The 57,082-nt window shown below is 50.5% G+C and carries 53 protein-coding genes, 6 tRNA genes, 1 other RNA gene and 2 pseudogenes (1 of these 62 cut by a window edge); 50 read left to right on the top strand and 12 right to left on the bottom strand.

Annotation, left to right across the window (positions count from 1 at the left end):
* The 5 genes from G5S52_RS21550 to gcvH all read left to right on the top strand — a co-directional run.
* Positions 1-33, top strand: the final stretch of a protein-coding gene (locus G5S52_RS21550) for a phosphoglycerate kinase (protein ID WP_165018383.1). 1,131 nt of this gene lie to the left of the window's left edge; 33 of the gene's 1,164 nt are visible here — the last part of the coding sequence; its start codon lies beyond the left edge, outside the window; the stop codon is at positions 31-33.
* 220 nt (positions 34-253) lie between these two features.
* On the top strand, positions 254-1,330 hold the full coding sequence (gene fbaA / locus G5S52_RS21545; RefSeq protein ID WP_165018381.1) for a class II fructose-bisphosphate aldolase: 1,077 nt from the start codon (positions 254-256) through the stop codon (positions 1,328-1,330).
* Between the two features lie 356 nt (positions 1,331-1,686).
* Entirely contained in the window at positions 1,687-2,583 is an 897-nt protein-coding gene (mscS, locus tag G5S52_RS21540) for a small-conductance mechanosensitive channel MscS (protein WP_165018379.1), read from the top strand.
* A 247-nt stretch (positions 2,584-2,830) separates the two neighbouring features.
* A complete protein-coding gene (mscS, locus tag G5S52_RS21535) occupies positions 2,831-3,664 on the top strand; it encodes a small-conductance mechanosensitive channel MscS (RefSeq protein WP_046304289.1) in 834 nt (277 codons plus the stop codon).
* Positions 3,665-3,921: 257 nt separating this feature from the next.
* The gene (gene gcvH / locus G5S52_RS21530; protein ID WP_002537505.1) at positions 3,922-4,314 is read left to right on the top strand and encodes a glycine cleavage system protein GcvH; all 393 of its coding nucleotides are present in this window, start codon (positions 3,922-3,924) and stop codon (positions 4,312-4,314) included.
* 85 nt (positions 4,315-4,399) lie between these two features.
* Here the strand turns inward: gcvH and G5S52_RS21525 are convergent, their stop codons facing one another.
* The 4 genes from G5S52_RS21525 to ygfZ all read right to left on the bottom strand — a co-directional run bounded on the left by G5S52_RS21525 (position 4,400) and on the right by ygfZ (position 7,258).
* The gene (locus G5S52_RS21525; RefSeq protein WP_002537506.1) at positions 4,400-4,603 is read right to left on the bottom strand and encodes a DUF1107 family protein; all 204 of its coding nucleotides are present in this window, start codon (positions 4,601-4,603) and stop codon (positions 4,400-4,402) included.
* A 251-nt stretch (positions 4,604-4,854) separates the two neighbouring features.
* Complete coding sequence (locus tag G5S52_RS21520; protein ID WP_165018377.1) at positions 4,855-5,790, bottom strand: LysR family transcriptional regulator; 936 nt, start codon at positions 5,788-5,790, stop codon at positions 4,855-4,857.
* Positions 5,787-6,278: an aminoacyl-tRNA deacylase gene (locus G5S52_RS21515; protein ID WP_165018375.1), complete on the bottom strand. Its 492-nt coding sequence runs from the start codon at positions 6,276-6,278 to the stop codon at positions 5,787-5,789. Before G5S52_RS21515 ends, G5S52_RS21520 begins: the two co-directional genes overlap by 4 nt.
* Positions 6,278-7,258, bottom strand: a complete 981-nt coding sequence (gene ygfZ / locus G5S52_RS21510) for a tRNA-modifying protein YgfZ (protein ID WP_165018373.1) — start codon at positions 7,256-7,258, stop codon at positions 6,278-6,280. The genes G5S52_RS21515 and ygfZ overlap by 1 nt, the downstream gene beginning before the upstream one ends.
* Positions 7,259-7,431: 173 nt before the next feature.
* On the opposite strand from ygfZ, the gene G5S52_RS21505 reads away from it, so the two are divergent.
* From G5S52_RS21505 to G5S52_RS21495, 3 genes are all read left to right on the top strand, one after another.
* Positions 7,432-7,692 (top strand): FAD assembly factor SdhE, encoded by a 261-nt coding sequence (locus tag G5S52_RS21505; RefSeq protein ID WP_002537511.1) that lies wholly within the window; start codon positions 7,432-7,434, stop codon positions 7,690-7,692.
* On the top strand, positions 7,661-8,071 hold the full coding sequence (locus tag G5S52_RS24085; protein WP_306418274.1) for a protein YgfX: 411 nt from the start codon (positions 7,661-7,663) through the stop codon (positions 8,069-8,071). Before G5S52_RS21505 ends, G5S52_RS24085 begins: the two co-directional genes overlap by 32 nt.
* Positions 8,072-8,195: 124 nt before the next feature.
* On the top strand, positions 8,196-10,004 hold the full coding sequence (locus G5S52_RS21495) for a methyl-accepting chemotaxis protein (protein WP_165018369.1): 1,809 nt from the start codon (positions 8,196-8,198) through the stop codon (positions 10,002-10,004).
* 64 nt (positions 10,005-10,068) lie between these two features.
* Here the strand turns inward: G5S52_RS21495 and nadB are convergent, their stop codons facing one another.
* Complete coding sequence (gene nadB, locus G5S52_RS21490) at positions 10,069-11,682, bottom strand: L-aspartate oxidase (RefSeq protein ID WP_165018367.1); 1,614 nt, start codon at positions 11,680-11,682, stop codon at positions 10,069-10,071.
* A 425-nt stretch (positions 11,683-12,107) separates the two neighbouring features.
* On the opposite strand from nadB, the gene rpoE reads away from it, so the two are divergent.
* The 11 genes and pseudogenes from rpoE (at position 12,108) to acpS (ending at position 21,062) form a co-directional block, all read left to right on the top strand.
* Positions 12,108-12,686: an RNA polymerase sigma factor RpoE gene (gene rpoE, locus G5S52_RS21485; RefSeq protein ID WP_002537517.1), complete on the top strand. Its 579-nt coding sequence runs from the start codon at positions 12,108-12,110 to the stop codon at positions 12,684-12,686.
* A 31-nt stretch (positions 12,687-12,717) separates the two neighbouring features.
* Positions 12,718-13,334, top strand: a pseudogene (locus G5S52_RS21480) (RseA family anti-sigma factor).
* Between the two features lie 4 nt (positions 13,335-13,338).
* Complete coding sequence (rseB, locus tag G5S52_RS21475; RefSeq protein ID WP_002537519.1) at positions 13,339-14,313, top strand: sigma-E factor regulatory protein RseB; 975 nt, start codon at positions 13,339-13,341, stop codon at positions 14,311-14,313.
* Positions 14,310-14,804 carry a SoxR reducing system RseC family protein gene (locus G5S52_RS21470; RefSeq protein ID WP_165018365.1) on the top strand — a complete coding sequence of 165 codons (495 nt, stop codon included), beginning with the start codon at positions 14,310-14,312 and terminating at the stop codon, positions 14,802-14,804. The genes rseB and G5S52_RS21470 overlap by 4 nt, the downstream gene beginning before the upstream one ends.
* 76 nt (positions 14,805-14,880) lie before the next feature.
* Positions 14,881-16,677 carry a translation elongation factor 4 gene (lepA, locus tag G5S52_RS21465; protein ID WP_165018362.1) on the top strand — a complete coding sequence of 599 codons (1,797 nt, stop codon included), beginning with the start codon at positions 14,881-14,883 and terminating at the stop codon, positions 16,675-16,677.
* Positions 16,678-16,708: 31 nt separating this feature from the next.
* A complete protein-coding gene (gene lepB, locus G5S52_RS21460) occupies positions 16,709-17,608 on the top strand; it encodes a signal peptidase I (protein ID WP_046304280.1) in 900 nt (299 codons plus the stop codon).
* 11 nt (positions 17,609-17,619) lie between these two features.
* Positions 17,620-18,294, top strand: a complete 675-nt coding sequence (gene rnc / locus G5S52_RS21455) for a ribonuclease III (protein ID WP_165018360.1) — start codon at positions 17,620-17,622, stop codon at positions 18,292-18,294.
* Positions 18,291-19,205 (top strand): GTPase Era, encoded by a 915-nt coding sequence (era, locus tag G5S52_RS21450; RefSeq protein WP_165018358.1) that lies wholly within the window; start codon positions 18,291-18,293, stop codon positions 19,203-19,205. Before rnc ends, era begins: the two co-directional genes overlap by 4 nt.
* A gap of 32 nt (positions 19,206-19,237) precedes the next feature.
* Positions 19,238-19,951, top strand: coding sequence for a DNA repair protein RecO (recO, locus tag G5S52_RS21445; RefSeq protein WP_002537525.1), 714 nt, complete (start codon positions 19,238-19,240; stop codon positions 19,949-19,951).
* The gene (gene pdxJ / locus G5S52_RS21440; RefSeq protein WP_046304279.1) at positions 19,948-20,679 is read left to right on the top strand and encodes a pyridoxine 5'-phosphate synthase; all 732 of its coding nucleotides are present in this window, start codon (positions 19,948-19,950) and stop codon (positions 20,677-20,679) included. The genes recO and pdxJ overlap by 4 nt, the downstream gene beginning before the upstream one ends.
* The gene (gene acpS / locus G5S52_RS21435; protein ID WP_165018356.1) at positions 20,679-21,062 is read left to right on the top strand and encodes a holo-ACP synthase; all 384 of its coding nucleotides are present in this window, start codon (positions 20,679-20,681) and stop codon (positions 21,060-21,062) included. Before pdxJ ends, acpS begins: the two co-directional genes overlap by 1 nt.
* Before the next feature lie 67 nt (positions 21,063-21,129).
* Here acpS and barA read toward each other — a convergent pair whose 3' ends face one another.
* Positions 21,130-23,874 (bottom strand): two-component sensor histidine kinase BarA, encoded by a 2,745-nt coding sequence (gene barA, locus G5S52_RS21430; protein WP_165018354.1) that lies wholly within the window; start codon positions 23,872-23,874, stop codon positions 21,130-21,132.
* Between the two features lie 189 nt (positions 23,875-24,063).
* On the opposite strand from barA, the gene rlmD reads away from it, so the two are divergent.
* From rlmD to eno, 5 genes are all read left to right on the top strand, one after another.
* Positions 24,064-25,380, top strand: coding sequence for a 23S rRNA (uracil(1939)-C(5))-methyltransferase RlmD (gene rlmD / locus G5S52_RS21425; RefSeq protein ID WP_165018353.1), 1,317 nt, complete (start codon positions 24,064-24,066; stop codon positions 25,378-25,380).
* 61 nt (positions 25,381-25,441) lie between these two features.
* Positions 25,442-27,652: a GTP diphosphokinase gene (relA, locus tag G5S52_RS21420; RefSeq protein WP_165018351.1), complete on the top strand. Its 2,211-nt coding sequence runs from the start codon at positions 25,442-25,444 to the stop codon at positions 27,650-27,652.
* 61 nt (positions 27,653-27,713) lie between these two features.
* Positions 27,714-28,532: a nucleoside triphosphate pyrophosphohydrolase gene (mazG, locus tag G5S52_RS21415; protein ID WP_165018349.1), complete on the top strand. Its 819-nt coding sequence runs from the start codon at positions 27,714-27,716 to the stop codon at positions 28,530-28,532.
* Positions 28,533-28,672: 140 nt separating this feature from the next.
* Positions 28,673-30,307, top strand: a complete 1,635-nt coding sequence (gene pyrG, locus G5S52_RS21410; RefSeq protein WP_165018347.1) for a CTP synthase — start codon at positions 28,673-28,675, stop codon at positions 30,305-30,307.
* Positions 30,308-30,386: 79 nt separating this feature from the next.
* Entirely contained in the window at positions 30,387-31,688 is a 1,302-nt protein-coding gene (eno, locus tag G5S52_RS21405; RefSeq protein ID WP_165018345.1) for a phosphopyruvate hydratase, read from the top strand.
* A 209-nt stretch (positions 31,689-31,897) separates the two neighbouring features.
* On the opposite strand, the gene G5S52_RS21400 is transcribed toward eno, so the two are convergent.
* Genes G5S52_RS21400 through G5S52_RS21390 form a run of 3 tightly spaced genes read right to left on the bottom strand, consistent with a single transcriptional unit; the run spans position 31,898 to position 34,908 of the window.
* Complete coding sequence (locus tag G5S52_RS21400; RefSeq protein WP_165018343.1) at positions 31,898-33,109, bottom strand: FAD-dependent 2-octaprenylphenol hydroxylase; 1,212 nt, start codon at positions 33,107-33,109, stop codon at positions 31,898-31,900.
* Positions 33,109-34,311, bottom strand: a complete 1,203-nt coding sequence (ubiH, locus tag G5S52_RS21395; RefSeq protein ID WP_165018341.1) for a 2-octaprenyl-6-methoxyphenyl hydroxylase — start codon at positions 34,309-34,311, stop codon at positions 33,109-33,111. Before ubiH ends, G5S52_RS21400 begins: the two co-directional genes overlap by 1 nt.
* A 27-nt stretch (positions 34,312-34,338) precedes the next feature.
* The gene (locus G5S52_RS21390) at positions 34,339-34,908 is read right to left on the bottom strand and encodes a YecA/YgfB family protein (RefSeq protein WP_002537567.1); all 570 of its coding nucleotides are present in this window, start codon (positions 34,906-34,908) and stop codon (positions 34,339-34,341) included.
* Positions 34,909-35,180: 272 nt separating this feature from the next.
* On the opposite strand from G5S52_RS21390, the gene zapA reads away from it, so the two are divergent.
* The 5 genes from zapA to serA all read left to right on the top strand — a co-directional run bounded on the left by zapA (position 35,181) and on the right by serA (position 38,594).
* Complete coding sequence (zapA, locus tag G5S52_RS21385; RefSeq protein WP_002537568.1) at positions 35,181-35,492, top strand: cell division protein ZapA; 312 nt, start codon at positions 35,181-35,183, stop codon at positions 35,490-35,492.
* Between the two features lie 15 nt (positions 35,493-35,507).
* Positions 35,508-35,690, top strand: a non-coding RNA gene (ssrS, locus tag G5S52_RS21380) — 6S RNA.
* 29 nt (positions 35,691-35,719) lie between these two features.
* On the top strand, positions 35,720-36,322 hold the full coding sequence (locus tag G5S52_RS21375) for a 5-formyltetrahydrofolate cyclo-ligase (RefSeq protein WP_165018339.1): 603 nt from the start codon (positions 35,720-35,722) through the stop codon (positions 36,320-36,322).
* A 116-nt stretch (positions 36,323-36,438) separates the two neighbouring features.
* Complete coding sequence (gene rpiA / locus G5S52_RS21370) at positions 36,439-37,092, top strand: ribose-5-phosphate isomerase RpiA (RefSeq protein ID WP_002537571.1); 654 nt, start codon at positions 36,439-36,441, stop codon at positions 37,090-37,092.
* 272 nt (positions 37,093-37,364) lie between these two features.
* Positions 37,365-38,594, top strand: coding sequence for a phosphoglycerate dehydrogenase (gene serA, locus G5S52_RS21365; protein ID WP_002537572.1), 1,230 nt, complete (start codon positions 37,365-37,367; stop codon positions 38,592-38,594).
* Positions 38,595-38,692: 98 nt separating this feature from the next.
* Here serA and G5S52_RS21360 read toward each other — a convergent pair whose 3' ends face one another.
* Both G5S52_RS21360 and G5S52_RS21355 read right to left on the bottom strand, forming a co-directional pair.
* On the bottom strand, positions 38,693-39,391 hold the full coding sequence (locus G5S52_RS21360; RefSeq protein ID WP_165018337.1) for an oxidative stress defense protein: 699 nt from the start codon (positions 39,389-39,391) through the stop codon (positions 38,693-38,695).
* Between the two features lie 63 nt (positions 39,392-39,454).
* The gene (locus G5S52_RS21355; protein WP_165018335.1) at positions 39,455-40,372 is read right to left on the bottom strand and encodes a LysR family transcriptional regulator ArgP; all 918 of its coding nucleotides are present in this window, start codon (positions 40,370-40,372) and stop codon (positions 39,455-39,457) included.
* A gap of 106 nt (positions 40,373-40,478) precedes the next feature.
* Between G5S52_RS21355 and G5S52_RS21350 the strand changes: the two genes are divergently transcribed.
* The 10 genes from G5S52_RS21350 (at position 40,479) to rpoS (ending at position 47,762) form a co-directional block, all read left to right on the top strand.
* Positions 40,479-41,114, top strand: coding sequence for a LysE/ArgO family amino acid transporter (locus G5S52_RS21350; protein WP_165018333.1), 636 nt, complete (start codon positions 40,479-40,481; stop codon positions 41,112-41,114).
* On the top strand, positions 41,115-41,606 hold the full coding sequence (locus G5S52_RS21345; protein WP_165018331.1) for a YbaK/EbsC family protein: 492 nt from the start codon (positions 41,115-41,117) through the stop codon (positions 41,604-41,606). It begins immediately after the preceding gene.
* Positions 41,607-41,806: 200 nt separating this feature from the next.
* Positions 41,807-42,079, top strand: coding sequence for a cell division protein FtsB (ftsB, locus tag G5S52_RS21340; protein ID WP_165018329.1), 273 nt, complete (start codon positions 41,807-41,809; stop codon positions 42,077-42,079).
* A gap of 26 nt (positions 42,080-42,105) precedes the next feature.
* A complete protein-coding gene (gene ispD / locus G5S52_RS21335) occupies positions 42,106-42,840 on the top strand; it encodes a 2-C-methyl-D-erythritol 4-phosphate cytidylyltransferase (RefSeq protein WP_165018327.1) in 735 nt (244 codons plus the stop codon).
* Positions 42,841-42,856: 16 nt separating this feature from the next.
* Entirely contained in the window at positions 42,857-43,342 is a 486-nt protein-coding gene (gene ispF, locus G5S52_RS21330; RefSeq protein ID WP_002537579.1) for a 2-C-methyl-D-erythritol 2,4-cyclodiphosphate synthase, read from the top strand.
* Positions 43,335-44,393 carry a tRNA pseudouridine(13) synthase TruD gene (gene truD, locus G5S52_RS21325; protein ID WP_165018325.1) on the top strand — a complete coding sequence of 353 codons (1,059 nt, stop codon included), beginning with the start codon at positions 43,335-43,337 and terminating at the stop codon, positions 44,391-44,393. Before ispF ends, truD begins: the two co-directional genes overlap by 8 nt.
* Entirely contained in the window at positions 44,374-45,120 is a 747-nt protein-coding gene (surE, locus tag G5S52_RS21320; protein WP_165018323.1) for a 5'/3'-nucleotidase SurE, read from the top strand. Before truD ends, surE begins: the two co-directional genes overlap by 20 nt.
* Positions 45,121-45,135: 15 nt before the next feature.
* Complete coding sequence (locus G5S52_RS21315; protein ID WP_165018321.1) at positions 45,136-45,756, top strand: protein-L-isoaspartate(D-aspartate) O-methyltransferase; 621 nt, start codon at positions 45,136-45,138, stop codon at positions 45,754-45,756.
* A 10-nt stretch (positions 45,757-45,766) separates the two neighbouring features.
* Positions 45,767-46,729 (top strand): murein hydrolase activator NlpD, encoded by a 963-nt coding sequence (gene nlpD / locus G5S52_RS21310; RefSeq protein WP_165018319.1) that lies wholly within the window; start codon positions 45,767-45,769, stop codon positions 46,727-46,729.
* Positions 46,730-46,784: 55 nt separating this feature from the next.
* On the top strand, positions 46,785-47,762 hold the full coding sequence (gene rpoS, locus G5S52_RS21305) for an RNA polymerase sigma factor RpoS (RefSeq protein WP_002537585.1): 978 nt from the start codon (positions 46,785-46,787) through the stop codon (positions 47,760-47,762).
* An 87-nt stretch (positions 47,763-47,849) separates the two neighbouring features.
* Here the strand turns inward: rpoS and mutS are convergent, their stop codons facing one another.
* Positions 47,850-50,390 (bottom strand): DNA mismatch repair protein MutS, encoded by a 2,541-nt coding sequence (gene mutS, locus G5S52_RS21300; RefSeq protein WP_205744020.1) that lies wholly within the window; start codon positions 50,388-50,390, stop codon positions 47,850-47,852.
* Between the two features lie 149 nt (positions 50,391-50,539).
* On the opposite strand from mutS, the gene pncC reads away from it, so the two are divergent.
* From pncC to G5S52_RS21245, 11 genes and pseudogenes are all read left to right on the top strand, one after another.
* A complete protein-coding gene (pncC, locus tag G5S52_RS21295) occupies positions 50,540-51,037 on the top strand; it encodes a nicotinamide-nucleotide amidase (RefSeq protein WP_165018315.1) in 498 nt (165 codons plus the stop codon).
* Between the two features lie 113 nt (positions 51,038-51,150).
* Positions 51,151-52,194, top strand: coding sequence for a recombinase RecA (gene recA, locus G5S52_RS21290; protein WP_002537588.1), 1,044 nt, complete (start codon positions 51,151-51,153; stop codon positions 52,192-52,194).
* 17 nt (positions 52,195-52,211) lie between these two features.
* A complete protein-coding gene (locus tag G5S52_RS21285) occupies positions 52,212-52,643 on the top strand; it encodes a regulatory protein RecX (protein WP_420835368.1) in 432 nt (143 codons plus the stop codon).
* A 155-nt stretch (positions 52,644-52,798) separates the two neighbouring features.
* Positions 52,799-55,380: pseudogene (alaS, locus tag G5S52_RS21280) on the top strand (alanine--tRNA ligase).
* A gap of 482 nt (positions 55,381-55,862) precedes the next feature.
* Positions 55,863-56,060, top strand: a complete 198-nt coding sequence (csrA, locus tag G5S52_RS21275; protein ID WP_002537591.1) for a carbon storage regulator CsrA — start codon at positions 55,863-55,865, stop codon at positions 56,058-56,060.
* 277 nt (positions 56,061-56,337) lie between these two features.
* Positions 56,338-56,430 (top strand) — tRNA-Ser (locus G5S52_RS21270).
* A 12-nt stretch (positions 56,431-56,442) separates the two neighbouring features.
* Positions 56,443-56,519 (top strand) — tRNA-Arg (locus G5S52_RS21265).
* A gap of 48 nt (positions 56,520-56,567) precedes the next feature.
* Positions 56,568-56,644: transfer RNA gene (locus G5S52_RS21260), tRNA-Arg, on the top strand.
* Positions 56,645-56,654: 10 nt separating this feature from the next.
* A tRNA-Ser gene (locus tag G5S52_RS21255) sits at positions 56,655-56,747 on the top strand.
* 16 nt (positions 56,748-56,763) lie between these two features.
* Positions 56,764-56,840, top strand: a tRNA-Arg gene (locus G5S52_RS21250).
* 99 nt (positions 56,841-56,939) lie between these two features.
* Positions 56,940-57,016, top strand: a tRNA-Arg gene (locus G5S52_RS21245).
* Positions 57,017-57,082: the final 66 nt, after the last annotated feature.

Below are 57,082 nucleotides of genomic sequence, written 5' to 3'. Positions count from 1 at the left end.
GTAGAAATGCTGGAAACTCGCGCTAAAGCGTAATGAGGAACGGGGGTTACTGCCCCCGTTTTTTATGCATCTTTGATAACTTTGTAATCATTGGAATGCATATCTAAACGCAAAAAATAATGTGTTTAGAATCACGTTTGGGTACAATGCGCAGCACTGTTCGCAAACGTTTGCCGAATTGAAACAAGTCGGTAGGAAAGACCGGCTTGGATAGGATTTCACTCAAGACAACAGAGTAAATAGGACTATTGTTATGTCTAAAGTTTTTGATTTCGTAAAACCTGGCGTTATCTCTGGTGACGACGTTCAGAAAGTGTTTGAAATTGCTAAAGAGCACAAGTTCGCTCTTCCAGCGGTAAACGTAGTAAACACTGACTCTATCAACTCAGTACTGGAAGCAGCTGCGAAAGTTAAAGCACCAGTTGTTGTTCAGTTCTCTAACGGCGGCGCTGCGTTCTTCGCAGGTAAAGGCCTGAAGCTGGAAGGTCAGGAATCACAAATCAAAGGCGCAGTAGCGGGTGCTAAATACGTTCACGCTATCGCTGAATCTTACGGTGTGCCAGTTATTCTGCACACTGACCATGCAGCTAAGAAATTGCTGCCATGGATTGACGGTCTGCTGGCTGCAGGTGAAGAGCACTTCGCTGCTACTGGTAAGCCACTGTTCTCTTCTCACATGATTGACCTGTCAGAAGAATCTCTGGAAGAAAACATCGAAATCTGTGCTGAGTATCTGGCTCGCATGGAAAAGATGAACATGACTCTGGAAATCGAACTGGGTTGTACTGGTGGTGAAGAAGACGGCGTAGACAACTCTGATATGGACGCGTCTGAGCTTTACACTTCTCCAGAAGACGTTGCTTACGCATACGAGAAACTGAATGCTATCAGCCACCGTTTCACTATCGCTGCGTCTTTCGGTAACGTACACGGCGTTTACAAGCCAGGTAACGTTGTTCTGACTCCAACCATCCTGCGCGATTCTCAAGCATACTGTGCAGAGAAATTCGGTATCGCACCTAACGCGCTGAACTTCGTATTCCACGGTGGTTCTGGTTCTTCTCAAGCAGAAATCGAAGAGTCTATCTCTTACGGTGTTATCAAAATGAACATCGACACTGATACTCAGTGGGCGACTTGGGATGGTATCCGTCAGTACGAAGCGAAAAACCACGATTACCTGCAAGGTCAAATCGGTAACCCAACTGGCGAAGACGCACCTAACAAGAAATACTACGATCCACGCGTATGGCTGCGTGCTGGTCAAGAAGGTATGGTTGCGCGTCTTGAGCAAGCGTTCAAAGATCTTAACGCGATCGACGTACTGTAATTTAAGTTTTATTTAAAAAATTTAATTACAAATCGTGATGAAACCCGCTAAATTTAGCGGGTTTTTTATGGCTGTTATTCAACCTGATTGATAGCAGCCAAATTCCCTAGCCACCTCAAGAGATAGAAAGCCGAAGATTAGCTTTCAACGTCTTGAGGTGGTTTGGTTTTTTTATACCAATCACAGTAGGTAGATGGTCAGAAATAGCGCAGGAAAAATGTTCGAGAACAAGGCGGAAAATTTCGATAAGTCGTTATTCTACAATCAAATTTTTCAACGCAGTTATCGAGCATTTCAACAAGCTAGGATGAGCAGATATTGACTACGATTGGTATTAGCCTTTGTGAGAGATGTAAATGACTGAGCAAAACGCTGTTGAGTCTGTTGAACAAACAGCAACTGAAGCGATGAACTGGTTGGCCTCCAACCAAGAGTTGATGATCCAATACGCAGTGAACGTTGTGACTGCGCTACTTATTTTGTTCATCGGTAACTGGGTAGTGAAGAAAGTGGCAGGCTCTGTCGCTGCAGTATTGAAGAAACGCGATCTGGACCAAACAGTTGTCGATTTTATCGAGAACATGGTTCGCTATGTGATGTTCGCGATTGTGCTGATTGCGGCATTGGGTCGTGTGGGTGTTGAAACCGCGTCTATCGTTGCGGTTATTGGTGCGGCGGGTCTGGCTATCGGCCTGGCACTGCAAGGTTCACTGTCGAACTTCGCAGCTGGTGTGCTGATTGTGACTTTCCGTCCGTTCAAATCCGGTGATTATGTAGAAGTAGGCGGTGTGGCTGGTTCTGTTGCGTCTATCCAGATCTTCTCTACAGTACTGACGACCCCAGACAACAAAATGGTAGTGGTTCCTAATGGTACTGTCATTTCTAGCCCAATCACCAATTACTCACGTCATGCGACCCGTCGTATCGATTTCATCATTGGTGTGTCTTACAAGGCTGATCTGCAGAAGACCAAAGAAGTACTGACCCGTATCGTGAAAGCGGACGAGCGTGTACTGAAAGATCCAGAGCCAACTATCGGTGTTCATGCGCTGATGGACTCTTCAGTAAACTTTGTTGTGCGCCCGTGGGTGAAAACAGAAGATTACTGGTCAACCTACTTTGACCTGATGCAAGCCATCAAAGAAGGTCTGGATAAAGAGGGTATTGAAATTCCATTTCCGCAAATGGACGTTCACTACCACGCAGCAATGGCAAAAGCAGCTGCTCCAGAAGAAGAAAAGCAAGTTGCATAAGCGTCTTGCTGCTCAAACTTAATGCTGAAACCCTGTCATACGACAGGGTTTTTTTATGGCTATGCTCTCGTGAGAACAGGAAGGAACAGTGTTTTCGTTTTAAATTTGAGACACTTTTTAATGCTGCTTAAACTGTAAACTCTGCTCTGATTTTTATCCGAGTCGTTTCGCCAGGATTTTGAGATACAGTGCTGTCGAATCTCAGGAAGTAAACAAACACAGACATAACTATACCAAGGAAACCGCAATGGAAAATGCTACTAACGAAGCCATGAACTGGTTCAACGGCAATCAGGATCTGCTGCTTCAATATGGTGTGAACATCATCTCTGCTCTCCTCATTCTCATCATTGGTAACTGGATCGTGAAAGCGATTGCCAATGGTGTTGCTAAAGTCATGCGTAAGAAAGAACTCGACGATGCTGTTGTCGACTTCGTGCATACTTTTGTTCGTTACCTGCTGTTCGTTATCGTGCTCATCGCGGCGTTGGGTCGCCTGGGTGTACAAACGGCTTCTGTGGTTGCGGTTATTGGTGCGGCCGGTCTGGCTGTTGGCCTCGCACTGCAAGGCTCACTTTCTAACTTCGCAGCAGGCGTACTGATTGTTGCATTCCGCCCATTCAAATCAGGCGACTATGTAGAAGTAGCTGGTGTTGCGGGTTCAGTTGATTCTATTCAGATCTTCTCTACCGTACTGAAAACACCAGACAACAAGATGGTTGTGGTACCAAACGGTGCGATCATCTCAAGCCCAATCACTAACTATTCCAAGCATGACACCCGTCGTATCGATTACGTTGTAGGCGTGTCTTACAGTGCTGACCTGCAAAAAACCAAACAAGTGCTGGCTGATGTACTGGCAAAAGAAACCCGTTTGCTGACTACCCCAGAGCCAACCATTGGCGTGGTTGAACTGGCAGACTCTTCTGTGAACCTGGTGGTTCGTCCATGGGTTCGCACTGCAGATTACTGGGCAGTTTACTTCGACCTATTGCAAGCGATGAAAGAGGCGCTGGACGCAGAAGGTATCGAAATTCCATTCCCGCAAATGGATGTCCACCTGAACAAAGTCGACGGTTAATTCTCACCTGAGACGTGATAAAAACGCCAATGATCGAGACTGATCATTGGCGTTTTTCTTTGGTAGTGAATGTCAGAAGAATGGGGCTGATTTTCACGAGATAAGAGCAAGGCTTGATCGAGTTAAAACAATTGGTTTTTGTGTGGTGATTTTTCTTGCGAACTGTTCAAGGCTTTCCTAATTTGCGTATCTAACACCGTGTGCTATCCCTTATTTGTCGAACGCTGCAGCACGTTTTTCTAGAAGGAATCTGATTTATGAGCAATATCCCATCTGAGCTGAAATTCACAACTTCCCACGAGTGGGTGAGACCAGAAGGTGACGATGTGTATACCGTAGGCATTTCCGACCATGCACAGGCTTTGCTAGGTGACATGGTATTTGTGGATTTGCCGGATGTGGGTGATACGGTAGACGCAGGTGATGATTGCGCCGTGGCGGAATCGGTAAAAGCAGCGTCAGATATCTACACGCCGTTGACCGGTGAGATTGTGGCTATCAATGAAGACTTGGAAGGGTCTCCAGAGTTGGTGAACAGCGACCCATACGGTGATGGATGGTTATTCCAAATTCGCATCACGGATTCCGCGGAAATTAATGAGCTGTTGGATGCCGAGGCTTATCAGGACTCTATTGAAGAGGAAGAATAATCTCCTCTTTGTGAAGATAAAAAAACACCGCGTTAGTCGCGGTGTTTTTTTCAAGCGAAGTGCCAGATCAAACGATCTATAGCCATCAGTACATTTCTTTCAGCTTGCGGATCTCAGTGTTGATCTCCTTCACTGTCCGAAAGTGTTCAATATTTCCATCTGACTGCGCCTGCACCATTCCTTGATGAAAGTCGAAATCACCCCGTCCATCAATGTGAATCCGTCCACTGAATAACCGGTAAACGTGTTTCGCAATAAGGGTTGGGACATAACGATGAAACATCCGCATTCGCAATTCCTTTTTATTTTTATCCCTGAAGCTTTGGAGCCTTGGGTTATATTTCCTGCCAACTTCCTAAACCGATAAGACCTGCTGACAACGAAAAACTGTCACCTGCTTACTCGGTTTTGGCGGGCGGCATTATAGCGGGAGGGGTATGACTACTGTGTGACAGATATGACACTTACCCAAAATTTTAGGTATGTAATCGTGTGACTTTGGGGTTGGTCACAGTATGGAAAGTAAGGCATTAAGCCTATCTATCTGGCACGTAAATCCTGTACTTGATTACGTACTGTTTTATCAATGGTTTGGCGTATCCAAAGGTTTTTAGCACTGGTGGCATTTTTCTTGTGCCAGATTTGGCGGATAACAAAATTGCTGACATCGATGGGTGTGGCACTGATAGCAAGCTTGTCATTGAACATGTCGAGTTTTGCCATTAACTCCGCCACCGTGCAGATAAGGTTGCGTCCAGAGAGAAGATGACGAACGGTAAGGAAACGTTGTGAGCCCATCACAACCTGGCGATCGCAACTCAGGGATTTGAGCGTGTTATCAACAGGACTGCTTAACTGGCCGTCTACCGTCACCAAGGCGTGAGGCGTTTTGGTGTAGTCGGTCAATGAGAGAGGAGCGTTCAGCCCCGTGGATTCTGGGTCAAACAAGCAGACATGTTTTTCGGTATAGAGCTCTTCCATCAATAACACTGGGTCTTCGGTTTCCACTGCACCCAATACCACATCAACCTGGTCGTTTTTCAATGCTTCGCGGTAATTGACCCGATCGACTGGGCGACAACTGAGTTGGCACTGTGGCGCTTGCTCTCGAAAAACATCAAAAAGCGCTGGGGCAAAAACCAACTCGGCATAGTCGGTTAAACCGATGCGAACGGGCCCTGAATATTGCGTTGGCTCGAACGACACCGGGGTCAGTACATCGGTGGCAATCGTGTCGAGAAGCGCAGTGACAACGGGCTCTAGCTCGAAGGCTCGTGCCGTCGGTTGCATTTCATTGCCTTGACGATGGAAAAGCGGGTCATCGAGCAGGGTGCGCAGCCTAGAGAGGTTATGACTCATTGCCGATTGGCCAATTGAGAGCTTCTCGGCAGCGCGGGTCACGCTGCGGGTTTCCATTAGCGCAGCGAAGGCAACCAGAAGGTTGAGATCAACGCCGCGCCAATTCACCGGCTTCATGCACTGGTCTCGTCATCACGTCGGATATCAGCAATGGTAGGCTGACAAAAGTCGACCAAATCCTGAAAGCGAAGTTCTACGCCTGCCATGGGTGAGCCACTGCTGATGTTGATGAATTCGAACTCAGCAAGGCTTGGGTCAAAGAATATTGGCAACATGCCAAACACCGAAATAGGCGTCACCATGCCAGGTGAATACCCGGTAATGCTCTGCACATGCTTGCTGTCGACCATGGTCATGCGCCGACACCCAAGAAGGTCTCTAACTTTCTTGGGGTCAACAGACGCCGTACCTGGCACGCATGCCAATGCCATCTGCCCGCCCATATCGCGCAGCAACATGGATTTGACTAACTGATCCGGTTCGACACCGCGTTGCTTGGCTGCATCGAGTATGGTCGTTGCCTCACTTTCATGAGGCAACAAGCGGTGCGCGATGCCCGCATCGCGCAAAATGGAAAGGATAGGGGTATCAACTGAAGACATCATTAGGCGTCGTCTTCCAGACTGTATGGCAGGTCAACTTTCTGCCAAAGCGCCTCTGTGTCGGCCAAGCGGAATTGGCTGTCATCATCAAGGTTGTTTGGTAGTACGACCAATGCCAGTGCCTGACCGTCTTCAAAACGGTAGCCAGAGAGCACGGTACCACCGGTACGCCAGTTTTCGCCCACGCTACGGTCAAAGGTATCACCGGCTTTCGGTGCTTCTGCCGCTTCACCCTGAAGAAGGTAAGCCGCGCGTTTGTTGATACCTCGATATTTCGCGCGCGCAACGGTTTCCTGTCCGGTGTAACAGCCTTTCTTAAAGCTGATGGCATCCAGCGCCTGCAAGTTGATCGACTGAGGGATGAACTCGCTGATGTTCGCCTCTTCAATCGCAGGCATTGCTGAGCGAAGCTCCAGCAGTGTCCATAGTGAGCTGTCACTCAGGGTGGCTCGTTCGCCCAGCTCAGTGAGCAGTGTGTCAGCTTCATCTGCGTTCATCGCCAGCAACCAGCGGTTTTTATCGATGCGAACAGCCGAACCGGTTTGGGTCGTGCGAACATCGCCTTCTCCGGTAAAGCGTGATTCCACGGCGCTGTCCGCTTTTTCACCGGCAATACCCACCAGAATTTGCTCAGAAAGTGCAAATTCGACCTTAGAGAAAACAGCATATTTCTTAATTTCAGCCAGCTGTTTTTCAGCGACAGATGCGGGCTGAACGTAAGCCACCCCTTCGTTGTGATGGAACAGGCGAATGGCAGACCACACCTTTCCTTTGGCGTCACAGTGAGCAGCAAGCGTTGACCGGGTTTTCTCCAGCGACACCAAATCACAGGTCAACTGGCCTTGCAGGTATGGCACAGTGTCCTGACCGATGGCGGTGATCAAAGAAAGGTTATCCAGAGCGATCACTGACAGGGCTGGTAACGCGCTGTCTGAAGAAAGAGGAAGACGGTTGAAAGCGTGTGATTGATACCAGTTCGTCATGGAGTTTCTCGCTTAAAAATCAGGATTTATATGTTAATGCGACTGCGGTCTATATACCACTGATATGGGGTCAGATCACAGGGTTACAAGATTCAATCCGGGAGCCGTAGCAAGGCGATCAGCTCGCTGATACTATTTGGGCCAGTTATTTTGGCCTAATTTTCGAGGTACTCATGCTGGGCGCAGAAGATAAAGCGCGTATCAAGTGGGCATGCCGTCGTGGCATGTTGGAACTGGATGTCATTATCATGCCGTTTTTTGAGCAATGTTTTGACTCACTGACAGAAGACGAAAAACTTCATTTCGTCGCTTTGTTGGAATGTGATGATCCGGATCTGTTTACTTGGTTGATGGGGCATGGCCGCAGCGAGAAGCCTGAGCTGGCGGCGATGACAGACAAAATTGTCGAGCACAACCGCAGCAAACTCCGTTAATACCGATATTCAGCCTTCCCGACTTTTGAAGGTCGGAGTAGGTCTAATCTATGCGCTGGCAGCCTTCACTTTGTTTGTTGCCAGTGCCATCCCTCTCGAAGCCAAAGTGCTTCTCCTTTGTCTCCTGATTCGTGAAGCACACACGCAGTTGTCCTTTTTTACGCTTCATGGTGGTGAGCTTTTCCTCAATATCGATGGAGTGTGCCGCTTGAATGGAGATAACTTCCATGTCTCCCGGGTGCGCTTTTTCAGTCGTCACCTGGTTGTTCTGGAATTGACTTCACCCTTTGAGTGCCGTCGTTTAGCGCTGGCATATGATGCGTTTGATAGTGATACCTTTCGTCACCTCAGTCGTGTTTGTCTAGTGTTGAAAATGTGATCCTCTTTCCTTTTTTTGTTTTTAGCGTACGTCATATCTAAACGAACCATTGATTGCGCCGATAAAGGTTCAAGCTGGCATCAGTGCTGCCGCCGACTCAAGAAGTGGAAAGGGAAGAGGTGACATGAAAATAAGAACAAAATTATACGGTCTGACGGCGTTTTCCGCCCTGTCGTTACTTTTATTCGCGTTCATTGGATGGCAAGCCTCTGATCGAATGGTGGATCTGAAAACTAAACAATCCCTGGTTGCAGAGCTCGAAGTGCGTTTGCTTAACCTGCGTCGTAATGAAAAAGATTTTCTGGCGAGATTGGATGCCAAATACGTAGAGCGCTTCTCCGGTAACGTTGCCAAGTTTGAAGACGATTTGAATACCTTGGCAGAGGAAGCTAACCGTTTGGATATCCCCCTGCCACAAATCAGTGCGGTTTCTCAGGCGATGAAGAATTACCACAGCGGTTTTCTGACGTTGTCGAAGGGATACGAAAGACTTGGCTTGAACCGTACTTCTGGTATTCATGGCGAGCTGACTGCAAATAACGAGCAGCTTCTGCAAGACAACCCATCAATCGATGACATTGCGTATCTGGTGACGCTGAGCCGGCTTTTGATGGTGGATGCAAATGAAGCGCGCTTTGAAGAATTCAGCCGTGTCTGGCAAAACGTGAAGCGTGAAACCGGTCTTACTTCTCTGGACGCACAGAAAGCATTGGTAGAGCGCTATATGCAAGTCAGCCGTGAGGTTGGGCTTGATCACAAGTCAGGTCTTTTAGGGAACATCCGAGGCCAAACTCATCAGGTGGAAGCTGACTTTGACGACATGCGTGCACAACTGGCCAACGAGTTGGAAAGTGCAGAACGCACTCTGACCATTAGCGCCTTGATAGTGCTGGTGGTGATTTCATCGCTGCTTATCGCAGCCAGTATCTTGCTTAACCGTTTTATCCAGCGCCGTTTGAGCACGTTAACCCGCACCATGGAGCAAGTGGCGGCAGACCGCGATTTAACCCTGCGTGCAGAAGCCGAAGGCAAGGATGAGATTGCGCTGGTAGCAAAAGACTTTAACTCTGTGTTGGAACACTGTCAGACCCTGATTGCCGGTGTAAAAGTCTCAATCACAACATTGAATGCCACCGCTTCAGATGTGCAATCTCGTAGCAATAACGCTGAAGCGGCATTAGGCCGTCAACACTCAGAAGCCGACATGGCCGCGACAGCCGTCAATGAAATGGAAGCGACGATTCGTGAGATTGCCAGCAACACTGAAACGGCTGCTGCGAATGCAGGCCAAAGCCTTGCCCGCGCTCAGAAAGGTCATCAAACAGTGCAGACAACCCGTGAAGCTATCCTGACATTGTCTAACGGCTTGGGAACCGCAAACAATGACATTCATAGTTTGGTGTCGCTCTCTCAACAGATTGGCACTGTGGTAGATGTGATCAAAGACATTTCGGAGCAAACTAACCTGTTGGCTCTGAACGCAGCGATTGAAGCAGCACGTGCCGGTGAGCAAGGTCGTGGTTTTGCGGTGGTTGCCGATGAGGTTCGTTCCCTGGCTACCCGCACGAACAAATCGACGGATGAGATCGCGACCATGATTGCTTCACTACAGGAGCAAACCAACAGCGTCGTTGACCGCATTAACCATTGTCAGCGTGACAGCGAACAGTCGGTCAGTTATGTCGAAGAAGCCGCATCAGAGCTGGATAACATTATCATCGATATGCAGCAGATCATGGATATGAGTACCCAGATTGCCGCTGCGGTTGAAGAGCAGAGCATGGTGGCAAAAGAAGTGAACCAGAACGTTCATTCGATTCAGGAAATCACCTCAGAGAACACTGTCTCGACCACTGAAAATGCTCAAGCAGCAGCGCGGGTCGCAGCACAAAGCCGTGAGCTGGAATCAGCGGTATCGAGCTTCCGTTCTTGAGTAGATAGCTGTATCGCTCCAGGTATGAAAAAGCCCTCTTATGAGGGCTTTTTGCTATCGCGATTCAGCAAGGGAAGTCTGGCACCAGAATGGTTGGGCCCGAATCTTCGGCCTTGTCTGGGTAATCGATAGTGTAATGCAGGCCTCGGCTTTCTTTACGTGCCATTGCACAGCGCACCATCAGCTCCGCTACCTGAAGCAGGTTACGCAGTTCCAGAAGGTTGTTGGAAACGCGGAAGTTGCTGTAGTACTCGTTAGTTTCCTGCTTCAGCAGTTCGATACGGCGAAGTGCACGCTCAAGACGCTTGGTGGAGCGCACAATCCCTACATAGTCCCACATAAAGAGACGTAACTCGTGCCAGTTGTGTTGGATAACAACCTCTTCGTCTGAGCAACAAACCTGGCTGTCGTCCCAGTGCGGCAGTGTGGGGGGAATTTCTGCTGTGGCAGCATTTTCACCAATATGCATGGCAGCTGCCCAAGCGTACACCACACATTCGAGCAGCGAGTTTGATGCCATGCGGTTAGCGCCATGAAGTCCGGTATAACTGACTTCACCAATCGCGTATAAGCCTTCCAAATCGGTCTGACCGTTCTGGTCAACCATCACGCCGCCGCAGGTATAGTGCGCGGCAGGCACGATAGGAATAGCTTCCTTGGTCAAATCGAAACCAAAGGTTTTCAGCTTTTCATCAATGGTTGGGAAATGCTTGGTGATGAATTCGGGATCTTTATGGCTGATGTCGAGATACATACAGTCCGCACCCAGACGCTTCATTTCATAGTCAATCGCCCTGGCGACCACATCACGCGGCGCAAGCTCTGCACGTTCATCAAAGTCCGGCATAAAGCGTGAGCCATCAGGGCGGCGTAAAAATGCGCCTTCACCACGTAGCGCTTCTGTCAGCAGGAAGTTACGAGCCTCTGGGTGGAACAGGCAGGTCGGATGAAACTGGTTAAATTCAAGGTTGGCAACCCGACAGCCTGCGCGCCATGCCATAGCAATGCCATCGCCGGAAGAAACATCTGGGTTGGAGGTATATTGGTAAACCTTAGATGCGCCGCCAGTTGCCAGCACCACAAACTTAGCGCGCACCGTTTCTACCGCTTCACGGTCACGGTTCCAGATGTAGGCACCCAGCACGCGGTTGGCACCGGAAATTCCAATTTTCTTACGGGTGATAAGATCCAGTGCGTTGTGACGCTCCATCACTTTGATGTTGGGATGCTGCATCACGTTTTCTTGCAGAGAAGTTTGCACGGCAGCGCCCGTTGCATCAGCAGCATGCAGAATGCGTCGGTGGCTGTGTCCACCTTCACGGGTGAGGTGGAATTTGGGCTCATCATCGTCGCTGTCTTCTTCGCGATCAAAAGGGACACCGCCATCAATCAGCCATTGAACGCATTCCTTGGCATTTTCGGCGATAAAGCTCACCACGTTTTCTTCGCAAATGCCGTCACCGGCAATCAGCGTATCTTCAACGTGGGATTCAACAGAATCACTTTCATCAAAGACTGCAGCAATACCGCCTTGTGCGTAGTAGGTCGCCCCTTCGCTGCGCGGTCCTTTGCTCAGCACCATCACTTTCTGGGTCGGGGCCAAATGGAGCGCCAGAGACAGACCAGCAGCGCCGCTGCCGATCACCAGCACATCACACACGTGTTCTTGGTTGCTCATTGATTACGTATTCCTTTCTCCCAAGTAGCCATGTCAGCCGCTACCTGAAACAACGAGTTCGAGTCATTTCAGTGAGTTTACACTAATGTGGCAACACGTAGAACGTTGCCAGTTGCTTCATTATGCGACAGAGTGGGAACGGCTGAATGAGAGTTGGTTAGGGTGTGACCAAACATTCTGATAGACTTTGCGATCCGGATCTAATCGTATAACGACGGAAATCCGTTTAGGGAACTTTCTTTTAATGTTTCACTCATACACTTTGCTCACTCAATAAAAACCGCGCGGTAGAAAAAGAAGCCGGGCACCACAGTGGCAAAGAGCGAGAAGAAATACCGGTAGCTGACAGTGTTCTGACCTTAGCGGTGAACACTGCCACAGTGAAAGCAGACTACTGGTATCAATAATAAGGAGAAGGCGCTCGAATGAGCGAGCAGTTAACCGATCAAGCCTTAATTGAGCGCGTACAGAATGGTGATAAGCAGGCGTTTAACCTGCTGGTCGTAAAATATCAAAACAAGGTATGCAATCTGATCTCTCGCTATGTCAGCAACAGCGGCGACGTGCCTGATGTTGCGCAGGAAGCTTTTATCAAAGCGTATCGCGCCTTGCCGGGATTTCGCGGAGAAAGTGCGTTTTACACCTGGCTTTACCGTATTGCGGTGAACACAGCGAAGAATTATCTGGTTGCACAGGGCAGACGCCCACCATCAAGCGATATTGACGCAGAAGAAGCGGAAAATTATGAAAATGGTGGCGCACTGAAAGAAATTTCGAACCCTGAGAACCTTATGTTGTCAGAACAGTTGAAACAGGTCGTTTTCAGTACGATTGAATCTTTACCTGACGATCTGAAAACGGCGATCACCCTGCGTGAAATTGATGGCTTAAGCTATGAAGAGATCGCAGAAGTGATGGACTGCCCGGTAGGAACGGTACGTTCGCGTATTTTCCGTGCCAGGGAAGCGGTAGACAAACGTGTTCGTCCTCTGATGAACCACTAAACAGTGTTACCTGTTGATAACGGTGAAATAAATGGCTGAAAAAGAAAACCTTTCCGCATTATTTGATGGTGACGAGATTGATCAGGCGATGATTGATGCGCTTGAAAACGATCAATCGGCTCAGCAAACATGGAAAAGCTTTGCTGTTACCCGTGATGTAATGCGTGGAGAAACGCCTAATCCGAGTTGGGACATCGCATCAAATGTTGCGATGGCACTGGAAGCTGAGCCTGCGCACGGCGCGCACTCTGCACCCAATGTTGTTCCGATTCAGGAAGCACAACCTACGCCAGCGGCTGCCAAAAAGGCATGCCATCTTGGTTGCAGCAACTCACCCAGGTGGGTATGGCTGCCGCAGTGTCACTGGCCGTGATTGTTGGTGTTCAGCAATACAACGGTGGTGAGCAGTTGGATCCGGTTCTTGCAGCATCACAGCCCCCAGTTTTACAGACCATTCCTTTGGCTGGCTCTGCTGAGCCAGTAAGCCTTAGCCGTGAAACCTTGCAGGGGAATCCGACTGAAGCGCAATTGATGGAGCAGCGTCGCCGTGTCAACGCCATGTTCCAGGACTATGAGTTGCAGCTTCGCCTCAATGCTGATGAAATGATTGAACAAGACGAGAAGCTAACACCAGAAGTGAGCAACTAGATTGATGAAACAACTCCTGATCGGTGCTTTTGCACTGGTCAGTCTGGTCGCGAATGCCTCGACGGAAGAAAATCCCGCCGAGGCATTGTTGCATCAGATGGGCCAGGCAACCGAACAATTGGACTACGAACTTTCCTATATTCTGGTCCGCAAAAACAGTATTGAGCCCCTTCGTTTTCGCCATGCGTTAGTTGACGGCGAGTCATTCGGTCATATCGCTTATCTTGCCGGCCCTCCACGCGAAGTGATTCGCCGTGGTGATGAAGTGAGTTACTTCGAGCCTGGTATTGACCCGTTTACCATTGCAAGCAACCAAATGGTGGCACCCTTGCCTGCCATCATGCATTCCGATATTGACCATCTCTCGACCATGTACGATTTCGTGCCGCTGGGACGAGCACGTGAAGCCGGGTTGCCTTGTGATGTAGTGCGCGTTTCACCAAAAGACGGTGCGCGATATTCCTATGTGCTTTGGATTGACCAGAAGACCAAGCTATTGACCCGCGCCGACCTTCTCGATCGCGATGGCGATCCCATTGAGCAATACCGCGCACTGTCGTTGGTCATATCTCCGCAGATTGGTGATGTGATGAAGCAGATGTCTGCCATCGAATTGCCGCCTGTGGTTCAGGTGCCAAAGCAGCGGGACGCTGGTCTGAGTTGGCAAGTCACTTCTTTGCCGGAAGGCTTCTCGCCGATTTACAGCAATCGTCACCGCTTGATGATCACTGAGCGCCCGGTTGAAAGCCAGATGTTCAGCGATGGTCTGTTTAGTTTCTCGGTCTATCTGTCCGAAGCTGATGACCTGTCAGTGCGTGAGCAGTTGGTGAGAAAAGGCCGCCGCACCCTGCACAGCCATGTCTCCGGCAATGCAGAAATTACCGTCGTGGGAGACATTCCACCGGCGACCGCGAAAAAAGTGGCTGAATCAGTTCGTATGACAGCGCCACAAGCCGCAGAAGGAACGCCAACGCCATGATCACGGCATTGGCAGAGGTTACTGGCAGTGGCGAGGGTTACCTGACTGTTCGCTGCCAGCAGAAAACCAGCTGTGGCAGTTGCGCTTCCAAGAACAATTGCGGCACGGGCATTGTCAGTAATGCGCTGCCGGGCAAAGTACTGGATATCCGTGTACCGTCAGAAAAACCAGTCGATGCAGGAACCTTGGTTGAAATCGGCTTGGAAGAGCAGACGGTGCTGCGTTCAGCGCTGGTGGTTTACATTCTGCCGCTGCTGTTTGCGATTGCAGGGGCTGTTTTCGGGCAGTTTCTCGCAGATTTGATGGCAGCGGGAGAAGGCGTGATCATTTTGTTTTCTCTGCTTGCTGGCGGGTTGGGATTCCTTGTAGCACGCCATTTTTCGCGAAAGCTGGAGCAGGAAACAGGCGCAACGCCTAAACTGTTACGCATCCTAGGTAATCCCGTAGACCCGGCGGCGGTGATAAATGCCGCAACAGAGGATAGCGACTAGCCATTAATTTCGGTAGAATCCCGCCACTTGATCGTAAGATCCTCTTATTTTAACTAACGAGTTAGTCACACCATTTATGAAGCACATTCGTAACTTTTCGATTATTGCCCACATTGACCACGGTAAGTCGACTCTGTCAGACCGTCTTATTCAGGTCTGTGGCGGCCTAACTGACCGTGAAATGGCGGCGCAGGTTCTGGATTCTATGGATCTTGAACGCGAACGTGGTATCACCATCAAAGCACAAAGTGTGACGCTGAATTATGCAGCGCAGGATGGGGAAACCTATCAGCTGAACTTCATCGACACCCCGGGACACGTTGACTTCTCTTACGAAGTTTCTCGTTCTCTGGCGGCGTGTGAGGGTGCTTTGCTGGTGGTGGACGCGGGTCAGGGCGTAGAAGCTCAGACGTTGGCGAACTGCTACACCGCGATTGAAATGGATCTGGAAGTGGTTCCAATCCTGAACAAAATTGACCTGCCAGCGGCCGATCCTGACCGCGTAGCGGAAGAGATTGAAGACATCGTGGGTATCGATGCGACTGAAGCGACCCGCTGTTCAGCGAAAACGGGTCTCGGCGTAGATCTGGTTCTGGAAGATATCGTTAAGAATGTTCCGGCACCTGAAGGAGACCCAGAAGCGCCGCTGCAAGCGCTGATCATCGACTCATGGTTCGATAACTATCTGGGCGTTGTATCGCTGGTTCGCATTAAGAACGGCGAGCTGAAGAAAGGCGATAAGATCAAAGTCATGAGCACCGGTCAGGTGTGGGGCGTTGATCGCATTGGTATCTTCACACCAAAACAAACTGACACCCAAGGTCTGCGCACCGGCGAGGTGGGCTGGGTTGTTTGTGGCATTAAAGACATTCTGGGCGCGCCAGTGGGTGATACCCTGACCCACGCAAAACACGGTGCAGAAACACCGCTACCAGGCTTTAAGAAAGTGAAGCCTCAGGTTTATGCGGGTCTGTTCCCTGTTTCGTCTGACGACTACGAAAACTTCCGTGATGCACTGGGCAAACTGAGCCTGAACGATGCGTCACTGTTCTACGAGCCAGAAAACTCAGCAGCACTGGGCTTTGGTTTCCGTTGTGGTTTCCTTGGCATGCTGCACATGGAAATCATCCAGGAGCGTCTGGAGCGTGAATACAATCTGGATCTGATCACCACGGCACCAACCGTAGTGTACGAAGTGAAGAAGACCAACGGTGACACCCTGTACGTTGATAGCCCTGCGAAATTGCCAGCGGTTAACGATATCGAAGTGATGGGTGAGCCAATTGCACGCTGTAATATCCTGGTGCCTTCAGAGTACCTGGGTAACGTTATCACCTTGTGTGTAGAGAAGCGTGGCGTTCAAGTTGACATGGTTTACCACGGCAACCAAGTCGCCCTGACTTACGATATTCCAATGGCAGAAGTGGTTCTGGACTTCTTCGACCGTCTGAAATCGACGTCTCGCGGTTATGCTTCTCTGGATTACAACTTCCAGCGTTATGAAGCATCTAACATGGTGCGTGTTGACGTATTGCTGAACGGCGACAATGTGGATGCATTGGCTATCATCACTCACAAAGATCAGGCGCAATCCCGTGGCCGTGATCTGGTTGAGAAAATGAAAGATTTCATCCCTCGTCAGCAGTTCGACATCGCGATTCAGGCAGCAATCGGTAACCACATTATTGCGCGCTCGACCGTGAAACAGCTTCGTAAAAACGTCACCGCGAAGTGTTACGGTGGTGACGTAAGCCGTAAGAAGAAACTGCTGCAGAAGCAAAAAGAAGGTAAGAAACGTATGAAGCAGATCGGTAACGTCGAACTGCCTCAAGAAGCGTTCCTGGCGATTCTGCACGTAGGCAAAGATAAGTAATAAAAAGGGATTAAAGGTTTAGGGGAACACGATGGCTAATACTTTCTCGCTGATTCTGGTGCTTGTCACCCTGTTTACTGGGATTATCTGGGCACTGGATAAGTTCAAATGGGCGCCGCGACGCCAGCAAAAAGCGGCTGAAGCGCTCAATGTGGACGGTGGTGAGTTAAGTGAAGAGCAGGTTGCACAAGTTGCCCCTCAGCCAAGCTGGGTAGAAACCTCAGCTTCCGTGTTCCCTGTTATTGGCCTTGTTCTGGTGCTGCGTTCGTTTATTTACGAGCCGTTCCAGATCCCATCTGGTTCTATGATGCCGACACTGTTGGTGGGTGACTTTATCCTGGTGGAGAAGTTCGCTTACGGCCTGAAAGATCCCGTATTCCGCCATCAATTGGTCGAAACCGGGAAGCCAGAGCGCGGTGACGTGGTGGTGTTCAAGTACCCACCACAGCCAAACATCGACTTTATCAAGCGCGTGATTGGTGTGCCGGGTGACACGGTTCGCTACAGCGAAGACAAACGCCTGTGCATCCAGAAGAAAGGTGAATCGACCTGTGAATTGGTGCCCGTGGATGATGTTCACAAGAGTGAGTTCGTTCAGCGCGGCGCGAACCTGATTCAGGCGCAGGAAGAGTTGGGCGTTGAGCCTCACCAGATTCTGGTGAACCCATATATGCCGAATCAAGCAGGTCAGTATTACCCAACACCGGGTCTGGGTGAGTGGGTGGTGCCGGAAGGCGAATACTTCGTGATGGGTGACAACCGTGACAACAGTAAAGACAGCCGCTTCTGGGGCTTTGTACCTGAAGCTAATCTGGTAGGTAAAGCAGTCGGTATCTGGATCAGTTTTGAATTTGATGAACAAGGCGACAGTTTCCTGCCGTCTTGGGTACCTGTCGGGGTGCGTTTCAATCGCATCGGCGGCATTGATTAACTTGGAACGACATGACAACACCTATAAATAAATTACAGCGTCGCATCGGCTATGAATTTAGTGATGCGGCGCTTCTCAGTCTCGCCCTGACACACCGAAGCGCCAGTGGAAATCACAATGAGCGTTTGGAGTTTCTGGGCGATTCTATTTTGAGTTTCGTTGTTGCTGACGACCTCTACCATCGTTTCCCGAACGTTGATGAAGGTGATATGAGCCGCATGCGTGCAACCTTGGTTCGTGGTAACACGCTGGCTGAATTGGGCCGCGAGTTCGAACTGGGTGATGTGCTGCAACTGGGGCCGGGTGAGCTGAAAAGTGGTGGTTTCCGCCGTGACTCTATCCTGGCAGACGCCGTTGAGGCAATCATCGGCGCTATCTACCTCGACAGCGATCTGGAAACGGTACGTGGAATTATATTGAGCTGGTACAAACAACGTCTGGAAACTATCCAGCCGGGCGCGAACCAGAAAGATCCGAAAACACGTTTGCAGGAATTCCTGCAAGGGCGTCGTAAGCCGCTGCCTGCCTATAATGTGACTAAGGTACAAGGCGAAGCGCATAACCAGCAATTTACGGTGGAATGTGAAGTAGCAGGTCTGGATCGACCTGTCGTAGGTAAAGGCAGCAGTCGTCGCAAGGCTGAGCAAGCGGCTGCAGAACTGGCATTGCAAAAGCTGGACTCATGACAGACACGCACGAAACGCACCACTGTGGCTTTATTGCCATCGTTGGCCGCCCGAATGTGGGCAAATCGACACTTCTCAACCGCTTGGTTGGGCAGAAGCTGTCTATTACCTCGCGTAAACCACAAACCACCCGACACCGCATCATGGGTGTCGATACCCGTGATGGTTATCAGGCGGTATATGTGGATACACCGGGACTGCACATTGAAGAAAAACGCACCATTAACCGTTTGATGAACCGTGCGGCTTCAAGCTCCCTGACTGACGTTGAACTGGTACTGTTCCTGGTGGACGGCACGCAGTGGACGCAAGATGATGAGATGGTACTGAACAAGCTCAAGAAAGCTGAGCTGCCAACCGTACTGCTGATCAACAAAGTCGATAATGTGAAGGAAAAAGGCGAGTTGTTCCCGCACCTTCAGGAAGTCAGTGAGAAAATGGACTTCATCGACGTAGTTCCTGTTTCAGCGAAACACGGCACCAACATTGATGTGGTCGAGAAGCTGGTTCGTAACCACCTGCCGGAAGGCGAGTGGTACTTCCCGGAAGAGTACGTCACAGACCGTTCTCAGCGCTTTATGGCGTCTGAAATCATCCGTGAAAAGCTGATGCGTTTCACCGGTGATGAACTGCCATACTCAGTCACCGTTGAAATCGAGCGCTTTGATTACAACCCAGAAACGGATGGCTTTGAAATCAATGGCCTGATCCTGGTTGAGCGTAACGGTCAGAAGCGTATGGTGATCGGCAAGGGTGGCGACAAAATCAAAACCATCGGCCGTGAAGCCCGTCTCGATATGGAAGACCTTTTCGAGCGCAAGGTCTACCTTGAGCTTTGGGTAAAAGTGAAATCCGGTTGGGCTGATGACGAGCGCGCACTGCGCAGCCTCGGTTACATCGACGACCTTTAACAGCGTCATTGGCTGAGACATTCAGGAGCAATATGGAAGGCTTGCAGCGCTGCTTTGTTCTGCACTCACGACCCTACAGTGAGACCAGCCTGATTCTGGATGTTTTCAGCGAAAATCACGGGCGCGTCAGTTTGATGGCAAAAGGCGCCCGTGGTAAACGCTCTCCCTTAAAAGGGGCGCTCCAGCCTTTTACTCCTCTCTTGATGAAATGGTCCGGCCGCGGCGAAATGCATACCTTGCGTCATGCTGAAGCCATGGGGCTTGCGATCCCGCTTTCAGGCAATGCCCTGTTTTCAGGCTTTTATCTCAATGAGATCTTAAGCCGGGTTGTAGAACCTGAAACCGCGTACCATCAACTCTTCTTTGATTACGTCAATGCGCTGACTGATCTGGCTCAGCACAGTAATCCTGAGCCAGCGCTACGACGCTTCGAACTCGCTTTACTGGACTCGCTCGGATACGGGGTCGATTTCCTGCATTGTGCGGGTAGCGGTGAGCCAGTCGATGCATCGATGACGTATATCTTCCGGGAGCAGCAAGGTTTTGTCGCCTCGCTGATGAAAAGCAATAACCTCACTTTTACGGGCAGCGACTTAGAAGCGCTGGCAACAAGACAATTCTCAACGGCAGAACAGCTAAAAGCGGCGAAGCGCTTTACACGCTTGGCCCTCAAGCCTTATCTTGGCTCCAAACCGCTCAAAAGCCGTGAGCTTTTTATGTTAAGAACAAGGAAATTAACGCAATGAGTACCATTTATCTGGGCGTCAATATTGACCACGTCGCGACCGTTCGTAATGCACGTGGCACCCAATACCCTGATCCTGTCCACGCTGCAGATATTGCAGAGCGTGCGGGCGCGGATGGTATTACCGTTCACTTGCGTGAAGACCGTCGCCACATTAAAGACCGCGACGTTCATATTCTGAAAGACACCATCCAGACCCGCATGAACCTGGAAATGGCAGTGACTGATGAGATGGTCAACATCGCGCTGGAAGTAAAGCCGGCTTACGTGTGTCTGGTCCCTGAGAAACGCGAAGAGCTGACCACTGAAGGCGGTTTAGATGTGGCAGGCCAGCTTGAGAAAGTGAAAGCTGCAACGGAAACGCTGACTGCAGCGGGCATTAAAGTGTCGCTATTCATCGATGCAGACCGTGCGCAAATCGACGCAGCAAAAGCCTGTGGAGCCCCTTTTATTGAGCTGCACACAGGCCACTATGCAGAGGCGACGACCGAAGAAGACATGCAGGCAGAGCTGAAGAAAATCGCAGCGGGTGCGAGCTATGCAGACGATCTGGGTATCAAGGTGAACGCTGGTCACGGCCTGACGTACCACAACGTGAAGCCTATTGCAGCAATTCCAGAGATTTATGAGCTGAACATCGGTCACGCGATTGTTGGCCGCGCAGTCTTTGAAGGCCTGCCAAAAGCAGTTGCAGACATGAAAGCGCTGATGCTGGAAGCACGTCGCTAATGGCTGTGGTTGGCCTTGGCACTGACATCGTAGAAATTGAGCGTCTTGAGAAAATCATTGCGCGCACTGGAGATGCATTTGCTAAACGTGTGCTGACAGAAAACGAGTTGGAAACCTATTCCAGCTCCAACTTCCCGGCCCGCTTTCTTGCCAAGCGTTTCGCAGTGAAAGAAGCCGCTTCAAAAGCGCTGGGGACGGGGATAGCTTGTGGTGTGACTTTCCATGACTTTGAAGTAACGAACGATGAGCTTGGAAAGCCTGTGGTGGATTTCTCTGGTGTAGCGCGAAAGCTTGCCGATGAGCGTGGGGTGAAGAATATTTTCCTCACCATCGCTGATGAGAAACGCTATGCCGTGGCGACGGTGCTGTTAGAGACCAACTAGCTTTTTCGCCAATGCTGACCACACAAACAAAAACGCCCGCGGATGCGGGCGTTTTGCTATTTACGATTTAATTGCTGATACCCAGATAATGAGGCGATTGCTCCCGAATGTTCTGAATTTCATCTAACAATTCAAAAAGCTCTGGCTCGATGTCTTCGACCGTTGCGCCTTTTTTAAGCTGGGTTTCCAGTTCATGACAAAGGTTTTTGAGCCTTGGTACACCGCTGTAGGCGCAGCTGCCATGGAGTTTGTGGATCACCGCGCTCAAGTCGACCTTGTTGTCTTTCAGCGCCAGATTGACTTTCTCTTCGACCTCATCAAAAGAACGCACCAGCATCTGCAGCATTTCTCTGGCGAGATCCTCTTTGCCTGCCGCTTGCTTCATTGCCAATGACCAGTCAATGCTGAGGGTGTCGCCCAACTTATTTGGCGTGATCAGTGGCGAATTGGGTTGAACTTCACCGCTATGCGGATGCGTCCAGTGGTGCAGTACCTGCTCGAGAATATGTTCTTCAATCGGCTTGGTCAGGTAGTCGTCCATCCCTTCGTTGAGCAAGCGTTCGCGCTCGCCTGTCATGGCATGGGCTGTCACGGCCACCACAGGCGTGTGTTGATTGAGCGGTGTTTTGCGTATTTCCTGACAAGCCGTTACACCGTCCATTTCTGGCATTTGGATATCCATCAGGATGAGGTCGAAATGTTGCTTCTGTGCACAGTCGAGAGCCGCTTTACCATCTGATGCAGTAAACACATTGGTTACGCGCTCTTTCAACAAGGCGGTGATGAGCTTGAGGTTGGCTGGGTTGTCATCCACTGCCATCACCGTCAGCGGTGCTTTGTCAGTGTGGACTTCAACCGCGGGTGGCAGCAGAGCAAGGGACTGCTGCTCTCCCTGAAGTTGCTCGATGAGTTTTCGCACAGACAGCGGCTTGGCAAGGCAAGCCGCCACACCGGAAGCGAGCAGGGCTTCTGAAAGCGCAAGCTCTGTCGTCGGCAAACAGAAAATGACGCGCTCACTGAAGGCTTCTGCGCGTTTAGCCTGTGCAATCAGCGCATCACTTTTCGGTACGTCGACAGCATCAACACAAATCAGTACAGAGGAAACCCGCTCAGACGTTTCAGGCAACTCAGCGAAATCGCTCAATGCGATGTCGAAATGCGCCAGACGTTCACGCATCATCAAACGGCTTTCATGGTCAGGTTCAATCAGCATCAGTGATTGCCCTTGCAGAGCTTCGGTATCGATAGGGTGCACCAGCGGCAGATCAGTTTGGATCAAAGACATGGTGAACCAGAAGGTTGACCCCTGATGCAGACGGCTGGAAAAACCAATATCGCCGCCCATTTGCTGCACCAGCTTCTGGGTGATCACCAGGCCAAGGCCGGTACCACCATATCGACGGCTGATGCTGGCATCTGCCTGCCGGAAAGCCTGAAACAGCTGCGATTGCTGACGCTCAGAGATACCGATACCGGTATCACGGATAACAAACTGAAGCTCAAGGCGTTCATCGCGCTGCTGCTTGAGCTCTACACTGACGCTGATATGACCGCGCTCAGTAAACTTAGTGGCGTTACCAATCAGGTTAGTGAGCACTTGCTGGATGCGAAGCGGGTCGCCAATCACGCCGGCAGGAATGCGAGGGTCGATGCGAAGATTGAGCTCCAGGCCTTTTTCGTGTGCCATTGGCGCGAGCAGACGCATGACTTCATCCAGCGAGTCTTCAAAATCAAACGGGATGTTTTCCAGCAGCAGTTTACCGGCTTCCAGTTTCGAGAAATCCAGAATGTCATTGATGATGGTCAGCAGATTGTTGGCTGACTTTTCAATGGTCTGCAGATAATCCTGTTGGCTGCTGGAAAGCTGGGTTTTCAGCATCTGACGGGTAAAGCCAATGACACCATTCAGCGGAGTTCTAAGCTCATGCGACATGTTGGCGAGGAATTCCGATTTCACCCGCGCCGCTTCCTGTGCGTTTTTCTTGGCGATATCGAGCTCAACGTTCTGGATTTCTAACTGCTCCAGAGTTTCGCGCAAATCGGAGGTCGCCTGATCGATACTTTGCTGCATCTCAAGGTGATATTCCGACAATGAAATCGCCATCGCGTTGATCCCGTTTTTCAGGGTATCTAACTCGCCGAGTAATTTGCCTTCAATCCGAACATCGAGATGCCCGCGACGGATTCTGTCGATCATGCTTATCATCTGCTTGATCGGCATTTCGACATCAAGCAGCAGGCGATAGGCAAAGAAGCAAGAAAGGATCAGGCCGAGAATCAACACCACGCCAGCGGAGATGACTTCTTGATATTGCTTGAGCTTCACCGTGGAAAGATCCATTTCCATGGTGATGTAGCCGATAGGTTGTTCCTGTACCAGCGCATTGTTAAAGCCAGCAATCGCGCGGATGGGCGCGCGAAGCAGAAGCGCATCTTTCAGGTGAATGACTTCCAGACGCTCTGGCAAGGGTTGCCCGCGGGGCACTGCCAGCAAGTCGAGGTTGCGGTGATAGTTGGAGGTGACAAACAGATCGTTCTGGCTGGAGAACACTGCAATGCTGCGGATGTATTCGCTGTGCTGACGGTGCGTGTGACCAATCAGTCGCCGCACATTTTCCCGGCTTTCATTGGCAAGGCCGATTTCACTGGCAATCGCCAAGGGTTCGATAATCGCCTGCCCGGCTACTGCGAGTTGCTGCTCCAGTTCCTGATAGCGGTTTTTAATGAAATAGGCGCTCAGCAATATGCCGATGATTAGCGTCGGGGCAAGGGTTAGGGTGATTACTCTGGCGCGAAGTCCGTATTTGGTCATGCTGTCTATTCTGTGGGAGAATTGCCGCCAATTTTGCGGCGTACCTAAAGACCATTCTAAACGGTGGTGCGCTGCTACATCAAAGCTGATGGCGAGAATTCAGCAGGTTATCACAACTGAATGGTCGCCAATATTCGAATCTATGCGCAGACTGCACCTCAGTTTGCTGCGAAAGCTGGAACATAAGTCATGGCGCGTTTTTTTAAGCCACAGAAGAAAAAGACCCTTGATACCAAACACAAGGCAATGACCATCGCCCGTCTCGACCATCAAGGTGATGGTGTGGCGTTTGACGGGAAAAAGCCCGTGTTTGTTGCTGGCGCATTGCCGGGCGAGGAAGTGCTGCTGCAACTGACAGAAGATAAACGCCAATTTGCCCGTGCCCGCCTTATCAAAGTCACCAAACCGAGTGGTGAGCGCATCAAGCCATTTTGCCAGCACTACGGTACTTGCGGCGGCTGTAATCTCCAGCACCTGGGCCATGATGCTCAGATTAATGCCAAGCAGGAAACGCTGTCCCAGTTGATGAAGAAATTTGCGTCAGCGGAGCTTGAGCAAGACGCGCCGGTGATGTCTAAAGAAAAGGGTTACCGACGCCGCGCACGTCTGAGTGTCAAAGTGAGCAAAAGTGGTGAGCTTGAAATGGGTTTCCGTCAACGCAGCGCCAATGACATTGTGACCGTCACAGACTGTCCGGTGCTTGATGCTGAGTTGAATGCGCTATTGCCGGATGTTTATACCTTGCTGGATGGTCTTCGTGGCCGTCGTATTATTGGTCATATTGAGCTGGTGGCTTCCAATCAAGGTCGAGTACTTCTGGTTCGTGCTACCAAGCCGCTGCACGAAGACGATCAGGCAACGCTGAAAGGCTTCGCAGAACAACACGGTTTGATTTATTACTTGCAGCAAGCCGATGATGCCGTGCAGCGCGTCCTAGGTGAGCAGCCCAATTACGCACTTGGCGATCTGACGCTTGCCTTTGAGCCGCAGGACTTTATTCAGGTCAACGCGGATATCAATGAAAAGATGATTTCGCAGGCGCTGGATTGGCTGTCATTAACAGAAGATGATGCGGTGCTTGATCTTTTCTGTGGTCTGGGCAATTTCAGTTTACCGCTGGCTGCGAAGGTAAAAGCCGTTGTCGGCATTGAAGGCGTGGAAGAGATGGTGCAGCGCGCGTCAGACAATGCGATGCGTAATCAGCAAGGCAATGCGCGTTTCTATCATGCCAACCTGGAGCTGGATGCGGCTGAAACCGTCTGGGGACGTGAAAGCTACAACAAAATTTTGCTCGATCCGGCGCGTGCTGGTGCTTTAGGGGTTATGCCTTATGTGGCACAATCTGGAGCTGAGCAGGTAGTGTATGTTTCCTGCAATCCGGCAACCTTGGCACGTGACAGTCAGGTGCTTTTGGATAACGGGTATCAATTGGTTAGGTTGGGCATGTTGGACATGTTCCCACATACAGGGCACTTGGAGTCGATGGCGCTGTTTGTCAAAGATTGAGTCGCCCAGCGGGCAAGCATGATGGTTGCCCGTTTAAGGATAAGAAAAACAGGATAGTGAAATGGTCGCAATTCGTGGCGCGCACCTAAACGACAATAAAGAATTTGTGCTTGAACGCTGGGTGGAAGGTCTTGCCCAGGAGGCTGCCGTATCTCAGGCTTTAACCAAAGCCTATCACCATTGCCAGACACTGGGCGATGAGCAAACGCTCGCGCAGCCTCTCTGGTGTGGTCGAGAGATGATTGAAATCCTTGTCACCTTGAGTATGGACAAGGAAACCTTGCTGGCCGCGTTGCTTTTCCCCATGGTGGAATATGGCGTGCTCAGCAATGAATTGCTCAAAGAGCATTACGGAAACAATATCGCCAAGCTGGTGGAAGGGGTTCAGGAAATGGCGGCGATTCGCCATCTGAACGCCAACAATGAAGAAGCGACCGCTGCGCAAGTGGACAATGTGCGCCGTATGTTGCTCTCCATGGTGGATGATTTCCGTTGTGTGGTCATCAAACTGGCAGAGCGCATTACCTACCTGCGTGAAGTGAAAAACGAGTCTGATGAAGTGCGTCAGGCGGTTGCGAAAGAGTGTGCAAACATCTACGCCCCGCTTGCTAACCGCTTAGGTATCGGCCAGCTCAAGTGGGAAATTGAAGATTACGCGTTCCGTTATCAGCACTCGCTGACCTACAAGCAAATCGCCAAACAGCTGGCAGAACGCCGAATTGACCGTGAGCAGTACATCGACACCTTTGTGTCTGATCTGCAAAGCGCGATGGAAAACTCCAACATCAACGCGCAGGTCTATGGTCGACCAAAACACATCTACAGCATCTGGCGTAAGATGCAGAAAAAAGGCTTGGAATTTGATGAGCTGTTTGATGTGCGTGCTGTGCGCATCATCGCTGATCAGCTCCAGGACTGTTATGCCGCACTGGGTGCCGTTCACACCAAATACCGCCATCTGCCGAAAGAGTTCGATGACTACGTGGCGAACCCGAAGCCAAATGGTTACCAATCGATTCACACTGTCGTATTGGGGCCGGAAGGCAAAACGGTAGAAATCCAAATCCGTACCAAGCAGATGCACGACGATGCAGAGCTTGGCGTCGCAGCGCACTGGAAATATAAAGAAGGTTCTTCAGCTGGTCGCAGTGGCTACGATGAGAAGATCACTTGGCTGCGTAAACTGCTGGCTTGGCAAGAAGAGATGTCTGATTCCGGCGAAATGCTGGATGAACTTCGTAGTCAGGTATTCGATGACCGCGTCTATGCCTTTACACCAAAAGGTGATGTGGTTGACCTGCCAATCGGCGCGACACCTCTGGATTTTGCTTACCACATCCACTCTGAAGTGGGTCACCGTTGTATCGGGGCCAAAGTGGAAGGGCGTATCGTGCCGTTCACCTATCACCTCAACATGGGCGATCAGGTCGAAATCATTACCCAGAAAGAGCCTAACCCTTCCCGTGACTGGCTGAACCCAAGCCTTGGCTTTGTGACGTCAGGCCGCGCACGCGCCAAGATTAACGCGTGGTTCCGTAAGCAAGCGCGAGAGAAGAACGTCGAGGCAGGTAAAGAAATTCTCGATGCTGAACTCGCCAAGATTGGTGCGGCGAGTAAAGATGCCACACTCGCCATGAAGCGCTTCAATGTTAACAGTCTTGATGAAGTTTACGCGGGCGTTGGTAGCGGTGATTTGCGCATCAACCAAGTGGTGAATTACATCAACTCTGTGGTCAACAAACTGACCAAAGAACAGGAAGATGAGCAGCTTCGCGCCAAGCTGGAGCAAGCAGAAACGCAGACCACAACCAAGCGACCACGCCGAGATGCTGTTGTCGTTGAAGGCGTGGACAACCTGATGACTCACCTTGCACGATGCTGTCAGCCAATTCCGGGTGACGAAATCGAAGGCTACGTAACGCAAGGCCGCGGTATTTCAGTGCACCGTGCAGACTGTGAGCAATTGGCTGAACTTCGCCATCATGCACCGGAGCGTCTTATCGAGACGGTGTGGGGCGGCGGTTATATCGGCAACTATCAAATCACAGTGCGTGTGTCTGCATCTGAGCGAAGTGGTTTGATTAAAGATCTCACCAATGTCTTGCTGAACGAAAAAGCGAAAGTTTCTGGTATGCAAAGCCGGGTCGACTATAAGCAGCAAATGTCCATCATGGACTTTGATTTAGAGCTGAGTGACCTTGAAGTGCTGAGCCGGGTGATCTCACGCTTGGAGCAAGTCAAAGACGTGCATGAAGCCAAACGGCTTCGCTAACAATATTCAATTTCTATAAGGGGAAAGCGCTGCTTTCCCTTTTCTTTTGGGCGGGTAACAGATGAAAAAAATGTCGCGAATGCAAGAATTGCTGGAAATTATGGCTACCCTCAGGGACCCGCAAAACGGCTGTGATTGGGACAAGAAGCAAACCTTCGATTCCATAATCCCTTACACCATCGAAGAAACTTTTGAAGCAGTGGATGCGATTGAACGCCAGGAATGGGCAGATGTTCGCGATGAACTGGGCGATCTGCTGTTTCAGATTGTGTTCTATAGTCAACTCGGAAAAGAGCAGGGCCTGTTTGAATTTGAAGACATTGCCGGTGCCATGTGCGACAAGCTGGTGCGTCGCCATCCTCATGTTTTTGGTGAAAAGGATGCCGATGGCAACCCGCTGGAGAAAGCAGACTGGGAAGGCATAAAAGCGCAGGAACGTGCCGCCAAAGCCAAACCGGATGCAGAGCTCAGTATTTTGGATGATGTACCAACCTCACTCCCGGCATTGGGCCGTGCAGCGAAATTGCAGAAGCGTTGCGCGCGTTTCGGCTTTGATTGGGACTCCGTAGGCCCTGTCGCCGAAAAAGTGCAGGAAGAGCTTGAAGAGGTAATGGAAGAAGCCTTGATGGTAGATGTCGACCAAGAACGAGTCGATGAAGAAGTCGGCGATTTACTTTTTGCCGCCGTCAATCTTGCCCGCCACCTTGGCACGAATCCGGAAATGGCACTTCGAAAAGCGAACCTAAAATTCGAAAGTCGTTTTCGCAAAATTGAAATGAAATTACGCGATAATGGTAAAAACTTGCAGGAAAGTGAGCCAGATGAGCTTGAAAATCTGTGGCAAGAAGTAAAGCGTGATGAGGGCAACAAATCGACGTAAATCACTCAATTGATTTACGACAAAAAAAAACGGCATTCTGTGTGATAGTTTTCACGTTGTGGGAAGTTTCGGGCTCTGGTAACATGTCGTCCCGTCCAGATTTCCAATAATTTCCCCTAAATCCAACTCTCAGGTTTAGCATGACAACGAATTACATTTTTGTTACGGGCGGGGTGGTTTCCTCCCTAGGTAAGGGTATTGCAGCAGCGTCATTGGCGGCAATTCTAGAAGCACGTGGTCTTAAAGTGACCATGATGAAGCTTGACCCTTACATCAACGTGGACCCGGGCACCATGAGCCCAACCCAGCACGGTGAAGTATTCGTTACGGAAGACGGCGCAGAGACTGACCTGGATTTGGGTCACTATGAGCGCTTCATCCGCACCAAGATGACCAAGCGCAACAACTTTACGTCGGGTCGTGTATACGCTGACGTGCTGCGTAAAGAGCGCCGAGGCGACTACCTGGGTGCGACCATTCAGGTTATTCCACACATCACCAACTCTATTAAAGAGCGTGTGCTTGCCGGTGGTGAAGGTCACGACGTTGCTATCGTTGAAGTCGGTGGCACCGTAGGTGATATCGAATCGCTGCCGTTCCTTGAAGCTATCCGTCAATTGGCGGTAGAACTGGGTCGCGAGCGTGCGATGTTCATGCACCTGACTTTGGTTCCTTACCTGGCAGCAGCCGGTGAAGTGAAAACCAAACCAACTCAACACTCAGTGAAAGAACTGCTGTCTATCGGTATTCAGCCAGACATTCTGGTTTGCCGTAGTGATCGCGTGATTCCTGCGAACGAGCGCTCGAAGATTGCGCTGTTCTGTAACGTTCAGGAAAAAGCAGTCATTTCTATGAAGGACGTAGATTCCATCTACAAGATCCCTTCACTGATCCGTTCTCAAGGTCTTGATGACCTGATCTGTACCCGTTTCGGCATCACAGCGCCAGAAGCTGACCTGTCTGAGTGGGAACAGGTGATTTATGAAGAAGCGAACCCAACCGGTGAAGTAACCATCGGTATGGTGGGCAAGTACATCGAACTGCCAGATGCCTACAAGTCTGTTAACGAAGCCCTGAAGCACGGTGGCCTGAAAAACAGACTGACTGTGAACATCAAGTATGTTGATTCACAAGACGTGGAAACCCGTGGTGACGAAGTGCTGCAAGGTCTGGACGCGATTCTTGTTCCAGGTGGCTTCGGTGACCGTGGTGTAGAAGGCAAGATTCTGGCAGCGAAATACGCTCGCGAAAACAAAGTTCCTTACCTTGGCATCTGTCTGGGCATGCAGGTTGCGCTGATCGAATACGCGCGCAACGTTGCAGGCATGGAAGGCGCGAACTCTACCGAATTCGACAAGGGCAGCAAGTTCCCTGTTGTTGGCCTGATCACCGAGTGGGTAGATGGCGAAGGTAAAGTTGAAGAGCGTACTGAAAAATCAGACTTGGGCGGCACCATGCGTCTTGGCGCGCAGCTGTGTCACCTGAAAGAAGGTACTAAAGCACGTGAGCTGTACGGCAACGCGACGATTCACGAGCGTCACCGTCACCGTTATGAAGTGAACAACGTGCTGCGTCCGCAGATTGAAGAAGCGGGTCTGGTTGTATCTGGCCTGTCTGCGGATAAAAAGCTGGTTGAAATCATCGAAAACCCTGCGCACCCATGGTTTGTGGCGTGCCAGTTCCACCCTGAATTTACCTCTACTCCACGCGACGGCCACCCTCTGTTTGCAGGCTTCGTGGCAGCGGCAGGTAAAAATCAGCGTGGTGAGCTGTAACTGAAAAAAGGAAGCGGTCGCGAAGGTTGTGCGGCCGCTTTTCGCATTCTTAAGCTATTGACATACGAGAGGAAACACAATGTCTAAGATCGTTAAAGTTCTGGGCCGTGAAATCATTGACTCACGCGGTAACCCAACTGTAGAAGCAGAAGTTCACCTAGAAGGTGGTTTCGTAGGTATGGCAGCTGCTCCATCTGGTGCATCTACCGGTTCTCGCGAAGCACTGGAACTGCGTGACGGCGACAAAGCACGTTTCCTGGGTAAAGGCGTTCTGAAAGCAGTTGATGCAGTAAACGGCGCAATTGCTAACGCTCTGGAAGGTAAAGACGCGAAAAACCAAGCAGAAATCGACCAGATCATGATCGATCTGGACGGTACTGAGAACAAATCTAAGTTCGGTGCAAACGCAATCCTGGCTGTTTCTCTGGCGAACGCAAAAGCAGCAGCTGCTGCGAAAGGCATGCCACTGTACGAGCACATTGCTGAGCTGAACGGTACTGCTGGCGTATTCTCTATGCCTCTGCCAATGATGAACATCATCAACGGTGGTGAGCACGCAGACAACAACGTTGACATCCAAGAGTTCATGATTCAGCCAGTTGGCGCTGCAACTCTGAAAGAAGCAGTTCGCATGGGTGCGGAAGTATTCCACAACCTGGCAAAAGTACTGAAGTCTAAAGGCTACAACACTGCAGTTGGTGACGAAGGTGGTTTCGCACCTAACCTGAAATCTAACGCAGAAGCACTGGAAGTTATCGCAGAAGCAGTTGCAGCAGCTGGCTACGAGCTGGGCAAAGACATCACTCTGGCGATGGACTGTGCAGCATCTGAGTTCTTCGACAAAGACGCTGGCATCTACAACATGAAAGGCGAAGGCAAAACCTTCACTTCAGAAGAGTTCAACCACTACCTGGCTGGCCTGGTAGATCAGTTCCCAATCGTTTCTATCGAAGACGGTCTGGACGAGTCTGATTGGGATGGCTTCAAGCACCAAACAGAACTGCTGGGCGGCAAAATCCAGCTGGTTGGTGACGACCTGTTCGTAACTAACACTAAGATCCTGGCTCAAGGTATCGAGAAAGGCGTAGCTAACTCTATCCTGATCAAGTTCAACCAGATCGGTTCTCTGACTGAAACTCTGGCTGCAATCAAGATGGCTAAAGACGCAGGCTACACTGCTGTTATCTCTCACCGTTCAGGTGAAACTGAAGACGCAACTATCGCTGACCTGGCGGTAGGTACTGCGGCTGGCCAAATCAAGACTGGTTCTATGAGCCGTTCTGACCGTGTTGCTAAGTACAACCAACTGATTCGTATCGAAGAAGCACTGGCTGGCAAAGCACCTTACAAGGGTCTGAAAGAAGTTAAAGGCCAAGCGTAATCGCTTACCCGAAGCAACTTTTGATTGAAGACGGCGCCGAAAGGCGCCGTTTTTTTATGGGGTTAGGAAAAAAGGTCCTAGGAGAAGAGCAGATCCTAGTGCCTAGGAAGTGCAGGTTCGGTGAAATGAAAATGCTCAGTACCGTTTTGTCGTTTCACAATGGTATGAATTCTATTTCTAGGACCTAAGTCCTGGGACCTTAAATAAATCTACTTCTTCGCCAGTTTTGGCAAATCACCTGTCAGTCCAAGCGCCCGCTTAATGAACTGGGTTTTGATGCCCGGAAGTGTGGCGGCTGCCATTAGGCCAATACCACGAATGAGTTTCTTCGCCGGGTTTTCGCCAGCAAACAAATCGCGGAACCCTTGCATTGCGGCAATCATTTGTGCGGCTTCAGCTTTACGCCAGCGTTCGAAAGCACGGAGGTTGGTTTTTTCACCAATGTCTTTGCCTTCATCACTTAAGCGGATCAGCTCTTGTGCCAGCGTCGCGGCATCCAAGAGGCCCAGGTTTACGCCTTGACCTGCCAGCGGATGAATCGTGTGGGCGGCATCGCCAATCAGGGCAGCGCGCTCGACCACGAAGTCTCTCGCGTAACGCATTTTCAGTGGAAAGGCTGCACGTTCACCGTCAACCGAGCAAAGGCCAAGGCGGAGATCGAATGCAGCACTCAAGGCTTTGTTGAATTCGTCTTCAGGCATGGAGCAACGAGCATCGGCATTTGCCGGTGATTGCGACCAAACGATCGAACTTAGGTTCGGATCAGACAGTGGCAGGAAAGCCAGCGGGCCATCCGGAGTGAAAATCTGGCGTGCGACACCATCATGAGGCTCTTCGGTCCGGATATTGGCGACCAGCGCGCTATGTCCGTAATCCCAATGGGTTAATGGAATCGATAGCTGGTTGCGTACCCAGGAGTTAGCACCGTCAGCCCCGACCACGAGTTTCGCGGTAATGGCGCTGCCCGATTCAAGGGTTAGCCAGGCTTCTGTCTCACCAAACATCATGCTGGCGCAGCGGTCTGGGCAGAATAGGGTGACATTTTGTTGCTGCTTCACGCGCTCAAACAGTGCCAGCTGAATAACGCGGTTTTCAACGATGTAACCAAGGTTGGGTTGACCCAAGTCCATCGCATCGAAATCAATTGCGGCGAAGCTGTCTTGTTCCCATACCGACATTTTTTGATATGGACTTGAGCGTCGGGATTGAATGCCTTCCCACGCGCCGACGTTTTTCAGAATACGCTCACTGGCGCGGCTCAACGCAGAAACGCGAAGGTCGGGCAAGGGAGCGAGTTCTGGCTCCGGCATTTTGCCTTCGATGATCGCGATGCGAAGATCGCTGTCTGCCAGTGCAGCAGCGAGTGTCAGACCAACCATGCCACCGCCGATAATGGCGATGTCTACATTTGTCATTTTCATTATCGTTCTACCAAGCCCATTGCACGTTTCAGCAATGGCGCTTTCAATTCGCTAAAGACTGACATGGCTGCCAGCCCCAGGTTTCGTCCCAGAATCAGTGGTGCTGTGGTGTTGGAGAATCCGTGAACCAAACCTGATGTCATGGCGACTGTGGTATCGCGGTCTGGTTCGCGTCGTGCGAGGTATGATTGAAGCACAGGCATTTGACCGCAATCTTTGCCATCAGCGTGCGCTTTGGCGATTTCTTCAGCCAGCGATACCACATCACGAAGACCAAGGTTAAAGCCTTGGCCGGCAATCGGGTGAAGCGTTTGTGCCGCATTCCCAACCACGGCAAAGCGGTGACTGATAAGACGGGTTGCCTGACGCAGAATCAACGGATAGCTGCCACGCTGACCAACATGCAATAGTCGTCCCAAACGCCAGCCGAAAGCCTGTTGCAGTGCTTGTGCAAACTCATCGTCAGACATGGAAAGCATCGCCGGCGCTTCGTGAGGTTTGACGCACCATACCAGTGAGCTTCTGCCTTCAGACATCGGCAACAAGGCGACAGGGCCGGTTTCGGTAAAACGTTCGAAGGCACGGCCTTGATGAGCGAGTTCTGTGGTGACATTCGCTATCAGCGCAACCTGTTCAAAGTCATGCTCATGGCGCTCAATCCCCACCATATCGCAGCAAGATGATAGGGCGCCGTCCGCTGCGACGACCAGTTTTGCGGTCAGCGCTTTTCCATCATTGAGCGTCAGAGTGACACTGTCGATTTCGCGCTTGATATCAGTGACAAAAGCCGGGCAAAACAGCGAGATGTTTTTGGCTTTACCCAACGCATGGTGAAAAACGCGCCCGGCGTCGGCAAGCTCAATCACATTGCCGAGGTAATCCAGACCTTCTTCACGGGCATTCATTTCGGTCAGGCCGAAGTGGCCGCGGTCGGAGACATGGATTTTGCTGATCGGAGTGGCAAATGGCGACAAGGTTTTCCACACGCCGATGTTGTCGAGCAACTGGCAGCTACCATAGGAAAGGGCAATGCTTCGGGCATCATAGCCAGGGTGGCTGTTGTCCGGAATGGTGGCTTCCACTACCGCCACGGACAAGCCAGCCTGCGTCAGTTGCTCAATGGCCAATGCCAAAGTGGCACCTGCCATTGCGCCGCCTGCAATCACGACATCAAAATTTTGTGTTGATGGCTCAGCATCCATTCTGCGTCAGTCTCCGACAGTGATCTGTTAGTGCAGGGTTGGTTTTTCTTCGGTCTGCGGTTTGATGCCAAGCTCGGCATGAAGCGTCATTGCGCAGACGCGGACGTGCTCGATGACTTGTTCGAAAAGCAATGCCTGCTCTTCCATATCATCGTCCTCGTCAATGCCAAGCTGTGCAATTTCTGTCAGGTCTGCCAGCACTTCTTTCGAGTCGTCAGACAGTTTGCCTGCAGTGATACCGACTAAACCAATACCTGCGATAAAAGCACTTACCCACTCAGACAGCGCATCACCGCGATCAAGCAAGGATTCACTTTCATCCGGCAACAGCACTTCGAAATCCATCTGACCACCAGTGAGTTGCTGGCTCGCCAGACCAACGCTGGTTGCGGCCAGTGTTTTTGATTCATGTGGCCAGCCTGCACCGTCATTGGTGTAGTCATAAAGCATCGGCATCCAGTTACCCAACTCAGGGTCTAGTCCACCGCACAACATTCCCGCCAGAAGGCCATGCATTTCTGCTGGTGTTACGGCCAGAGAGTCAGCACGAAGCGTGGAAACCATGTTGCTGTATTCAGGTAAAGTTACTTGGGTCACGGGGTCACCTTGGGTACCGAAATTGTCTTGTCCGTATACTACCAGTTAGTCCTAAGTCACTGAACCTCTCTTCACGATAGAAGAAAGCAAAAGCGAGAATCAGGTTCACGATAGCTCTGATTTTCATCACATTGACGACTTTTCGTCTGCTTAGTCCGTCGAGAGACAATACGCGATAGGATAGACTTGAAGTTTAATCTGCCATTTTCTATAGTTTGCGCCCGTGACGTCAGGGTGCGACACCGCGCTTTGAAGGGAGCTCAGAAAAGAATATGACTACGCAAGCTGTTGAAATTCAGATCCTTGGCAAAATAATGCGTGTTAACTGTCCGGCAGGTCAGGAACAAGCGCTGAAAGAAGCGGCAGACGACTTTGATCAACGGTTGCACGAATTGTCTGAGCGCACTAAAGTAACGAATACAGAGCAACTGCTCACTATCGCGGCCCTGAATATCTGCTACGAATTGCGTGCAGAAAGACAGCAAAACACCGACGATAAGAATGATATGGAACAGCGCATTGTGCTGTTGCAGCAAACGATTGAAGAGGCGTTGTTAAAACACAGCGCGTCGAAGGAAGCATAAGCCTTCCGAACCAGTTTGACCCTGGAGTGTGCGTCAGCGGATCCGCGTCCCTGAGCCGATAAGCACATCTAAGGGTGGGATGTTACATGCTTTTGAGCAAGCTCGGCTTGTACCGAGAAGCCTACGGTATGTTCTTCTCATCCGCCTTGAACCGCAGGGTTCAAGGGCAAAAGATCCCAACGGCACTCCGGGGCCAATCCCCATTAGCTTTGCGGCAAGGACAGCCGATGCAAGCGAACACTTCATCTCTTCGCAATGAACTGCGAAAAACGACCCGAGCCAAAAGACAATCCCTGACCGATGACGAGCAGCGTCATGCGGCGGCAGATCTTCTTTCCCATTTTCAGCAAGCTGACAGCATCCTTAACGCCCAGCGAATTGCGCTTTATTTGTCAGTAGATGGTGAGCTGGATACCCAACCTCTGATTGAGCATTGTTGGCGAGAGGGGAAAGATGTTTATTTGCCAGTGATTCATCCTTTCAGCAAAGGGCATTTGTTGTTCCTGCACTATCATCCCAAGTCCACCTTGGTGCCAAACCGCTACGGTATTCTAGAGCCGAAACTGAGCGTGCTTGATGTTTTGCCCGCTTACCAGCTTGATGTGATTTGTACACCGCTTGTGGCGTTCGATAAAAGCGGGCAGCGCCTGGGTATGGGCGGCGGGTATTACGACCGCACATTGGCTCCTTGGTATGAATCAGGACGGGGGGCGAAGCCTGTTGGTATCGCTCATGATTGCCAGCAGGTTGATGACCTTCCTGTTGAAGCGTGGGATGTGCCTTTGCCAGAGATTTTGACGCCATCCAAGCACTGGAAGTGGACGATCTAACCTGATCTACATCGATCCCGAATAACGGGATCTGCGTTTATAAAAATCTGCCCGCTCCAAAATCAGATCTGTATAATCGGCGTCGCGAATTACCCCTATTTACCCAGGAGATCCTCATGACTCAGGATGAAATGAAAAAAGCGGCTGGTTGGGCTGCGTTGGAATACGTGACCAAAGGCAGCATCGTTGGTGTTGGTACTGGCTCCACCGTTAATCACTTCATCGATGCCCTCGAAACCATGAAAGAGCAAATCAAAGGTGCAGTGTCGAGTTCAGTTGCATCGACCGAGCGTCTGGAGAAGATTGGTATTCCAGTTTTTGATGCGAACGAAGTGGCGAGTCTGGACATTTATGTTGATGGTGCGGATGAGATCAACCCAAACAACGAAATGATCAAAGGCGGTGGTGCTGCACTGACGCGTGAAAAAATCGTGGCGGCGATCTCCGAGAAATTTATCTGCATCATCGACGACAGCAAGAAAGTGGACGTGATGGGTCAATTCCCTCTGCCAGTGGAAGTGATCCCAATGGCACGCTCTTACGTGGCGCGTGAACTGGTTAAGCTGGGCGGCGATCCTTGCTACCGAGAAGGTTGTATCACCGATAACGGCAATGTGATTCTGGACGTGCACAACCTGCAAATCACCAATGCCAAAGAACTGGAAGACAAGATCAACGCGATTGCGGGCGTAGTAACTGTTGGCCTGTTTGCAAACCGTGGCGCAGATGTAGTGCTGGAAGGTACTGCAAACGGTGTAGTAAAAAGCTAAAAACAGTTAAGCGTTAATGGGTTAACACTTCAGTTTTTTTGAAGCAAAAGCCAAACGTTTGCGTATAAGTAACTCAATAAGTTAGCGGTGCCTTCATGGCGCCGTTTTTTTTCGCACTTATTACGTAATATTCTTACCCATGCAAATAAATTTTTGTTACCTTAGTCACTAATTGTACAAGGCCGACATAATCCTATCAAAAAGCGGCCTTTGACGTCTGGAAGACGGAAACCGAATTTAACGACAGGTTTTTTTTAAGGATGAGAACTGCAATGGCTAAAGTGTCGCTTGAAAAAGACAAAATAAAGATCCTTCTCCTTGAAGGTGTTCACCCAACTGCACTGGAAGTTCTTCAGGGTGCAGGTTACAGCAATATTGAATATCACAAAGGCTCTCTAGCCGGTGAAGAGCTTGAAGCGGCAATTGCTGATGCGCATTTCGTGGGCATTCGTTCCCGTACCCAACTGACTGAGAAAGTGTTTGCGAAAGCGCAAAAACTGGTTGCAGTGGGTTGTTTCTGTATTGGCACCAACCAGGTTGACCTGACTGCGGCAGCGAAGCGCGGTATCCCCGTATTTAACGCACCTTTCTCAAACACCCGTAGTGTTGCTGAACTGGTTCTTGGCGAGATTCTTCTTCTGCTTCGTGGCATTCCAGCGAAGAACGCTATGGCTCACCGCGGAGAGTGGATGAAGTCAGCGGACCGTTCGTTCGAAGCGCGTGGCAAAAACCTCGGTATCATTGGTTACGGTCACATCGGTACCCAACTGGGTATTCTGGCGGAAAACCTGGGTATGCGTGTTTTCTTCTACGACATTGAAAACAAGCTTTCACTGGGTAATGCGACGCAAGTGGCGTCAATGTCAGAGCTTCTGAACAAAAGTGACGTGATCACCCTTCACGTGCCGGAAACCGACTCAACCCAAGACATGATGGGTAGCGAAGAGTTTGCACGCATGAAGCCGGGCGCGATCTTCATCAACGCCGCGCGCGGTACAGTGGTTGATATCGATGCGCTGTGTGGCGCACTGGAAAGCGGTCACATTGGCGGTGCGGCAGTAGACGTATTCCCAACAGAGCCGAAAACCAACAGCGACCCATTTACTTCTCCGCTGCAAGCGTTTGATAACGTCATCCTGACACCACACATCGGTGGTTCAACTCAGGAAGCACAGGAAAATATCGGTATCGAAGTAGCCGGTAAGATGGTGAAGTACTCAGACAACGGTTCAACTCTGTCTTCAGTAAACTTCCCAGAAGTGTCGCTGCCTGAGCATACTGGTACGTCACGTCTGCTGCACATTCACCAGAACAAGCCAGGTATCCTGACCAAAATCAATACCATCTTCGCAGAAGAGAGCATCAACATTGCGGGCCAGTACCTACAAACCAATTCCGAGTACGGCTACGTTGTGATCGACGTCGAAACCGAGCACTCTGAAAAAGCATTGGAGAAACTTAAAGCGATCGAAGGTACCCTTCGCGCTCGTATACTCCATTGATTGACGATTTGTTCCCCCTAACAAATGTCTATCCCAGAAAGGAAAATGGCCGCATTAGCGGCCATTTTTCTTTTCAACACGTTGAATAAATCTGCGGTTTATTCGCCCAGTGCGTAAACCACTTCCACCTGATCACGGATAGTGATTTCAGCATCGTTATAGCTTGCAGCGACATTCGAGGCTTCTGCCATACGCATCATGGTTGGGCGAACCGGTGTTGATGTCATGTAGCGGATTTCCCAAACGCCAGCAAGACTCTCGCCGAAGCCTTTTGCTAAAGATTCCGCTTTAGCTTTTGCATCGGCAATCGCTGCCATTCGTGCTTGTTCTTTCAGTTCTACTTCCTTACTGGAGGAGAAACTGATGCCATTTACCCGGTTCAGTCCATCAGCCAATGCGCCATCCAAGACGCGGTTAAGTCGGGACAGATCGCTCACGGTCACCGTTACGTTTCGTGTGGCGCGGTAGCCGTTCAATTTGGGCTCGCTGTTTTTTGGGTAACTGTACTGAGGCTGAAGGTTAAGATTGGCGCTTTCGATGTCTTTACGTGCAATCCCCATTTTCTCCAATCGTTCCAAAAGCGTAGCTACAGCGTCATCAGACGCCTTTTTGGCGGCTTGGGCAGACGTGCGGGTAAGTGAGACAGCAACGTCTACGGTGGCGGTGTCCGGCTGGGCAACAATTTCACCAACTCCCATGGTTTCCAGGTGCGGAAAATCCGGTGAGGCAGCAGAAACTAACGGGGAAGACAGCGCAATGGCTGCACCAACTAACGAAGCAATAAGGTGTTTTTTCATGGTCTGGGTTCCATGTTGTTTTTTGAAGTTATATGGCTATGACTCCGGCAAGGCGGAAATAATTCACACTGTGCGGGATATTTTTCCTTCGCCGACAGTCTTTCGCGCATAATTTAAACAGGCTGATGACATCTCCGCCAATACGCCACTTTCCGTCGCGAAATGGTGCCAGTATAGGTGGCGGATGACACCATCGCCTGGACAAAGATCGATAAGCTCACCGGATGCCAGCTCTGACTCAATTTGTAGACGGGGTATCAAGCAGTAAGCCACACCTAGTTTGGCCATTTTGACGAAAGCCTCAGACGAGCGAACCATATGGCTACGCCAGCCGGGAGTGGGCAATTGAAAGCGTTCAGACACAAACTGAGTGTGCATATCATCGAAACGGTCAAACACCACTGCGGGTGCGCGGCTCACCGCTTCTGCATTCAAACCATCTGGAAAGTAGGTGGCTTTGAAGGCTGGAGTGCATACGCAAAGGTACTCCATCACTCCCAAGGATTCCGCCACACAGCCTTTCAGTGGCGTAGCTTCATTGCTAATGGCAACAACGGCTTCGCCTGATCGCAGCCGGTTCAGCGTGCGGCTTTCATCATCAACAATCAGGTTGATTTCGAGTGTCTGCGCTTTCATTAACGGGGAAAGGGCTGGCAGCAACCAAGTAGCAAGGCTGTCTGCATTGGTGGCGATAGGTACAGTAATAGGACCTGCCAGCCCTTCGGATGTTAGCTCTGGCAGCGTTTCCTTTTCAAGCAGTTGAACACGTCGGTGAAGGCCGAGCAGCTTTTTTCCAATGGCGGTGGGTTGCGGCGGCGTTTCGCGAATCAATACGGGCTGTGCGACCAAGGTTTCCAGCTGTTTGATTCGCTGGGAAACGGCAGATTGGGTGATGAAAAGCGCTTCTGCGGCTTTATCAAAGCCGCCGTTGGCGATGACGGTATCCAGTGCATCCAGCCAGCGGTAATCTAATCCCTTCATTTACGTCTCATTAGTTTTGCTTATCTGTGATTAAAATTATTAGTTTTACTTACGTTTGTCACCCCTCTAATTTGTACCTCAGCAATATGAATGTGGAGACAAAGTGATGAATAGCAGTGTTTTATTACAAGGGTTTGGTTTAGGGCTCAGTATGATCATTCCGATCGGTGCGCAGAATGCGTTTGTCCTCAATCAAGGGATCCGCCGTCATCATCATGTTGCGACGGCGACACTCTGCTTTCTCTGCGACTTTGCTTTGATTGCTCTCGGCGTTTTTGGCGGTGGTGCAATACTTTCCAGTAATGAAACCTTGCTGAGTGTCGTGACACTGGGAGGTATTGCCTTTCTGCTGACCTACGCTTACCAATCGCTTAAACGTGCTTGGATTGGCGAAGAGGAAAGTGCCGAGTCGGAGGGAGAAAAAACCGGTAAAGGACTCATGGCGGTATTGATTGGCGCTTCGGCAGTGACTTTGCTGAACCCTCACGTGTATTTAGACACCGTTGTGGTACTAGGCTCAATTGGCGGTCAGTTTGAACCTGCACAGCGAACCGCCTTTGCAGTCGGCACTATGCTTGCATCTATGGTCTGGTTTTATGGTATTGCATTGGGCGCTGCGAAAATGTCGCCAGTGCTTTCCAAGCCTAATGTGCGGAAAACCATTGATATTCTGGTTGCTGGCATGATGATTTATGTAGCATTTCTTTTGATGCAAAAATGGATGATGGGCCTGGAGGGATAAATGGCGCAGACGTTGAATGAAATTCTGCAAAAGAATATCAGTTTGATGACGCAATGCGGCGTGAGTTATCAAGAGTGGCAGCATGAACCTATTCTTGATTTTGCCACTGATGAAATCGTCGGCACACGCCTGGGTTGGACTGCAACACCCACTAAAAGCCTGTTTCTTAAATTCAAGAAGGGTGGTCATGCGCTTTTACTGACGCATCGTGATGCGAGATTGGATAGCAAGAAAATCAAAGCGCTGGTGGGGCAACGCCCTTCCATTGCCTCAGACGAAGAGATGCTAGAAAGTCTTGGCTGTGTACCCGGGGCGGTTTGCCCGTTTGGTATGCCAGATCACATACCACTGATAGTCGATAGCGTGTTGTTTGATTTTGAGTCTTTGATGTACACACCGGGTCCACCGGAATATACCTTTGCGTTTGCAGTGAGAGACCTCTCTGCCTTGCTGGGGGCGCTTCCCAATCCGGTTTATCACCTCAACGCCTGACCATTCTCCTGTCACTTATTTACGAAAAGACCACAATTCACTGTTCTGTCGCTGCCATTACTGGTGTGACAGGGGCGAATGTGGGATTATTACGGCTATTCTTTATGTAAGTGCCCACTGAGCCTAGACTTTGTGGGTCATGTTCTGCGTTTGGCGATGAATGCCAGACGGGTTTTGTTGAGTGTGTGGAGGAAAATTCAATGCGAATGCTGACAGTCTTGCTGTTCGTATTGTTTGGATGGCTCCAGTATCACCTTTGGTGGGGTAAGAACGGGGTAGACGATTACCTTGCAGTGACAGCCGTGGCCGAGTCTGTGGCACAGGCGAATGACAAGCTCCATCAACGTAACCAACAAATGTACGCAGAAATTGCAGATCTCAAACGTGGGCAAGAAGCGATTGAAGAACGTGCCCGCAATGAACTGGGCATGATCAAGCCGGGAGAAACCTTCTTCCGGGTTGTCAGCGATTAGCCCTCTCGCCTTTAAAGTAGAGAAACATGAATACCCCGGCCAGTGAAGAAACCGTAAGCTCGCCGCAATCTGTCGCGCCTGAAGTGGTCGCGATTGTCCCTGCGGCAGGAGTAGGTAAGCGTATGCGCGCGGACCTGCCGAAACAATACCTCACCATCGAAGATAAAACGCTGCTTGAACACACGGTGCATTACCTGCTGGAACACCCAAGCATCAATAAAGTCGTGATTGCGATTGGTGAAGAGGATGAATATTTCCACTCAACATCCCTTGGCAGTGATAAGCGTGTTGTGGTGACAACTGGTGGCAAAGAGCGCGCAGACTCCGTCTTGGCTGGCCTTCGCACAACTGATGCGGAATGGGTGATGGTGCATGATGCTGCCCGGCCCTGTGTCAGACATCAGGACATCGATGCACTGATTGCAGAGGCTATTAGTCACACCCATGGCGCTATTCTAGCCTGTCCGGTGCGAGATACCATGAAGCGCGGCACGGGCGACAACAAGATTGAAACCACAGTGTGCCGCGAGCAGCTTTGGCACGCCTTAACGCCACAAATGTTTAAGCGTGAGCAGTTACTTCATGCATTAGAAACAGCATTGGATAAATCGCTGGCAGTGACTGATGAAGCCTCCGCGATTGAGCTTGCGGGTGGCGCCCCCAAGCTGGTTTCTGGACATGCAGACAATATCAAGGTGACGCAGCCCGAAGATCTCGCGCTCGCCGCCTTTTTCCTGGCCCAACGCAATAGCGGCCAGTGAGACACGAGGAAGAAACATGATTCGTATTGGACACGGTTTTGACGTACACAAATTTGGTGGTGAAGGCCCAGTGATCATTGGCGGTGTGAAAGTACCTTATGAGCAAGGACTGGTCGCGCACTCCGATGGTGATGTGGCGCTGCACGCAGTGTGTGATGCTCTGCTTGGCGCAATTGCGGCTGGCGATATTGGCCGTCATTTCCCTGATACCGACGCTGAGTGGGAAGGGGCTGACAGCCGTTTTCTCCTACGCGATGTTTACGCCAAAGTGAAAGCAAAAGGCTATGTGATTGGTAACCTGGATGTCACCATCATGGCGCAAGCGCCGAAAATGGCACCGCATATTGATGCTATGTGTGCGGCGATTGCCCAGGATCTGGAAACGGATGTCAGCAACGTGAATGTGAAAGCGACAACCACCGAACGACTGGGGTTCACCGGCCGCAAAGAAGGCATCGCCTGTGAGGCTGTGGTGATCATCCGTAAGGATTCCAATGACTGATGTAATGAACGCACTGGCTTACCTGCATGGTCAGCCAGCAGCAACTGGCCGTCTAAAGGCCAAAGCAGAAGATTTTTTCGTTAGCGAAGCACTGGATTTCACGCCTGCCGGACACGGTGAGCATTTTCTGGTACGTATCCGAAAGATTGGCGAGAACACTAAATACGTTGCTAATGAGCTGGCTAAAGCGTGTGGTGTTAAATCCCGTGATGTGAGCTGGGCTGGTCTGAAAGATCGCCACGCAGTGACGGAACAATGGTTCAGTGTGCACTTGCCAGGGCAGCCAGATCCGGATTTAAGCGAGTTTGTCGCGACACATGAAGGTGTTGATGCCATTTTGGACACTGCCCGTCACGACAAAAAACTGCGCCCGGGTGATCTGATTGGTAACCGCTTCAAGTTAGTGATCACAGAATTTGACGGTGATGACGCAATTGAAGCACGCCTTGCCGACATTCGCGACCAAGGTGTACCAAACTACTTTGGCAGCCAGCGATTTGGTCGTAACGGTAATAACGTGACATCAGCGCGCGACTGGGGCCAGGATAAATTCCGAGTACGTGATAAGAGTAAACGGAGCTTCTACCTGTCTGCGGCTCGATCATTCCTGTTCAACCAAGTGTTGTCTGTTCGAATTGAAAAGCAGCTTTGCCATACACCAATGCTGGGTGATCTGCTGATTGACGACAAAGAGCAGGTCCAACTGGTGGAAGACGTCGCCTCTGCGGAAGCACAGTTGCAAAACCACGAATGGCAAATCTCCGGCCCAATGACCGGTGACAATGCACTGCCTACTCAAGGTGAAGCACAGCTGTTTGAACAGGAAATCGTGGATACTGAGCCACATCTTCTGGCAGTGATTCGCGGTAACCGCATGCGTCACGAGCGTCGCCCGTTGCTGCTCTATCCTCAGGAAATGAGCTGGCAACATGAAGGTGACACTTTAACGATTGAGTTCTCTCTGCCTGCCGGATGCTTTGCGACAGCGGTGATGCGAGAAATCATGGAAGACAAATCAGAGGGAGAATCAGATGCACATTTTGATCAGTAATGATGATGGCGTGTTTGCTGACGGCATCAATGTACTGGCAGAAGTGCTGTCTGAGATAGCGACAGTGACCGTTGTCGCCCCGGATAGAAACCGCTCCGGCGCTTCTAACTCCCTGACACTGGAAAACCCGCTTCGCCTGCGGGAAGTGGGTGAGCGCCGTTACGCTGTTCAGGGCACACCGACTGACAGTGTGCATGTCGCGTTGAACGCGATCGTCACAGATAAAGTGGATTTTGTCATTACAGGGATCAATCACGGAGCCAATCTCGGTGATGATGTACTGTATTCAGGCACGGTCGCCGCTGCGACAGAAGGCTTTTTCATGGGAGTGCCTGCGATAGCCGTCTCTCTTTGCGGCAACACGCATTTCCATACAGCGGCGCAGGTGGTAAAAAAAGTGGTGCTCAATGATAAAGAGATGCCACTACCGCGCAATCGCCTGTTAAACATCAATGTCCCTGACGTTCCTTTGGATGAAATTCAGGGGTGGCAAGTCACAAGACTCGGTGCGCGTCACCGTGCGGAAGACATGATCAAAGATAAGGATCCCCGTGGACAGGCGATTTATTGGATTGGCCCTCCGGGTGCAAAGCAAGATGCTGGCCCAGGCACTGATTTCTATGCCATTGAAAATAATTGTGTCTCTTTGACACCACTTCAGGTCGATCTGACAGCGCATGATACGATCGACACTCTGAATCTTTGGGTTACAAACGCAACGGAATAACAAAGGGTGACATTAGTGAATTACTCGCATTCACTTATTCAACTACTTCGCCAACAGGGAATATCAGATCAACGTGTGCTGGAAGCAATAGGACGCTTGCCGCGACATCTGTTTGTTTCTGAAGCCATGGCGCACCAAGCCTACGACAACAATGCACTGCCGATAGGCTTTGGGCAGACTATCTCGCAGCCCTATATCGTTGCGAAAATGACGGAGCTTCTCGGTCTGCGACACGACAGTCGTGTTCTAGAAGTTGGTACAGGATCGGGTTTTCAGACATGTGTGCTAGCGCAACTGGTTGAGCATGTTTATTCCGTGGAGCGAATTAAGCAGTTGCAAATGGTCGCGAAGCGCCGTTTTAAGCAGTTTGAGCTGTATAATATCTCGACAAAACATGGGGATGGCTGGCAAGGTTGGGCAAGCAAAGGTCCTTTTGACGCCATTATTGTAACAGCAGCTGCAGCAAGCATGCCTCAGGCGCTGATTGAGCAACTGGCAGACGGTGGATCCCTGATTGTACCTGTCGGTGAGAACGATCAAACCTTGTATCGTGTTACACGCAGTGGTGACGAATTTGAAACAAAAGCCATTGAAGCGGTTCGATTTGTACCACTTGTAGCTGGTGATTTGGCGTAGGTAACTTTTGGTGGCAGTGGTTTCAATTCAGTTGAAAATTTTAGTATTTCTCTCTGTGTTGGGATTATTGTCTGCATGCTCTGTGACAAGCCCTGCACCTGTCTCTAGTGTTGGCCCCGATTATGGGCAGATTGAACGTGGCAGCTACCGCGGCAGCTACTATGAGGTTCAAAAAGGCGACACACTGTACTATATCGCTTACGTCACGGATCGTGACGTTAACGACATTATCTCTGCCAACAACCTTAGCGCGCCCTATACCATTTTCCCCGGTCAGAAGCTGAACTTATGGCGGGAGAAATATGTTCCTCCAGCCTATGGTAAGAAGGACGCTAACGCGGGTGCCGCTGTGGTGGTTGCAGCGACCGCTGGTGCAGCAACGGCACCTGCCGTTGTGGCAACAACACCTCCTGCTGTTTCAGGATCTTCTGCTAAATCGAAGCAAGATAATCAAAAAATCGCTTCGCAAAAAAAGTCGGGATCGTCATCTCAAAATAAGAAAAATGTTGAACAGCAAAAAGTGAAGGAGTACAGTCAACCTGTAACAAAAAACAAACCGTCTACTGATAAAACCGTTAACAAACCATCTGGTGCCCCCGAAAAAATTAGTTGGCAATGGCCCTCTAAGGGACGAGTCATCTCAGGATTCTCTAGCTCAGAGCTCGGAAATAAAGGGATCGACATCGCTGGTAACCGTGGTCAAAGCATTAACGCTTCAGCAGATGGAAAAGTGGTTTATGCAGGTAATGCGCTACGGGGTTACGGAAACTTAATCATTATTAAACACAATGATGATTACTTAAGTGCCTATGCGCATAATGACCGCATCTTTGTTTCGGAACGTCAGAGCGTCAAAAAGGGGCAGAAAATAGCTTCTATGGGCAGCTCTGGTACAAACAGTGTCCGGTTGCACTTCGAGATTCGCTATAAAGGAAAATCGGTGAACCCGTTAAGGTATTTGCCGAAACGGTAATCCGAGACAGATCTTGCTGTACTGTCTAGCTGCTACGCCAAAATTGGGAGGCGCTATGAGTCAGAATAATACTGCAAAGAAAGTTGACGACTTGGTTGTTGAAGATGTTGACATGGAACAACTAGAAATCGAGTCTGAAGACGAAGTAGCTGAAGAGGTAGAAGAGTCCGTATCGTTTGCGGCATCCTCGAAAGCTCTCGATGCAACGCAACTCTATCTAAGCGAAATAGGTTACTCTCCTCTGCTGACAGCGGAAGAAGAAGTACTCTATGCACGTCGTGCCCTTCGCGGCGATGAAGCTGCCCGCAAACGTATGATCGAAAGTAACCTCCGTCTGGTGGTCAAAATCTCCCGTCGTTACTCTAACCGTGGTCTTGCACTTCTTGATCTGGTTGAAGAAGGCAACCTCGGTCTGATCCGTGCGGTTGAGAAATTCGATCCTGAGCGTGGTTTCCGCTTCTCTACCTATGCAACGTGGTGGATTCGTCAAACCATCGAGCGTGCCATCATGAACCAGACGCGTACTATCCGTCTGCCTATCCATGTGGTTAAAGAGCTTAACGTTTATCTGCGTACCGCCCGTGAGCTGGCACAAAAGCTGGATCATGAGCCAACAGCAGAGGACATTGCCCTGCAACTCGACAAACCAGTTGAAGATGTCAACCGCATGCTTCGCCTGAATGAGCGTATCAGTTCGGTAGATAACCCGATTGGTGGTGATTCAGAGAAAGCATTGCTGGACATCATCCCTGACGAGAAAGAAGGCGGTCCAGAGAACACCACGCAAGACGATGACATGAAAAAGTCTATCGTTCACTGGCTTCAGGAATTGAACCCTAAGCAGCGTGAAGTGCTGGCACGTCGTTTCGGCTTGCTGGGTCACGAAGCGTCAACGTTGGAAGATGTGGGTCGTGAAATTGGTCTCACACGCGAACGTGTTCGCCAAATCCAAGTTGAAGGCTTGCGTCGTTTACGTGACATGCTGACGCATCAGGGACTGAACATCGAGTCTCTGTTCAACACTGAGCACTGATAGCACCTTTTTATCAACACTTTGTGTGCTCAATAAAAAAGCCCCTTTTGGGGCTTTTCTGTTTTTATCATCTGGCGCGTCGATAAGTCAAAGCAGCGCTTTCAGACGGTACAAGGCATCAAGTGCTTGTCTTGGCGTCAGGTTATCCGGCTCGACATCAGCCAGCGCTTTTTCTACTTCACTAAGCTCTGGCAGCAGTGAAAGCTGGGCGGCGGCACTGCTGGTTGGTGTGGCTTGCTCACCTGTCACTACTTCGTGTCCGCTGGCTTCCAACTGGCGAAGCTTGGTTTTCGCTCGTTGAATCACGGTTTTGGGTACACCTGCTAACCCTGCAACCGCGAGACCGTATGACTTACTCGCCGCGCCTTCCTGAACCGCGTGCATAAAGGCGATTTCATCTCCATGCTCTACAGCGTCCAAATGCACGTTCACTAACCCCGGCACCTGCCCGGACAATTCCGTCAGCTCAAAGTAATGGGTCGCAAACAGCGTCATCGCCTTAAGCTTTTCTGCCAGCCACTCTGCACTTGCCCATGCCAGTGAAAGACCGTCATAGGTACTGGTACCGCGGCCAATTTCATCCATCAGTACCAGACTGTTTTCTGTAGCGTTATGAAGAATGTTTGCTGTCTCTGTCATTTCGACCATAAAGGTTGAGCGGCCAGAAGCCAGATCATCGGATGCACCGATACGCGTAAAGATACGGTCGACAGGACCCAGGGTGACGGATTCTGCCGGTACATAAGAGCCGATATGTGCCATCAGGGTGATCAGCGCAGTTTGACGCATGTAGGTCGATTTACCACCCATATTAGGACCCGTGATGATCAACATACGGCGGTCTGGATTGAGTGAGGTTGGGTTTGCGATAAACGGTGCGTCCATCACTTGCTCAACTACTGGATGTCGACCGCCAGCGATATCAATGCCACGTTGTTCAGTCAGCGTCGGGCGGCAGTAATTCAGTGACTCAGCACGTTCAGACAGATTAGCCAGTACATCGAGGGTGGAAAGCGCTTCAGCGGCGCGTTGCAGCTTCTCAAGATGTGGTAGCAGTTGGTCGAACAGCTCTTCCCAGAGCTTCTTCTCAAGTGCCAGTGCTTTTGACTTGGAATTGAGTACCTTGTCTTCGTGCTCTTTGAGCTCCGGGATAATGTAACGTTCAGCATTTTTCAGTGTTTGACGGCGCACGTAGTAAGGCGGCACCAGATGACTTTGACCACGGCTGACCTGAATGTAGAAACCATGAACCTGATTGAATCCGACTTTCAACGTATCAATGTCGTGACGGTCTCGCTCACGTGCTTCCAGCTCCTCAAGATAGCGTGTGGCGCCATCAGCCAGATCGCGCCATTCATCAAGCTCGGCATTGTAGCCCGGGGCAATGACACCACCATCGCGGATAACCACTGGTGGCGCTTCCACAACGGCGCGTTCGAGTAGCTCAGCAAGTTCCGGCATCGGGGCGCTGGCTTTTTTCAGCGGGGCAATCGCTTGATCCTGGACCTCATCCAGTAAGCTTTCGATTTCCGGCAATTGCTGCAATGCGCCGCGGAGTCTTGCCATATCGCGAGGGCGTGCAGATCGAATCGCCAGTCGCCCCAGAATACGTTCCATATCGCCAACAGGGCGAAGTGAGTTTGCCAGATCGACGTAGAGCCCTGTGTCTTTGAGAGCCGTGATGGCATCCAGACGACGGTTCACAATCTTAAAATCACGCATTGGTTGGTGGAGCCAGCGTTTCAGAAGACGACTGCCCATCGGCGTAGTGGTTCTATCGAGGACAGACGCGACAGTATTTTCCAGTCCACCCGACAGATTTTGGGTGAGTTCCAGATTGCGTCGTGTGGCGGCATCCAGAATCACGGACTGATCTTTGTTTTCTTTCACCAAGGCGCGAATGTGGGGAAGGGCGGTGCGCTGCGTGTCTTTGACGTACTGCATCAGACAGCCTGCAGCCGCAAGACCAAGCGAGCACTCTTCAACACCAAAACCGACCAGGTCCTTGGTGCCGAATTGCTGGTTTAGCTGTTGTTTTGCTGTCTCTAAATCAAATTCCCAGATAGGGCGTCGGCGGCTGCCTTTGCACATGTCGGTCAACGATGGAAATGCAAAATCTTCCGGATACAAAAGTTCGGCCGGGCGAGTGCGCTGCAATTCTGCCTGCATTTCTTCTTCTGTTGCGGGTTCACTCAGGAGGAAACGGCCAGAAGTGATATCCAGCGTGGCGTAACCAAAACGTTCACCGTGAGTGAAAATCGCCGCAATCAGGTTATCGACGCGTTCACTTAACAGCGCCTCATCGGAAACGGTACCCGGCGTCACAATACGGACGACTTGACGCTCAACAGGCCCTTTGCTGGTGGCTGGATCGCCGATTTGTTCACAAATCGCAACCGATTCTCCGAGCTGAACCAGACGGGCGAGGTATCCTTCTACAGAATGGTACGGAACGCCTGCCATCGGAATCGGTTCACCGGCTGAGGCACCGCGTTTGGTCAGAGAGATATCAAGCAACTGGGATGCGCGTTTAGCATCGTCATAAAACAGCTCGTAGAAATCACCCATTCGGTAGAAAAGAAGTTCTTCGGGATGCTGCGCTTTGATTTTCAGGAATTGCTGCATCATCGGCGTGTGATTTGCTGTCGCTTGTACTGTCACTATCTGGCCTGCAAAATTACAAAGATAAGAGAAGGCAACAAGGATACGTGAATCGCGATGAATGGGTAAAGTATCGATCTCGCGATGAAGTAAAAACAAGGCCGTAAGAGGACATCATGGAGCAACTCGTTAAGCTGGCAACACAAATAGGCGAAAGACTGAAAGCGTCGAACCAAACGGTGACCACGGCAGAATCCTGCACAGGTGGCGGTATCTCCTATGTACTGACCGAGGTGGCAGGGAGCTCTGCGTGGTTTGAGCGAGCCTTTGTGACCTACAGCAATGACGCAAAGCGTGAATTGGTCGGTGTGGCAACAGACACGTTGGTGGATCATGGCGCCGTCAGTGAAGAGGTGGTTGCGGAAATGGCCGCAGGTGCATTGAAAGAAGCCAATGCTGATTTCGCCCTGGCCGTCAGCGGTATTGCAGGTCCCACCGGTGGCAGTGAAGAAAAGCCGGTAGGCATGGTGTGCTTCGGTTGGGCAACCCGCAAAGGCATTGTCACAGAAACCTGTTTGTTCGATGGTGACAGGCATGAAATTCGCCGCAATACCATTGCACATAGTCTGTGTCGCTTACTCTCTTATTTAGAAAGCGAAAAACCGGAGCAGTAACACGAAAAGCGAAGAAAAATTTTATACAGGGCTAGACACTGTATAAATGGACAGTATACTTAGCATCAATTAAACAGTTATCTGAGCGATTATTGCTTCCGTTGGAGAATCAAATGGACGACAACAAACAGAAGGCGTTAGCCGCAGCCCTGGGACAGATCGAAAAACAATTCGGTAAAGGTTCTATCATGCGTCTGGGTGATGACCGCACGATGGACATTGAGACCGTTTCTACTGGCTCTCTTTCTCTGGATATCGCGCTGGGCGCAGGCGGTCTGCCATACGGCCGTATTGTTGAAATCTATGGTCCTGAGTCTTCAGGTAAAACCACTCTGACACTGCAAGTTATTGCAGAAGCACAAAAGCAAGGCAAAACCTGTGCGTTTATCGATGCGGAGCACGCACTGGACCCTGTATATGCACGCAAACTGCACGTCGACATCGACAACCTGCTGGTGTCCCAGCCAGACACTGGTGAGCAGGCGCTGGAAATTGCTGACGCACTGACGCGTTCAGGTGCAGTTGACGTTATCATCATTGACTCCGTGGCGGCACTGACGCCGAAAGCGGAAATTGAAGGTGAGATGGGTGACTCTCACATGGGTCTGCAGGCACGTATGCTTTCTCAGGCGATGCGTAAACTGACGGCGAACATCAAAAACAGCAACACCCTGATGATTTTCATCAACCAAATCCGTATGAAGATTGGTGTGATGTTCGGTAACCCAGAAACCACTACTGGTGGTAATGCACTGAAATTCTATGCTTCTGTTCGTCTTGATATCCGTCGTATCGGCTCTATCAAAGAAGGCGATGAAGTCGTGGGTAACGATACCCGCGTGAAAGTCGTGAAAAACAAGATTGCAGCACCGTTTAAACAAGCTGAATTCCAAATCATGTATGGTGAAGGTATCAACCTTTACGGTGAGCTGATTGACCTGGGTGTGAAACACAAGCTGGTTGAGAAAGCTGGTGCATGGTACAGCTACAACGGCGATAAAATTGGCCAGGGTAAAGCAAACGCATGTCGATTCCTGAAAGAGAATCCAGAAATCGCGAAAGAATTGGATAAGACTCTGCGTGACATGCTACTACAAACCGGTCAGCCGCAAGCAGAGAACAACGACGCTGAACTGCCTGAAGAGGAAGCGTTCTGAGTCTAACTGCAAAAGAATTGGCGGTGGGCATGTTGTCCCGCCGCGACCATTCTGAACTGGAGCTGCGTCAGAAATTGGCGCAGCGACAGTGCCCTCCTGAAGAAATCGATGCCGCAATAGAACACTGTCTATTCCATAATTGGCTGGATGATAAACGTTTTGCCGAAATGCTGCTTCGCCACGGGGCCTCGAAAGGTCATGGTTGGCAACGCATATGCTTTGACGCTAAACGCAAGGGCATCAGCACATCATTGTTGGAAATTGCGCAGGAAAACCAACAACATGATTGGTTCGAATTGGCAAAAGATCTGGCTAAACGCCGTTTCGGTAATTACGACGGCACCTTACCGACGGTAGATTTCAAGCAACGTGCAAAGTGGACCCGTTACCTGCAAAGTCGCGGTTTCAGCTTCGACCAAATAAGCTACGCCCTCTCGAAAGACGACTAAAACCCAGCGATTGCAGGCATAGTCTGCGATCTATCTTGTTTATGCCTCTTTTCGCAATTGGTCAGGTTGTTTACAATGACCGCCAATTGACTCTGATCACGTCGCCTGTTAAGCGACGCAGTGATTACTACAACTCCAATTTTCAGGATTAGCCAATGTACATGAGCACCGACGAGATCCGCCGCGCGTTTCTCGAATTCTTTGAAAGCAAAGGGCACACTATCGTGCCTAGCTCATCGCTCGTGCCTGCCAACGACCCAACGCTGTTGTTCACAAACGCAGGTATGAACCAGTTTAAAGATTGCTTCCTAGGCCTAGAAAAACGCGCCTATACCCGAGCGACAACAGCACAGCGCTGTGTGCGTGCCGGTGGTAAGCATAACGACCTGGAAAACGTAGGCTTCACTGCCCGTCACCACACTTTCTTCGAAATGCTGGGTAACTTCAGCTTCGGTGATTACTTCAAAGAAGACGCTATCGCCTTTGCGTGGGAATTCTTGACTGAAGTACTGCAACTGCCAAAAGACCGCCTGATGGTGACGGTTTACGAAACAGACGACGAAGCATTCGCGCTGTGGAACGAGAAAATTGGTATTCCAGCTGACCGTATCGTTCGCATTGGTGACAAGAAAGGTGGCAAGCCATACGAGTCAGATAACTTCTGGCAGATGGGTGACACTGGCCCTTGTGGTCCATGTACTGAAATTTTCTACGATCACGGTGAGCACATTTGGGGTGGTCCTCCAGGTTCTCCAGAAGAAGATGGCGACCGCTTCATTGAAATTTGGAATAACGTATTCATGCAGTACAACCGTCATGCCGATGGCACGATGGAACCACTGCCTAAGCCTTCTGTTGATACAGGTATGGGTATCGAGCGTATCGCTGCGATTATGCAGGGCGTTCACTCAAACTATGAAATCGACATCTTCCAAACCCTGATTAAATCAGCAGCGGAAGTGATTGGCTACGAAGACCTGTCTAACCAGTCTCTGCGTGTTGTGGCTGACCACATCCGTTCTTGTGCATTCCTGATTGTTGATGGCGTCATGCCTTCAAACGAAGGTCGTGGCTACGTTCTGCGTCGTATTATTCGTCGTGCAGTTCGTCACGGTAACAAGCTGGGCGCAACAGGCTCTTACTTCTACAAGCTCGTAGGCCCTCTGGCTGAGATCATGGGTACCGCAGGTGAAGAGCTGAAGAACCAGCAAGCAATGGTCGAGAAAGTGCTGAAGATTGAAGAAGAAAACTTCGGTCGCACACTGGATCGCGGCATGGCAATTCTGAACGATGCTTTGGAAGCGCTGGATGGCAAAGTGCTGGACGGTGAAACTGTCTTCAAACTTTACGATACCTACGGCTTTCCAGCTGATCTGACTAATGACGTGGCACGTGAGCGTGGCTTCACTATTGATGAAGAAGGCTTTGAGTCAGCGATGGAAGAGCAGCGTCAACGCGCGCGTGAAGCAGGCCAATTTGGTACTGACTACAACTCTGTGATCAAAGTTGAAGGTAATTCTGAGTTCACCGGTTACGGTGCGACCGAAGGCAAAGGCTTGATCACTGATATCTTTGTTGATGGTATGGCGTCTGAGACGCTGGCAACAGCAGATGAAGCTGTGATCATCATGGACCAAACGCCGTTTTACGCAGAATCAGGCGGCCAGTGCGGTGATACGGGCTTCCTGATGACAGATTCGGGCAAGTTCGAAGTTATCGATACCCAAAAATACGGCGCGGCTATTGGTCTTCGCGGTAAGTTGGTTGATGGCATGCTGAGCGTTGGCGACAATGTGGAAGCCAAAGTGAATGCAGAGCGTCGTCAGGCGATTGCACTGAACCACTCAGCAACTCACTTGCTGCACGAAGCGCTGCGCATTGTATTGGGCGAGCATGTTCAACAGAAAGGTTCTTTGGTCCGTGCTGAAGGTCTGCGTTTTGACTTCTCTCACCTTGAAGCAGTGAAGCCTGAGGAACTGCGCGCCGTTGAGAAACTGGTGAACGAACAAATTCGCCGTAACCACGACGTGTCTACTGAAATCATGGACATTGAAGCGGCAAAAGCGAAAGGTGCAATGGCACTGTTCGGCGAGAAGTACGACGACAATGTTCGCGTACTGACCATGGGCGATTTCTCTATCGAACTGTGTGGTGGTACTCACGCCAATCGTACTGGTGATATCGGTATGCTCAAGATCGTTTCTGAAGGCGGTATCGCAGCAGGCGTACGTCGTATTGAAGCGGTAACGGGTCAAGGTGCAGAAGATGCGTTCTATAGCCAGCAGCAAGAGTTTGCGAAGAAGGTGTCTGAATCTCAGAGCCGTGCGAAATCTTTGGAAAAAGAAATCCAGCAGCTGAAAGAAAAACTGGCGGCTCAGGAAAGCGCAAGCCTGATCAACAAAGTACAGGATATTAACGGTATCAAAGTACTGATCAGCAAGCTGGACGGTGCAGATAACAAAGCATTGCGTACCATGGTTGATGATTTGAAAACCAAATGGGCAGCGGTGTGGTGTTCCTGGGCAATGTGTCTGACGACAAAGTTGGCCTGATTGCGGGTGTGACCAAAGACCTGACTGGCAAAGTGAAAGCGGGTGAGTTGGTCAACATGGTTGCACAGCAAGTCGGCGGTAAAGGCGGTGGTCGTCCTGATATGGCACAGGCAGGTGGTTCTGATACTGCGGCGCTGCCAGCGGCTCTGGAAACCGTTGCTCCTTGGCTGACAGAGCGCCTTTAAGCGCAATTCAACGCCGTTAAGTTGATGTAAAGAAAGGCTTCCGATGGAAGCCTTTTTTCTTTCCATGACTAAGATAAGTTTATTCTTTGCACTTTTTTTTTAACTCTGTATAGTGCATCGCCTTAATGTGTGTGTGGCTATGTTTTATTCGCTGCATGCACCTGATTTTTGCCCGGTAGGATGAACTTTTCCCGCCTCGCAGTATCTGACAACGTGATCTTCTGGGCACAGGGGTCACAATGTCTGGATTCGGTATGCGAAATCTCATTGGTTAACTGGAGTTAGCTAAAGAAATAAGCCATATTGAAAGGCCAGACGGGCACAGGTTATCTGTATTGGCCCGCAACGGATGCTCGCAAGGAAGGAAAGTAGTTGAAAGTCCATCTCGGAGCTTACGCTGCCGTGTGAGTTTACCTCGTGCAGTTAGAAGACCAAACAGACTCAACGAATAAGAAAGTTGTAAATACTCAAGGAGTAGAAGAATGCTGATTTTGACTCGTCGCGTAGGTGAAACGCTGATGATTGGTGATGAAGTGACTGTTACCGTACTGGGCGTAAAAGGTAACCAGGTACGCATTGGTGTAAACGCGCCTAAAGAAGTTTCTGTTCACCGTGAAGAGATCTACATGCGTATACAGGCAGAAAAGGGCAACCCAGCGCCAACTGGCGGTAACTTCTAAGCACTGCGTATTTAAGTTTTCAGAAAGGCCGAACATAGACTCGGCCTTTTCTTTACCTAAACGCATTTAAACTGACGATTCAGTGCCCCAGAATGACTGCCAGACTGTGGTTTTTTAAGGTGGTCAGGTTGTTCATTTAAAACACAATTGGTGGCGATTTTGCCTCGCTAAAGCGGCAAATGGCGGAGAAGTGTGCAAACACAACGAGATTGCGGATTTTTCCCGATAAAGTGTTTGACATATTCTTGGCTCAAAGTAATATGTGCCTCCGCAAGACGGTGAGGTGGCCGAGAGGCTGAAGGCGCTCCCCTGCTAAGGGAGTATACGGTTTGTAGCCGTATCGAGGGTTCGAATCCCTCCTTCACCGCCATTCTTGCACTGCGCGACCGTAGCTCAGCTGGATAGAGTACCTGGCTACGAACCAGGCGGTCGGAGGTTCGAATCCTCCCGGTCGCGCCATTATTTTTGTTTTTTGGTCGATACCAGAAAACAAGCCCGAATTGTTGTGCGCTCGTAGCTCAGCTGGATAGAGTACCTGGCTACGAACCAGGCGGTCGGAGGTTCGAATCCTCCCGAGCGCGCCATGATTTGTGCGGTGAGGTGGCCGAGAGGCTGAAGGCGCTCCCCTGCTAAGGGAGTATACGGTTTGTAGCCGTATCGAGGGTTCGAATCCCTCCTTCACCGCCATTTGTAAATTAGTTGCGCGTCCGTAGCTCAGCTGGATAGAGTACCTGGCTACGAACCAGGCGGTCGGAGGTTCGAATCCTCCCGGACGCGCCATCCTAATTTGCACTCCCCTAAGGCAATTGCCTTTCCAAGGACGAAGCTCCGTTTCCGACGAAGCGCTGGCATCCGGATGATGCATGAAGTGTTTACTGCGCGCTCGTAGCTCAGCTGGATAGAGTACCTGGCTACGAACCAGGCGGTCGGAGGTTCGAATCCTCCCGAGCGCGCCATATCACTTTCACCTTGATTGATACCTTTATGCAATCAATGCCTGCGCGACCGTAGCTCAGCTGGAT

The organism is Grimontia sedimenti, assembly GCF_011045095.1.
Lineage (GTDB): Bacteria > Pseudomonadota > Gammaproteobacteria > Enterobacterales > Vibrionaceae > Enterovibrio > Enterovibrio sedimenti.
This window is presented reverse-complemented; position numbering and strand designations above follow the sequence as displayed.

Excerpts from the sequence above, each read along its gene's own strand:
- mscS (WP_165018379.1), top strand. The coding sequence starts at position 1,687 with ATGACTGAGCAAAACGCTGTTGAGTCTGTTGAACAAACAGCAACTGAA.
- recO (WP_002537525.1), top strand. The coding sequence starts at position 19,238 with ATGGAAGGCTTGCAGCGCTGCTTTGTTCTGCACTCACGACCCTACAGT.
- barA (WP_165018354.1), bottom strand. The coding sequence starts at position 23,874 with ATGACCAAATACGGACTTCGCGCCAGAGTAATCACCCTAACCCTTGCC.
- ispF (WP_002537579.1), top strand. The coding sequence starts at position 42,857 with ATGATTCGTATTGGACACGGTTTTGACGTACACAAATTTGGTGGTGAA.
- lepA (WP_165018362.1), top strand. The coding sequence starts at position 14,881 with ATGAAGCACATTCGTAACTTTTCGATTATTGCCCACATTGACCACGGT.
- G5S52_RS21505 (WP_002537511.1), top strand. The coding sequence starts at position 7,432 with ATGCTGGGCGCAGAAGATAAAGCGCGTATCAAGTGGGCATGCCGTCGT.
- gcvH (WP_002537505.1), top strand. The coding sequence starts at position 3,922 with ATGAGCAATATCCCATCTGAGCTGAAATTCACAACTTCCCACGAGTGG.
- G5S52_RS21360 (WP_165018337.1), bottom strand. The coding sequence starts at position 39,391 with ATGAAAAAACACCTTATTGCTTCGTTAGTTGGTGCAGCCATTGCGCTG.
- rnc (WP_165018360.1), top strand. The coding sequence starts at position 17,620 with ATGACAACACCTATAAATAAATTACAGCGTCGCATCGGCTATGAATTT.
- rpoS (WP_002537585.1), top strand. The coding sequence starts at position 46,785 with ATGAGTCAGAATAATACTGCAAAGAAAGTTGACGACTTGGTTGTTGAA.
- fbaA (WP_165018381.1), top strand. The coding sequence starts at position 254 with ATGTCTAAAGTTTTTGATTTCGTAAAACCTGGCGTTATCTCTGGTGAC.
- G5S52_RS21355 (WP_165018335.1), bottom strand. The coding sequence starts at position 40,372 with ATGAAGGGATTAGATTACCGCTGGCTGGATGCACTGGATACCGTCATC.
- eno (WP_165018345.1), top strand. The coding sequence starts at position 30,387 with ATGTCTAAGATCGTTAAAGTTCTGGGCCGTGAAATCATTGACTCACGC.
- recA (WP_002537588.1), top strand. The coding sequence starts at position 51,151 with ATGGACGACAACAAACAGAAGGCGTTAGCCGCAGCCCTGGGACAGATC.
- ftsB (WP_165018329.1), top strand. The coding sequence starts at position 41,807 with ATGCGAATGCTGACAGTCTTGCTGTTCGTATTGTTTGGATGGCTCCAG.
- nadB (WP_165018367.1), bottom strand. The coding sequence starts at position 11,682 with ATGAGCAACCAAGAACACGTGTGTGATGTGCTGGTGATCGGCAGCGGC.
- ygfZ (WP_165018373.1), bottom strand. The coding sequence starts at position 7,258 with ATGACGAACTGGTATCAATCACACGCTTTCAACCGTCTTCCTCTTTCT.
- G5S52_RS21470 (WP_165018365.1), top strand. The coding sequence starts at position 14,310 with ATGATCACGGCATTGGCAGAGGTTACTGGCAGTGGCGAGGGTTACCTG.
- rpoE (WP_002537517.1), top strand. The coding sequence starts at position 12,108 with ATGAGCGAGCAGTTAACCGATCAAGCCTTAATTGAGCGCGTACAGAAT.
- truD (WP_165018325.1), top strand. The coding sequence starts at position 43,335 with ATGACTGATGTAATGAACGCACTGGCTTACCTGCATGGTCAGCCAGCA.
- zapA (WP_002537568.1), top strand. The coding sequence starts at position 35,181 with ATGACTACGCAAGCTGTTGAAATTCAGATCCTTGGCAAAATAATGCGT.
- rlmD (WP_165018353.1), top strand. The coding sequence starts at position 24,064 with ATGGCGCGTTTTTTTAAGCCACAGAAGAAAAAGACCCTTGATACCAAA.
- G5S52_RS21525 (WP_002537506.1), bottom strand. The coding sequence starts at position 4,603 with ATGCGGATGTTTCATCGTTATGTCCCAACCCTTATTGCGAAACACGTT.
- G5S52_RS21350 (WP_165018333.1), top strand. The coding sequence starts at position 40,479 with ATGAATAGCAGTGTTTTATTACAAGGGTTTGGTTTAGGGCTCAGTATG.
- surE (WP_165018323.1), top strand. The coding sequence starts at position 44,374 with ATGCACATTTTGATCAGTAATGATGATGGCGTGTTTGCTGACGGCATC.
- pncC (WP_165018315.1), top strand. The coding sequence starts at position 50,540 with ATGGAGCAACTCGTTAAGCTGGCAACACAAATAGGCGAAAGACTGAAA.
- pdxJ (WP_046304279.1), top strand. The coding sequence starts at position 19,948 with ATGAGTACCATTTATCTGGGCGTCAATATTGACCACGTCGCGACCGTT.
- ispD (WP_165018327.1), top strand. The coding sequence starts at position 42,106 with ATGAATACCCCGGCCAGTGAAGAAACCGTAAGCTCGCCGCAATCTGTC.
- ubiH (WP_165018341.1), bottom strand. The coding sequence starts at position 34,311 with ATGGATGCTGAGCCATCAACACAAAATTTTGATGTCGTGATTGCAGGC.
- acpS (WP_165018356.1), top strand. The coding sequence starts at position 20,679 with ATGGCTGTGGTTGGCCTTGGCACTGACATCGTAGAAATTGAGCGTCTT.
- csrA (WP_002537591.1), top strand. The coding sequence starts at position 55,863 with ATGCTGATTTTGACTCGTCGCGTAGGTGAAACGCTGATGATTGGTGAT.
- G5S52_RS21375 (WP_165018339.1), top strand. The coding sequence starts at position 35,720 with ATGCAAGCGAACACTTCATCTCTTCGCAATGAACTGCGAAAAACGACC.
- rpiA (WP_002537571.1), top strand. The coding sequence starts at position 36,439 with ATGACTCAGGATGAAATGAAAAAAGCGGCTGGTTGGGCTGCGTTGGAA.
- rseB (WP_002537519.1), top strand. The coding sequence starts at position 13,339 with ATGAAACAACTCCTGATCGGTGCTTTTGCACTGGTCAGTCTGGTCGCG.
- G5S52_RS21520 (WP_165018377.1), bottom strand. The coding sequence starts at position 5,790 with ATGAAGCCGGTGAATTGGCGCGGCGTTGATCTCAACCTTCTGGTTGCC.
- pyrG (WP_165018347.1), top strand. The coding sequence starts at position 28,673 with ATGACAACGAATTACATTTTTGTTACGGGCGGGGTGGTTTCCTCCCTA.
- era (WP_165018358.1), top strand. The coding sequence starts at position 18,291 with ATGACAGACACGCACGAAACGCACCACTGTGGCTTTATTGCCATCGTT.
- serA (WP_002537572.1), top strand. The coding sequence starts at position 37,365 with ATGGCTAAAGTGTCGCTTGAAAAAGACAAAATAAAGATCCTTCTCCTT.
- mutS (WP_205744020.1), bottom strand. The coding sequence starts at position 50,390 with ATGATGCAGCAATTCCTGAAAATCAAAGCGCAGCATCCCGAAGAACTT.
- G5S52_RS21515 (WP_165018375.1), bottom strand. The coding sequence starts at position 6,278 with ATGATGTCTTCAGTTGATACCCCTATCCTTTCCATTTTGCGCGATGCG.
- mazG (WP_165018349.1), top strand. The coding sequence starts at position 27,714 with ATGAAAAAAATGTCGCGAATGCAAGAATTGCTGGAAATTATGGCTACC.
- lepB (WP_046304280.1), top strand. The coding sequence starts at position 16,709 with ATGGCTAATACTTTCTCGCTGATTCTGGTGCTTGTCACCCTGTTTACT.
- G5S52_RS21400 (WP_165018343.1), bottom strand. The coding sequence starts at position 33,109 with ATGAAAATGACAAATGTAGACATCGCCATTATCGGCGGTGGCATGGTT.
- G5S52_RS21495 (WP_165018369.1), top strand. The coding sequence starts at position 8,196 with ATGAAAATAAGAACAAAATTATACGGTCTGACGGCGTTTTCCGCCCTG.
- G5S52_RS21345 (WP_165018331.1), top strand. The coding sequence starts at position 41,115 with ATGGCGCAGACGTTGAATGAAATTCTGCAAAAGAATATCAGTTTGATG.
- relA (WP_165018351.1), top strand. The coding sequence starts at position 25,442 with ATGGTCGCAATTCGTGGCGCGCACCTAAACGACAATAAAGAATTTGTG.
- mscS (WP_046304289.1), top strand. The coding sequence starts at position 2,831 with ATGGAAAATGCTACTAACGAAGCCATGAACTGGTTCAACGGCAATCAG.